The sequence below is a fragment of the Myroides profundi genome, assembly GCF_000833025.1.
In the GTDB taxonomy this organism is placed as follows: Bacteria; Bacteroidota; Bacteroidia; order Flavobacteriales; family Flavobacteriaceae; genus Flavobacterium; species Flavobacterium profundi_A.
The window spans coordinates 2,652,884-2,710,554 of record NZ_CP010817.1 but is presented as its reverse complement, the minus strand read 5'-3'; the positions used below and the strand labels follow the sequence as shown (position 1 = coordinate 2,710,554).

The 57,671-nt window shown below is 34.8% G+C and carries 50 protein-coding genes and 1 pseudogene (2 of these 51 running past the window's edge); 32 read left to right on the top strand and 19 right to left on the bottom strand.

All coding sequences use genetic code 11. The features are described from left to right. Window positions 1–583 carry the 5' portion of a DMT family transporter gene (locus tag MPR_RS11930; protein WP_041892896.1) on the bottom strand. 308 nt of this gene lie to the left of the window's left edge, so the window shows 583 of its 891 coding nt (coding positions 1–583); it begins with the start codon at window positions 581–583; its stop codon lies off the left edge, out of view. A 95-nt stretch (window positions 584–678) separates the two neighbouring features. Between MPR_RS11930 and MPR_RS11925 the strand changes: the two genes are divergently transcribed. Next, complete coding sequence (locus tag MPR_RS11925; protein WP_041892894.1) at window positions 679–2,100, top strand: aminotransferase-like domain-containing protein; 1,422 nt, start codon at window positions 679–681, stop codon at window positions 2,098–2,100. Window positions 2,101–2,256: 156 nt separating this feature from the next. Then, entirely contained in the window at window positions 2,257–3,258 is a 1,002-nt protein-coding gene (gene lpxD, locus MPR_RS11920) for a UDP-3-O-(3-hydroxymyristoyl)glucosamine N-acyltransferase (protein ID WP_041892892.1), read from the top strand. Between the two features lie 224 nt (window positions 3,259–3,482). Here lpxD and MPR_RS11915 read toward each other — a convergent pair whose 3' ends face one another. Further along, complete coding sequence (locus tag MPR_RS11915) at window positions 3,483–4,328, bottom strand: aminoglycoside 6-adenylyltransferase (protein WP_041892891.1); 846 nt, start codon at window positions 4,326–4,328, stop codon at window positions 3,483–3,485. 610 nt (window positions 4,329–4,938) lie between these two features. On the opposite strand from MPR_RS11915, the gene MPR_RS11910 reads away from it, so the two are divergent. The 10 genes from MPR_RS11910 (at window position 4,939) to MPR_RS11865 (ending at window position 20,414) form a co-directional block, all read left to right on the top strand. Beyond that, complete coding sequence (locus tag MPR_RS11910) at window positions 4,939–7,098, top strand: TonB-dependent receptor (protein ID WP_041892889.1); 2,160 nt, start codon at window positions 4,939–4,941, stop codon at window positions 7,096–7,098. 58 nt (window positions 7,099–7,156) lie between these two features. Next, window positions 7,157–8,416, top strand: coding sequence for a DUF4374 domain-containing protein (locus MPR_RS11905; RefSeq protein WP_041892887.1), 1,260 nt, complete (start codon window positions 7,157–7,159; stop codon window positions 8,414–8,416). 33 nt (window positions 8,417–8,449) lie between these two features. Further along, window positions 8,450–8,869: a hypothetical protein gene (locus MPR_RS18680; RefSeq protein WP_052472736.1), complete on the top strand. Its 420-nt coding sequence runs from the start codon at window positions 8,450–8,452 to the stop codon at window positions 8,867–8,869. A 95-nt stretch (window positions 8,870–8,964) separates the two neighbouring features. Further along, window positions 8,965–10,710 (top strand): ABC transporter ATP-binding protein, encoded by a 1,746-nt coding sequence (locus MPR_RS11895; RefSeq protein ID WP_041892885.1) that lies wholly within the window; start codon window positions 8,965–8,967, stop codon window positions 10,708–10,710. Between the two features lie 5 nt (window positions 10,711–10,715). Beyond that, complete coding sequence (locus tag MPR_RS11890) at window positions 10,716–12,479, top strand: ABC transporter ATP-binding protein (protein WP_041892883.1); 1,764 nt, start codon at window positions 10,716–10,718, stop codon at window positions 12,477–12,479. A 356-nt stretch (window positions 12,480–12,835) separates the two neighbouring features. Beyond that, on the top strand, window positions 12,836–14,395 hold the full coding sequence (locus tag MPR_RS11885) for an NAD(P)/FAD-dependent oxidoreductase (RefSeq protein WP_041892881.1): 1,560 nt from the start codon (window positions 12,836–12,838) through the stop codon (window positions 14,393–14,395). A gap of 355 nt (window positions 14,396–14,750) precedes the next feature. Then, on the top strand, window positions 14,751–15,785 hold the full coding sequence (locus MPR_RS11880) for a hypothetical protein (protein WP_041892878.1): 1,035 nt from the start codon (window positions 14,751–14,753) through the stop codon (window positions 15,783–15,785). A 181-nt stretch (window positions 15,786–15,966) separates the two neighbouring features. After that, window positions 15,967–17,784, top strand: a complete 1,818-nt coding sequence (locus MPR_RS11875; protein WP_041892876.1) for an ATP-dependent nuclease — start codon at window positions 15,967–15,969, stop codon at window positions 17,782–17,784. Then, window positions 17,771–19,795 (top strand): UvrD-helicase domain-containing protein, encoded by a 2,025-nt coding sequence (locus tag MPR_RS11870; protein ID WP_158438873.1) that lies wholly within the window; start codon window positions 17,771–17,773, stop codon window positions 19,793–19,795. Before MPR_RS11875 ends, MPR_RS11870 begins: the two co-directional genes overlap by 14 nt. Before the next feature lie 7 nt (window positions 19,796–19,802). Then, window positions 19,803–20,414, top strand: coding sequence for a hypothetical protein (locus tag MPR_RS11865; protein WP_041892870.1), 612 nt, complete (start codon window positions 19,803–19,805; stop codon window positions 20,412–20,414). Window positions 20,415–20,500: 86 nt separating this feature from the next. Here the strand turns inward: MPR_RS11865 and MPR_RS11860 are convergent, their stop codons facing one another. Beyond that, the gene (locus MPR_RS11860) at window positions 20,501–21,391 is read right to left on the bottom strand and encodes a DMT family transporter (RefSeq protein WP_041892868.1); all 891 of its coding nucleotides are present in this window, start codon (window positions 21,389–21,391) and stop codon (window positions 20,501–20,503) included. 88 nt (window positions 21,392–21,479) lie between these two features. Here MPR_RS11860 and MPR_RS11855 point away from each other — a divergent pair, with 88 nt between their 5' ends. From MPR_RS11855 to MPR_RS11795, 13 genes and pseudogenes are all read left to right on the top strand, one after another. Beyond that, window positions 21,480–22,931, top strand: coding sequence for an aminotransferase-like domain-containing protein (locus MPR_RS11855; protein WP_041892865.1), 1,452 nt, complete (start codon window positions 21,480–21,482; stop codon window positions 22,929–22,931). Between the two features lie 119 nt (window positions 22,932–23,050). Then, window positions 23,051–23,686: a LysE family translocator gene (locus MPR_RS11850; RefSeq protein ID WP_041892863.1), complete on the top strand. Its 636-nt coding sequence runs from the start codon at window positions 23,051–23,053 to the stop codon at window positions 23,684–23,686. A gap of 58 nt (window positions 23,687–23,744) precedes the next feature. Further along, on the top strand, window positions 23,745–24,233 hold the full coding sequence (locus tag MPR_RS11845; protein ID WP_041892862.1) for a PaaI family thioesterase: 489 nt from the start codon (window positions 23,745–23,747) through the stop codon (window positions 24,231–24,233). A 107-nt stretch (window positions 24,234–24,340) separates the two neighbouring features. Beyond that, window positions 24,341–25,054, top strand: a complete 714-nt coding sequence (locus tag MPR_RS11840; protein ID WP_041892860.1) for a DNA alkylation repair protein — start codon at window positions 24,341–24,343, stop codon at window positions 25,052–25,054. Window positions 25,055–25,767: 713 nt separating this feature from the next. After that, entirely contained in the window at window positions 25,768–27,465 is a 1,698-nt protein-coding gene (ilvD, locus tag MPR_RS11835) for a dihydroxy-acid dehydratase (RefSeq protein WP_041892858.1), read from the top strand. Window positions 27,466–27,759: 294 nt separating this feature from the next. Further along, a complete protein-coding gene (gene ilvB / locus MPR_RS11830; RefSeq protein WP_041892855.1) occupies window positions 27,760–29,454 on the top strand; it encodes a biosynthetic-type acetolactate synthase large subunit in 1,695 nt (564 codons plus the stop codon). Between the two features lie 12 nt (window positions 29,455–29,466). After that, window positions 29,467–29,979 (top strand): acetolactate synthase small subunit, encoded by a 513-nt coding sequence (ilvN, locus tag MPR_RS11825; protein ID WP_041892853.1) that lies wholly within the window; start codon window positions 29,467–29,469, stop codon window positions 29,977–29,979. A gap of 134 nt (window positions 29,980–30,113) precedes the next feature. After that, window positions 30,114–31,160: a ketol-acid reductoisomerase gene (ilvC, locus tag MPR_RS11820; protein ID WP_041892851.1), complete on the top strand. Its 1,047-nt coding sequence runs from the start codon at window positions 30,114–30,116 to the stop codon at window positions 31,158–31,160. Then, entirely contained in the window at window positions 31,157–32,401 is a 1,245-nt protein-coding gene (ilvA, locus tag MPR_RS11815) for a threonine ammonia-lyase IlvA (RefSeq protein ID WP_041892849.1), read from the top strand. Before ilvC ends, ilvA begins: the two co-directional genes overlap by 4 nt. Window positions 32,402–32,648: 247 nt before the next feature. Beyond that, entirely contained in the window at window positions 32,649–33,206 is a 558-nt protein-coding gene (locus MPR_RS11810; RefSeq protein WP_041892848.1) for a methylated-DNA--[protein]-cysteine S-methyltransferase, read from the top strand. Between the two features lie 299 nt (window positions 33,207–33,505). After that, window positions 33,506–33,904: a hypothetical protein gene (locus MPR_RS11805; RefSeq protein WP_041892846.1), complete on the top strand. Its 399-nt coding sequence runs from the start codon at window positions 33,506–33,508 to the stop codon at window positions 33,902–33,904. Window positions 33,905–34,122: 218 nt separating this feature from the next. After that, window positions 34,123–34,731: a Type 1 glutamine amidotransferase-like domain-containing protein gene (locus MPR_RS11800; RefSeq protein ID WP_041892844.1), complete on the top strand. Its 609-nt coding sequence runs from the start codon at window positions 34,123–34,125 to the stop codon at window positions 34,729–34,731. Between the two features lie 230 nt (window positions 34,732–34,961). Further along, window positions 34,962–35,441 (top strand): annotated as a pseudogene (locus MPR_RS11795) (transposase); the annotation flags it as partial. A gap of 344 nt (window positions 35,442–35,785) precedes the next feature. Here MPR_RS11795 and MPR_RS11790 read toward each other — a convergent pair. Next, window positions 35,786–36,496 (bottom strand): LytR/AlgR family response regulator transcription factor, encoded by a 711-nt coding sequence (locus MPR_RS11790; protein WP_041892842.1) that lies wholly within the window; start codon window positions 36,494–36,496, stop codon window positions 35,786–35,788. After that, on the bottom strand, window positions 36,493–37,533 hold the full coding sequence (locus MPR_RS11785) for a sensor histidine kinase (protein WP_041892839.1): 1,041 nt from the start codon (window positions 37,531–37,533) through the stop codon (window positions 36,493–36,495). Before MPR_RS11785 ends, MPR_RS11790 begins: the two co-directional genes overlap by 4 nt. 231 nt (window positions 37,534–37,764) lie before the next feature. Between MPR_RS11785 and MPR_RS11780 the strand changes: the two genes are divergently transcribed. Then, window positions 37,765–38,589: a DUF5694 domain-containing protein gene (locus MPR_RS11780; protein ID WP_041892837.1), complete on the top strand. Its 825-nt coding sequence runs from the start codon at window positions 37,765–37,767 to the stop codon at window positions 38,587–38,589. 543 nt (window positions 38,590–39,132) lie between these two features. Here the strand turns inward: MPR_RS11780 and MPR_RS11775 are convergent. The 6 genes from MPR_RS11775 to MPR_RS11750 are packed head-to-tail and all read right to left on the bottom strand — an operon-like array spanning window position 39,133 to window position 45,305. Continuing rightward, complete coding sequence (locus MPR_RS11775) at window positions 39,133–40,839, bottom strand: bifunctional alpha/beta hydrolase/class I SAM-dependent methyltransferase (protein ID WP_041892835.1); 1,707 nt, start codon at window positions 40,837–40,839, stop codon at window positions 39,133–39,135. Between the two features lie 23 nt (window positions 40,840–40,862). Then, window positions 40,863–42,152: a dual specificity protein phosphatase family protein gene (locus MPR_RS11770; RefSeq protein WP_041895470.1), complete on the bottom strand. Its 1,290-nt coding sequence runs from the start codon at window positions 42,150–42,152 to the stop codon at window positions 40,863–40,865. Further along, window positions 42,134–42,889, bottom strand: coding sequence for an SDR family oxidoreductase (locus tag MPR_RS11765; RefSeq protein ID WP_041892833.1), 756 nt, complete (start codon window positions 42,887–42,889; stop codon window positions 42,134–42,136). The genes MPR_RS11770 and MPR_RS11765 overlap by 19 nt, the downstream gene beginning before the upstream one ends. After that, on the bottom strand, window positions 42,886–43,920 hold the full coding sequence (locus MPR_RS11760) for a patatin-like phospholipase domain-containing protein (protein ID WP_041892831.1): 1,035 nt from the start codon (window positions 43,918–43,920) through the stop codon (window positions 42,886–42,888). The genes MPR_RS11765 and MPR_RS11760 overlap by 4 nt, the downstream gene beginning before the upstream one ends. Continuing rightward, window positions 43,908–44,699, bottom strand: coding sequence for a phosphatidate cytidylyltransferase (locus MPR_RS11755; RefSeq protein WP_041892829.1), 792 nt, complete (start codon window positions 44,697–44,699; stop codon window positions 43,908–43,910). The genes MPR_RS11760 and MPR_RS11755 overlap by 13 nt, the downstream gene beginning before the upstream one ends. Further along, on the bottom strand, window positions 44,700–45,305 hold the full coding sequence (locus tag MPR_RS11750) for a CDP-alcohol phosphatidyltransferase family protein (RefSeq protein WP_041892826.1): 606 nt from the start codon (window positions 45,303–45,305) through the stop codon (window positions 44,700–44,702). A gap of 380 nt (window positions 45,306–45,685) precedes the next feature. Here MPR_RS11750 and MPR_RS11745 point away from each other — a divergent pair, with 380 nt between their 5' ends. Further along, window positions 45,686–47,161, top strand: coding sequence for a DASS family sodium-coupled anion symporter (locus MPR_RS11745; protein ID WP_039330078.1), 1,476 nt, complete (start codon window positions 45,686–45,688; stop codon window positions 47,159–47,161). Window positions 47,162–47,253: 92 nt separating this feature from the next. On the opposite strand, the gene MPR_RS11740 is transcribed toward MPR_RS11745, so the two are convergent. The 5 genes from MPR_RS11740 to MPR_RS11720 all read right to left on the bottom strand — a co-directional run bounded on the left by MPR_RS11740 (window position 47,254) and on the right by MPR_RS11720 (window position 52,406). After that, window positions 47,254–49,377: an outer membrane beta-barrel family protein gene (locus tag MPR_RS11740; RefSeq protein ID WP_041892823.1), complete on the bottom strand. Its 2,124-nt coding sequence runs from the start codon at window positions 49,375–49,377 to the stop codon at window positions 47,254–47,256. Window positions 49,378–49,388: 11 nt separating this feature from the next. Then, window positions 49,389–50,597 carry a PepSY-associated TM helix domain-containing protein gene (locus MPR_RS11735; RefSeq protein ID WP_041892822.1) on the bottom strand — a complete coding sequence of 403 codons (1,209 nt, stop codon included), beginning with the start codon at window positions 50,595–50,597 and terminating at the stop codon, window positions 49,389–49,391. A 708-nt stretch (window positions 50,598–51,305) separates the two neighbouring features. Further along, entirely contained in the window at window positions 51,306–51,605 is a 300-nt protein-coding gene (locus tag MPR_RS11730) for a type II toxin-antitoxin system RelE/ParE family toxin (RefSeq protein WP_041892821.1), read from the bottom strand. A gap of 5 nt (window positions 51,606–51,610) precedes the next feature. Further along, a complete protein-coding gene (locus tag MPR_RS11725; protein WP_041892819.1) occupies window positions 51,611–51,850 on the bottom strand; it encodes a type II toxin-antitoxin system ParD family antitoxin in 240 nt (79 codons plus the stop codon). Window positions 51,851–52,013: 163 nt separating this feature from the next. Then, window positions 52,014–52,406, bottom strand: a complete 393-nt coding sequence (locus tag MPR_RS11720; protein WP_016649073.1) for a RidA family protein — start codon at window positions 52,404–52,406, stop codon at window positions 52,014–52,016. Window positions 52,407–52,590: 184 nt separating this feature from the next. On the opposite strand from MPR_RS11720, the gene MPR_RS11715 reads away from it, so the two are divergent. Together MPR_RS11715 and MPR_RS11710 are read left to right on the top strand one after the other, a co-directional pair. Then, the gene (locus MPR_RS11715) at window positions 52,591–52,839 is read left to right on the top strand and encodes a type II toxin-antitoxin system Phd/YefM family antitoxin (protein WP_041892816.1); all 249 of its coding nucleotides are present in this window, start codon (window positions 52,591–52,593) and stop codon (window positions 52,837–52,839) included. Next, entirely contained in the window at window positions 52,821–53,102 is a 282-nt protein-coding gene (locus MPR_RS11710; protein ID WP_041892814.1) for a Txe/YoeB family addiction module toxin, read from the top strand. Before MPR_RS11715 ends, MPR_RS11710 begins: the two co-directional genes overlap by 19 nt. Here the strand turns inward: MPR_RS11710 and MPR_RS18420 are convergent. Next, window positions 53,087–53,230, bottom strand: coding sequence for a helix-turn-helix domain-containing protein (locus MPR_RS18420; RefSeq protein ID WP_235280443.1), 144 nt, complete (start codon window positions 53,228–53,230; stop codon window positions 53,087–53,089). The two genes, MPR_RS11710 and MPR_RS18420, sit on opposite strands and share 16 nt — an antisense overlap. Window positions 53,231–53,491: 261 nt before the next feature. On the opposite strand from MPR_RS18420, the gene MPR_RS11705 reads away from it, so the two are divergent. Next, entirely contained in the window at window positions 53,492–54,304 is an 813-nt protein-coding gene (locus tag MPR_RS11705) for an SMI1/KNR4 family protein (protein ID WP_041892812.1), read from the top strand. Window positions 54,305–54,312: 8 nt separating this feature from the next. Here MPR_RS11705 and MPR_RS11700 read toward each other — a convergent pair whose 3' ends face one another. Continuing rightward, window positions 54,313–55,170: a helix-turn-helix domain-containing protein gene (locus MPR_RS11700; RefSeq protein WP_041892809.1), complete on the bottom strand. Its 858-nt coding sequence runs from the start codon at window positions 55,168–55,170 to the stop codon at window positions 54,313–54,315. Window positions 55,171–55,253: 83 nt separating this feature from the next. On the opposite strand from MPR_RS11700, the gene MPR_RS11695 reads away from it, so the two are divergent. Continuing rightward, complete coding sequence (locus MPR_RS11695) at window positions 55,254–56,624, top strand: MFS transporter (RefSeq protein WP_041892807.1); 1,371 nt, start codon at window positions 55,254–55,256, stop codon at window positions 56,622–56,624. Between the two features lie 5 nt (window positions 56,625–56,629). Further along, window positions 56,630–57,019: a hypothetical protein gene (locus tag MPR_RS11690; protein ID WP_041892805.1), complete on the top strand. Its 390-nt coding sequence runs from the start codon at window positions 56,630–56,632 to the stop codon at window positions 57,017–57,019. Window positions 57,020–57,342: 323 nt separating this feature from the next. Here MPR_RS11690 and MPR_RS11685 read toward each other — a convergent pair whose 3' ends face one another. Continuing rightward, a protein-coding gene (locus tag MPR_RS11685; protein ID WP_041892803.1) for a suppressor of fused domain protein crosses the window boundary here: on the bottom strand, window positions 57,343–57,671 show its 3' portion. The gene runs 316 nt beyond the window's last position; 329 of the gene's 645 nt are visible here — the last part of the coding sequence; its start codon lies beyond the right edge, outside the window; it ends in the stop codon at window positions 57,343–57,345.

Genomic DNA, 57,671 nt, shown 5'->3' with positions numbered 1-57,671 from the left:
CAACTGCCCAAGAGATAACTTGCCATCCGCCAAGAGATTTAGATAGTTTAGCTCCTTCAGCATAACTTAGTCCACATAATAAGATAGCGATAAGCATTAATATATCTCCTATAGGGGAACTTGTAACTCCTTGCATAAAGGCAAATCCCACTACTAATAGACATCCAAGTATAGAGAATAACCAGAAGATAGACTTTGGTTTTTCTCCACCCCTCCATACTGCAAATACAGCAGTACACATCGGTAAGGTACCTAAGAATACTAGTGAATGTGCTGAGGTGATATATTGTAACGCTAATGCGGATAATAAAGGAAATCCAATAACCCCGCCTATAGCGACTATAAATAAAGGCAATAACTGTTTTTTAGTAGGCCTTTTTTCTTTAAAGACAAGTAGACATAACAGTGCTAATATACCAGCAATACCTGCTCTAGCAGCTGTTACGAATATTGGGTTTAATTCTAGTACAGCTACTTTAGTAGCAGGCATAGAACCACTGAATAGAAGTACTCCTATGAATCCATTGATCCAACCACTTGTTGAAGTTTGTTGTGTTGAATCAATTACACTAGTTTGTTTCATTTTCTTGATGTTTTATTTTTTAACAAAAATATACTGTATTAGTATGTAGTACAGTATCAATTTTGTAATTTTGGAAGGACACAGTTGAGATTGTTATGGAACAGAATTATTTGTATTTGAATATAGCAGATGCTATTGCTAGTCAGATTAGAGCAGACGTACTAAGAGAAGGAGACAGACTTCCTTCTGTAAGAATGTTGTGCACAGAACATCAAATTAGTATGAATACAGCCAAACGAGTATATTTAGAACTAGAAACACAGGCATTAATAGAGTCTAAGCCTCAGTCAGGCTATTTTGTAAGTAATCTATCCTATACAGATATTCCTTTGCCTCAGCCGAGTAACCCTATCTTTTTAGCAAATAATAAGGAGCCTAAGGAGATTATTCGCAAGGTATATTCTAATATGGGAAATAGAAAGCTGACTTTGTTCTCGTATAGTACATTATATGATGAGTTTTTGCCTTTGGCCAAAATGAAGAAAGAGATTATAGCAGCCTCTAGATCATTAGTAGATGGAGGGATAGAATATGATTCTGTACAGGGCAATCTAAATTTGAGGAGAATGATCGCACAGCGTTCTATCACTTGGGGAGGTAGTCTAAAAGAAGAAGATATTATTACGACTAATGGAAGTATGAGCGCTATTTCGCTGTGTTTATTAGCATTGGGCAAACCTGGAGATACCATTGCAATAGAAAGCCCTTGCTACCCAGGTATCTTTCAGCTAGCTATTGATTTAGGATTTAAGGTGATTGAGTTACCCACAGATCCAGTTTCTGGTATTGATGTGCAGTCTCTTAGAGATGCAGTAGAGCATATTGATATGTGTCTATTGATCTCTAATTATAATACCCCATTAGGTAGTTGTATGCCAGATGAGAACAAGAAGGAAATAGTAGAACTCTTAGAGAGACACAATATCCCATTGATAGAGGATGATGTCTATGGAGATATGTATTTTGGTAATCAGCGCCCTAAATGTTGTAAAGCTTTTGATAAGACAGGTAATGTGATCTGGTGTAGTTCTGTATCTAAGACCTTGACTCCTGGATATCGTGTAGGGTGGGTTTCACCTGGTAAATATAAGAATAAGATCATGCATCAAAAGTTAGTGCATTTAATCTCTACACCTCCTTTAATGCAAGAAGCTGTAGCTAGTTTTATGCGCTCAGGTAATTATGATAAGCACCTGCGAAAGCTTAGAAAAGACATCTATAGCAATTATCAGAAATATTTGAATACCATTATTACTAGTTTTCCATTGGGTACTAAGGTTAATCGTCCTCAAGGTGGATTATCACTATGGATTGAGTTGGATCCTTCTATTGAGGCGATGGATTTATACGACTTAGCTATTGCAGAGGGCATTAGTATAGCCCCTGGTAGAATGTTTACAGTACAAGAACAATTCGAGAACTGTATCCGACTGTGCATAGGCCTACCTTGGTCAGAGGATGTAGAAGCTAAACTAAAAAGAGTAGGAGAGTTGAGTAAACAATTATTGAAAAAATAAGGTGATTTTTCGTTTTTGTATTTATAGTGATTTTGTTTTTTTGAAAATAAAAGTGGTTATGTATTAAAAAAAACAAATAATTTAAATTAGCGTTGTAATTTTTTTTAGTTTTATTCGTTTTAATTAAATAAAACTAAAAAACTTTATTTTGCAATTATGAAATTATACTCTTTAACCGAATTGAACGATGTTTTAAATGGCGTTGTTGTAGGAAGTACATTAAAACAGATTAGTACAGCGGAGCAGTTGGAAAAAGCCAAAGAATGTCAAGTCTCATTTATAGGTAATAAAAAGTACGAACGCTTATGGGGAGAGTCAAAAGCCCCTATTGCTATTGTAAATAAAGATATTTCTATTCTACCAGGTATAGATAGAGCGTTTATTAAAGTAGATAATGTTGATTTAGCATTAGCGAAGTTACTTACTCTATTTGCGCCTAAGATGCCTGTTTTTAAAGAAGATATTCACCCTAATGCTACGATAGATAGTACAGCAGTGATAGGTGAAGGAGCTAGAATAGCAGCTGGTTGTGTAATCGGCGAGAATGTAGTAATTGGAAAAAATGTAAAGATGTATCCTAATGTCACTGTATTAGATGACAGTACGATTGGTGATAATACAATATTGTGGTCTGGTGTTATTGTGCGTGAGCGCAGTCATATCGGACATAATTGTATTTTACATCCTAACGCAGTGATTGGTGCTGATGGCTTTGGTTTCTGTCCTTCTCCTGAGTTAGGGTTAGTGAAGATACCTCAGATCGGTAATGTAGTTATTGGTAATTATGTTGAAATAGGAGCCAACTCATGTGTAGATAGAGGAAAGTTTAGTGCTACCATTATTGGAGATGGTTGTAAGATTGACAATCTTGTTCAGATAGGACATAATTGTGAGCTAGGAAAATTCTGTATCATGGCTGGTAATAGTGGTTTAGCAGGTTCAGTTACACTAAAGGACTTTGTAGTAATTGGTGGTAGTGCTTCTATTAAAGATCACGTTACTATCGGGCAGGGTGCTGTAGTAGGAGCTGGATCAGGAGTGACTGGAGATGTAGAAGCAGGTAAGACGGTATTAGGGTATCCTGCTCAGGAAGCAAAAACAACCTTGAGACAGTGGGCTGTACTAAAACAATTGGTAACCAATAGAACGAAGAACTAATCTTCTAACTAAAATACGCAATAGACTTATAAACGAAAAGAGTTTATATAATATAGATCTGAATTAGTGACACAGGCATATAATAGTATGGTTTTAGAGCTAATGAAGGAGCTATGAAGTAGAATGGTTTTGCGGTATTTTGGGTTTAATAATAATTTATAAGCGACTAACTGATAAGGGTTAGTCGCTTTTTTTATACATCTCTATTTGTGATTATTCATTTATTAATCTTGATAGATTTTATTGATGTATTGTAAGGCATTCGTAGCCTCTTTTACATTTACGTTTAAGGCAAGTCGTTTACCTAGTTCTAGTTGTAGTTCTTGAAAGAAAGTAGTCATGGTGTGAAAGGCTTCCCATGTATTTTGGATATTAGCATTGCTATAGGTTCTCAATACTTGATTATAGTCTTCATCGTTTAAGTAGTTTTTAATGAATTTACCTGATTTGCCTATAGAAACGCTAAAATGGTGTTCACTCCCTATTTTCCAAGCTAGTAACTGTAAGAACATAGGACGGACGACAGACTCCATCATATCTTTTGCATATACTCTTTCTTCTCTAGCCAGTCCCTTAGCAACATTAGTAGAACACCACCAAAACTCATTACATACTTCTGTAAACTCTCGTTGAGTTGGGCGTTGTACATGATAGTCGATATCAGAAGACTTAGGTATGTCTTTAAATATTCCATCTTTATCTAGCCATACGATAGAAAGACTGTCTTTTTTATATTGCTCTAATTGATCTACTGGGAATAGGGTAAGGTCTAACCTACTACCGTCTTCATAAATCATTAAATAAGCATACGAAATAGAAGGAGTGCCCTCTTCGTTACCTAAGTGCATATCATCTGGTAATTGTTGTATGGCAGGTTGTCCAAAGGTTTTGTAGACAATATCCTCTTTCTTGATACCTTCTATGTCAGTCACCATATAGATGATATCATAGTCTTGGTATTGATCAGGAGTAACCATCGGGTTAGCTCTTGAGCCATTGAGAATAACAGCTCTAATGCGGTCATCTTGTTTAGCTAATTGAAGGATCTCTGTTTGTAATGGTGAAGCCATATAGGTGTTTTTAAGACGAATAAGCAAGATAATTAAATTAAAATGATTCACAGTGGTGTTTTTAGGAGTAGAATAAAGTTTTTTAATAGGCTAGAACTGTAACTCAAATAGAAGGCTATTACTCAAAAACTAGAAAACCCACAGATAAGAGCGTATATCCCACTTGATCTGCATATCCATTAAGAAGGAAGTTCTACATTAGGAAGAGGTATTATGAGGGAGTAAATGTCTGTGTGAAGTTCTAATTGAGGTTAGTTAATTCTCTTTTTTATTCTTCAAAAATAGCAGTGGTCGCATAGTTATCGCATAGTGATGGCATACTGCTCGCATATTTTTGCCCGCTTTTTATACGATCACTATGGGATCAAACTACGATCAGTATATCATCATAGCTATACACAGGGTATCAGGGGTATAAGTCAACGAATTCTAATGCTGAGTTCTAAAGTAAATGAAGTACTGACTTCCTTTTTAATGAATCTAAATAATACTCCTTCTTGCGTCTTTTATATTCCTTTTAGCGTCAGTACCCAGGCAAAGGGATGCCTACTTTTGCCCTATCAATAAGAGAGATAGTCTTCCACAGAGCTATTCTATAAGAGAGATCAAGATGAAAATACCATACCTTACTTTATCCTTAATCGCTGTTTTATCATTTAATTCTAAATCTGTTTTTGCACAACAAGATACTTTACAAAATACAGGGTTAAATGAAGTGATTATTCAGAGAGAGACTAAAGCCGAAAAAGAAAGTCGTCAACCTATACGTGCTACTGTACTTGATGTAAAAGCGATGAAACAACAGCCATCTAGTGTGATCGAGCTGATGAATAGAACAGTAGGTGTACGAGTGAGACAAACAGGGGGATTAGGTAATGCTACTAATTTGATGTTGAACGGTTTTGAAGGAAAGGCGATAAAGTATTTTAAGGATGGGGTTCCGATGGATTATTTAGGGAATGCCTTTAGTTATTCTATTGTACCGCCTACGATGATTGATCGCATTGAGATCTATAAAGGGGTGGTACCTGTAGCCTTAGGGGCAGATGCACTAGGAGGAGCAGTTAATATCGTAACGAAAGAACCTGAAAGTAATCAATCTGTAGATGTATCTTATCAGATAGGTTCTTATAACACCCACAGAGGTACCGTAAACGCTTATTTTCAAGATAAAAAGACAGGCTTATTTGGAGGAGTAAATGCTTTTATTAATTACTCTGATAACAATTATAAGGTCAATGTACCTTACACTGATCCAGAAACGGCACAGGTAAGTAGAGAAAAACACAAACTGTTTCACAACCGTTTCTCTAATGGATTTGTAGAAGGATTTGTGGGAGTGAAGAACAAGACTTGGGCAGATGAGTTGCGTTTGACTGTAAGTAGCTTTTACATTAATAAACAGCACAATTACGGGATGACGATGAACTATCCATTCGGAGGAGTGACGAGTAATATGAATTCTGTAGTGCCAACACTTCGCTATCGCAAGGCTTTTTTAGATAAAGACTTGAAGTTAGATCAATTCCTTGTCTATAATACACTGCATTCTAGTTATACAGATACGATTAAAGGGTTTTACGACTGGAGAGGGAAGTTCACTCCAGTACCTAGTAAGAATGGAGAAGCGACTACTAGTGGGAGTATCAAAAAGTTACGTTATTATAACTTCGTATCTCGTACTAATCTATCTTACCGATTAGACAATGGGTTTATAGAGTTAAACTCTGTTTACAATACCTCTACTCGTCGTGGTTCTGACCCTTATGGAGAGAAATTTCCTTTCTCTAAGATAGATATGTTACAGCGTTCTGTAGTATTCCAAAAATGGATTACAGGGCTAAACTGGAGATTATATGCCTTAGATGATCGTCTGACGAATGACTTATCGGCGAAGTATTACTACTTGCGTACAGAAGGGTATGAGAGTGCGCATGGAGACACTTCGATGGAGCAAAAAAGATCTAAAACAAAAGGGAACTGGGGTGTATCAGAGTCGTTAAAATATCAGATTAACGATCGTATGTATGCTAGATTCTCAGGAGAAGTAGCCGTGCGTCTACCAGAGCAAGAAGAGTTCTTCGGGGATGGAACATTCACGCGAACCAATTTTGCTTTAAAACCAGAAAAGAGTTGGAACTATAATCTAGGATTTAACTATAATAATCAAACCAATTTCATGACAGAGGTCAATGTGTTCTACAGAAGAACGCATGATATGATCATGCTGTTAAACACGGGTATTTTTGGTAGTTACGAGAACATAGAAAAGATAAAAGGAGTTGGAGTAGAGGTAGATGCAGCATATTCTCCATTAAAGTGGTTGAGACTGTCTGGTAACGTGACGTATCAAGACTTTAGATTATATGATAAAGAAGATAAGACGTATGAGGGTTCTCGTCTGAGAAATACACCTTATTTCTTCGCTAATCTTGGTTTGCGTACTTCACATGACAATGTATTCAAGGCAGGAGACAAGTTCTCGTTCTATTACAACTACAGTTTTGTAAAGGCTTATTACCTAGACTTTATTCCTAAAGAATTTGAACCTAGTGGTTTCTTAGGATTATGGGGAAAAGCACAAGTTAATGCAGAAGCTTATGTGATCCCTGATCAGAATTTACATTCTACAGGAGTGGTGTGGAGTTATTCACCTAAACTGTCTTTCGGTTTAGAAGCTAAGAACTTGTTTAACAGTGAAATATTTGACAATTATAAAATACAAAATGAAGGGTTTAGTCTTCATTTTAAAGTGAATATGTCTCTTTAGGAGAGGAACAATTTAGAAATACAGAAACTTATCATTAAAACACAATAAATCTATTAAAATGAAAAAAAGCATTTTTAGTACTAAAACGATAGGAGCATTAGCTATGGCAGGGTTATTTGCTTTTGCATCATGTTCATCAGATGATAATTCAAGTTCAGAGCCAACTAAACCAGTTGAGCCAACGAAGACATCTTATGCACTATTAACAGCTACATTAGGAGTACAGCCATTCGTAGGATACTTATCTAACTATGATAAAATGCCTGAAGGGGATTTAGACAATATCCATAAAGGGTCATTACAGATAAAAGGGAATGGAATGAAAGCGTATGGAGAATGGGTATTCCAACGTCTTCAACTAGGACGTGTGTCTTCTCCAGATGACGGTATCTTGAGATATTCTATTAACGCAGATGGTTCTTTATCAGAGACAGGTAGAATCACAGGAATGTCTTCTAACTTTTATGTACATGATAAAACGACTGGATACTATGCCGATATAGGAAGAGGATTGTTAAAGATACAAGTATTCAATCCTTCTACGATGCAGCGTACAGGAGAAATAGACCTTTCTATTGTAGAAGATAAAAAAGCAGAATACCAAGCTGTGGGATCTCGCTTTATCGCGTCTAAAGATGGAAAATTATATGTAGATATCATCACAGGTTCTAAAGATGGACAAGGTAGTCAGATGAAAGACCCTGCTCCAGGATATATCAAACTAGCAGTGATCGACATCGCTACTGGTAAATATGAAAAAACGATTCAAGATAACCGTATCAGCTATGTAGGATATGGTGGTAACGCGAATCAAATGTGGACTATGGGAGATGATGGAGCGCTATATATGTGTTCTCATGGGTTCGGAGTAAATGGAGCGACTAATGGTTCTGCTATTGTTAGAATTAAAAAAGGAGCAACAGAAATAGATAAAGATTGGATCATTAAGATTGATGATTATGTAAAGAATACTACAGTTGGTTCAGTAGGGGTAAAAGATGGTAAGCTATATACAGCATGGAGTGATAAAGCATTCTCATACACAGATATTTTGCCAAACCCTAATTTTACATACTATGCTTTTGATAAAGAGAATATTGCTGCAGGACCAAAAGCAGTAACTGGTATACCTCAATCTACTTATGCATTCCAAGATGCTCAAGCGATTACTACAATAGATGGTAAAGTGTACTTCAGAGTAGTGAATAACAAAGATTACAACGGATACTATGTATTAGGATCTGATAATGTAGCTAAACCTGCGTTTAACATCGGTAAAGGTGGTCAAGTATGGGGCTTAGTGAAATTAGTTAAATAAGATAGTTTAATTATTTAGAACTCTCCATAGAGTTTGGATGCAATAGTAGAGGAGTTTTCTTCTCTACTATTCCTTTTTTATAGTTTTTTAGGGAACGGGAAACGGGGAACAGGAAACGGGAAATGGGAAACAGGAAACAGGAAACGGGGAACAGGAAACGGGAAACAGGGAAACGGGGAACAGGAAACGGGAAATGGGAAACAGGAAACAGGAAACGGGGAACAGGAAACGGGAAACAGGGAAATGGGAAACAGGAAACGGGAAACAGGGAAATGGGAAACAGGAAACGGGAAATGGGAAACAGGAAACAGGAAACGGGGAACAGGAAACGGGGAACAGGAAACGGGGAACAGGAAACGGGAAACAGGGAAATGGGAAACAGGGAACAGGAAACAGGGAACGGGAAACGGGAAACGGGGAACAGGGAACAGATGGCATGGTAGCTCAAAGTAGGGAGACTTTGCAACGAGAACAGAACAAAAAACGATTTCACAGTTTCACGATTTCACAAAACAACAAAACAACAAAATAACAACAAAAACAATAATATGGCAACAGATAATGTGCTATGGCGTATCGTAAAACCAGTCAAGAAGAAGCTAAACTTTGCAATGGCTCTTTCTGTTGGTTCTACTTTATTGACAATAGCCAATTTAATAATATTAAGTTACCTAATTAATGCACTGTATCACGGAAATACAACACAATTGTTGTATCTATTCGGAGCGATGATCTTATGTGTAGTAGTTAGTTATGTATTACGTCTAAAGTCATTTGACGTATCCCATTACGCAGCTTTTGATTTAGAAGCTATTTTGCGTAAGAATATCAGTCACCATTTGGCGAAGTTACCATTAGGGTTCTTGACTGAGACAGGTTCAGGAGCATTGACTAAAATCTTAAATGAAGATGTTCGTTTATTACATGGATTTGCGGCAGATAGTACCCCTTTATTTGTGCGTACGTATGCCTTTCCAGTAGTTACTTTGTTTGCATTATTTTGGTTTGATTATAGAGTAGCACTAGTTTGTCTAGCTATTCTTATCGTAGGGCTTGGGTTTTTAGCATTAGCGATGAAGAATAAGACAGAAGTAACACATCAATTTAATAAAGCAAAAGAAGATATTAATGTAGCTGTGATAGAGTATGTACAGGCAATGCCGGTAGTACGTGTATTCGATGGAGGAGAGAAATCATTTGTGCGTTATGAGAATGCCTTACAACGTTATTTATCTATTATCACTTTGTGGTTTAAGGAAAACGGATTGAATGCTAAGTTGTCGATGTTTATTTTAAACCCGCTACCTACATTTATTATATTACTTGTACTAGGAACGTATTGGTTCCAAGAGGGGTCTTTGAGTTTTGTGTCTTTTGTAGCCTCTTTATTATTGGGGACAGGAATGATAGAGTCTATTTTGCCTTACCGAAGTTTGACTAATGTGATCTCTAGAGCGGCAATCAGCGCAAAGCGTATAGAAGAATTACTAGAAGTAGAACCTTTAACTTCTACAGGAGAACAAACTACGGTAAACGATACAACCATTGAGTTTGACAAGGTGTCTTTTACTTACCCTGGTAGAGAGGACAAGGCATTAAATAATATCAGCTTTACGGTGAAGCCAGGTACTTTTACTGCTATTACAGGAGCATCAGGAGCAGGAAAGTCTACTGTAGCTCGTTTGTTACCTCGTTTTTGGGATGTTAGTGATGGAGAGATAAAATTGGGTGGAACAGATATCCGCCAATTAAAACCTGAGGTATTATTAGATACGATATCATTTGTGTTTCAAGACAATTTTATTTTCTCTGATACGATTGCTAACAATATCAGAATGGGCGCAGAGGAAGCTACCTTAGAAAAAGTAATGGAAGCGGCTAAGGCTGCCCAAATACACGATTTTATAATGCAACTTCCTGATGGGTATGAGACCTTAGTAAAAGAAAGAGGAAATAACTTCTCAGGTGGACAGAAGCAACGTCTAGCGATTGCTAGAGCGATCTTGAGAAATAAACCTATTCTTATCTTGGATGAGGTAACTTCATTCTCAGATACAGAAAACGAACTATTACTGATGCGTGCTTTCCGCAATCTGATGAAGGACAAAACAGTCATTATGATCGCTCATAGATTAGAGACAATCAAGAATGCGGATCAGATCATTGTGATGGATAAGGGAAGTATTAGCGAGATAGGAACACATGAACAATTAGCAGCTAATCAAGGAATATATCAAGCGATGTGGCAATCTTATACACAAGCGAGAAATTGGCATATTAAATCAGATAAATAATAGAGATGAGTAAAGTACAAACAAATAAGAGCAGTTCTTTTATCGGTATATTATCTAACCTGATTAAAGCAGCAGGTCCGATGGGTGGACGACTGCGAATGAGTTTAATATTGATATTGTTGTCTTCTGTTTTTCAAGGAGCAGCTTATACTTGCTTTTACCCTATTTTTATGAATATAGGGAAGGGAAAGCCTGAGCAAGTATGGTTTTACATTTGGATAGCATTAGGCTTTGTCGTGATTAGTGCTATCTGTAGATGGGTAGGGCAAGACTATGACTATGGAGGCTTTTCTTCTCAGGCGCAGTATGACCTTCGCAAGAGACAAGGGGAGAAACTGAGAGAGATGCCTTTAGAATTTTTATCTAATAAACGCTCTGGAAAGTGGAGTGCCGTGATTAGTAATAATGTAGATGAGGTGATTTCTTACACCATTACAGTGTCAAGTTTGATGATGTATGGAGTGATTACACCTATATCAGTAGGGCTGATGACTTTCTTCTTTGACTGGAAGATTGCGATAGTTATCTTGATTTTATTCCCTGTGATCATCCCGTTGTATCGCTGGAGAAAACCAGCTTATGACCGTGGAATGTATTATCTAAATGAAGTACACTCTGAGCTAAATGCAGAGTCTATAGAGTTTATCCAAGGGTTGCCTGTGCTTAAAGCAAGTAATGGTATAGAACGTATCGTAGCTCGTTTAAACAAAAGCATTGATAAAGTAAGAGAAGTACAAATCTTCGGGCATGGCAAAGGGAGTACTCCTAACCTGATTATTACTTCTGCTTTAGAAGTAGGGATGTTAGTATCCTTGGGATTGGGAATATTGTTTGTGCTAAAAGCAGATAGCAATATGATGGTCATGACAGCCTTAATGATTATTGTGATTCGCTTCTCAGAGTTGATCTCTAGCTTTGTACCAATGACCATGATATTTAGTCTGATGGAAGCAGGATATAAGCAAATCACAGCGATGTTAACTGCTCCTGTCTTAGAAGTAAAGACACCTCAAGCCAAACCAACTTCTTATGGTATAGAGTTTAAAGAAGTAGACTTCTATTATGAAGATGCTCAAGAAAAGACTTTGTCTAATATCAACTTATCTATTGCACCGAAGTCTATTGTAGCTTTAGTAGGGCCTTCAGGTTCGGGTAAGACTACGCTGGCAAGAATGATTATGCGCTATGCAGATTGTCAGAAGGGGAGCATTAGTATAGGAGGAGTTGATATTGCTAATTTGAGTCAAAACGATTTGTTGAGTATGATTTCTGTGGTATTCCAAGAGGTTTATTTATTTGATGATACCATAGGTAACAATATCCGTATGGCGAAACCTATTGCTACTCAAGAAGAAATAATAGACGCGGCTAAGCGTGCTCAATGTCATGACTTTATCAGTCAATTGCCTAAAGGGTATGACACACCTATAGGAGATATGGGAAATACCTTATCAGGTGGAGAACGTCAGCGTATCTCTATTGCGAGAGCACTGCTTAAGAACAGCCCGATAGTCATTCTAGATGAACCAACGTCTTCTCTAGACTCTTTAAGCGAACTTGCCGTACAGCGTGCTATCGATGAGTTAGTGAAAGAGAAGATTGTGATTATCATTGCACATAGGTTATCTACAGTCAGAGGCGCGGATAAGATATGTGTCTTAGAAAAAGGTCAGATAGTAGAGGAGGGAACACATGAAGCCTTAATGATAAAACAAGGTAAATACTGTGATCTATGGGAAGCAGAGAAGCAAATAGAGGCTTTGTTTTAAGAAGAAATAGCAATTGTATTCTATAGATTAGAAGGGTTAAGGACAGATAGTAGACTCATTTGATAAGCTTACCCCAAGTTCGCTTTTCCTTAGTTCCTTTTATGTGAAAGCTTGTGATATTGTATCACAGGCTTTTTTGTTTTAATGGAGTAGAGATAAGAAGATATTACTTTATAATCAGAATAAATAGTATGGGCTTAATGTAGTAAATAACTAATAATTAGTTTTTTAGTGTTGTTTTCTGTATTTTGTGTACGGGATGTCAAAAAAATACTGAATGACTATAAAATAGTAAAAAAAGCTAAGTGATTTTAGTTTATTTTTGCGCCTTTAATTTTTATTTGCTTTATAAAAAAATGCCACAAGAATTACAGTTACAAGTTCTTCCTGAAGTTGCAGGTACAGCGGATTTATTGACGCAGTACGTTGCAAACCATGTGAAGTGTTCTCCAAAGGACATTAAGCATATCACGATCTTAAAGAGATCTATCGATGCGAGACAACGCACCGTAAAGATTAATTTAAAGGTTGCTGTTTTTTTTGCCGATGAGGATGTCGTGCACAGACATATTGATTTTCCAGAGTATAAAAATGTAAAGGATGCTCCACGTGTTATCGTGGTAGGAGCAGGACCTGCGGGTTATTTTGCAGCATTACAACTAATCGAGCTAGGGGTAAAACCTATTGTAGTCGAAAGAGGAAAAGATGTGCGAGGTCGTCGTCGTGATTTGAAAGCAATAAATATCGATCATATCGTTGATCCGGATTCGAACTACTGTTTCGGAGAAGGAGGAGCGGGTACTTACTCAGATGGTAAGTTATATACACGTTCTAAAAAGCGTGGTGATGTCAATCGTATACTAGAGTTATTAGTAGCCTTCGGAGCATCACAAGATATCTTAGTAGAAGCGCATCCACATATCGGAACGAATAAACTTCCGAAGATTATGCAGGATATGCGTGCTAAGATTGAGGAGTTTGGTGGAGAAGTGTTATTTGAGAAAAGAGTAGTAGACTTTGTGATCAAAGGAAATGAAATAGAAGGAGTTAAACTACACAATGGGGACCTAATCGAAGCAAAGAAAATAATCTTAGCTACAGGACACTCTGCTCGCGATATCTATGAATTACTAGATCGTAAGAAAGTCTTGATAGAAGCAAAGCCTTTTGCCCTAGGAGTACGTGCAGAGCACCCACAGACGCTGATAGATAAGATACAGTACTCATGTGATTACAGAGGAGAGTTTCTTCCTCCAGCACCTTATTCTATCGTGAAGCAGGTCAATGGTCGTGGGATGTATTCATTCTGTATGTGCCCAGGTGGAGTAATCGCACCCTGTGCTACAGCGCCTGGAGAAGTAGTAACCAATGGATGGTCACCGTCTAAACGCGATCAAGCAACAGCCAATTCGGGTATCGTAGTAGAGTTGCGATTAGAAGACTTTAAGCCATTTGAGAAGTTCGGAGCCTTAGCAGGTATGGAGTTCCAAAAAGCAATAGAGCAAAAAGCTTTCTTACTAGCAGGGGAGACTCAGCGTGTACCAGCACAGCGTATGGTGGACTTCTCACAGTCTAAAGTATCAGAGTCTATCCCTAAGACGTCTTATCTACCTGGTACGACTTCTATAGAGTTAGGACAGGTGTTCCCAGGCTTTTTGACGCAAATCATGAGACAGGGATTCAAAGAGTTCGGTAAGTCGATGAAAGGGTACTTCACAAATGAGGCTATATTACATGCTCCAGAGAGTAGAACATCCTCTCCAGTGCGTATCCCTCGTGAGGATGATACCTTAGAGCATCCTCAGATCAAAGGACTTTATCCATGTGGAGAAGGAGCAGGGTATGCAGGGGGTATTGTATCTGCTGCCATCGATGGTGAGAAATGTGCGATTATGTGTGTCGAGAGCATGCAGTAATCAATTAAGAATTAAGAATTAGGAGTGTATTGCCTACGGCATTTAATGGTTAACAGTTGTTAGTTGACAGTTAACAGTATTGCCTATGGCATTTGGCATGTATATCACGCAATCGTAGAGATGATCATATACACCCGCCACCTAGTAACCACAGTCTATATAAGGTAGAGGCGCAATATCTCGCGTCTCACACAACGTATATCCATACCGTATACCACGCAATCGTAGGGATGATTATACATCCGACACCTAGTAAATCATAGTTCTTTTTAAAGATATAAAATTTAATATATAAGCCTAATTACGAGAGTAGTTAGGCTTTTTGCTTATCTTTAGAGCTGAAAAAGAATTTATTATGATAAAGAAAAGTATTGTTTTACTGTTGTTAATGTCCTTCAGTGTGGTTTTAGCACAGAAGGATCCATGTCAGATAGCTGTAGATAAGGAGTTTATTAGTAAGGTGAAAGACCACTCTTCTAAGGATCTAATACCCTATTACTCACCTAAAGAAAAAAAATGGGGCTATATGAATAGAGTTTCTCAAAAGAAATTGACGAAGCCATTTATGAGTAATTTGGAATTTTTTAACCCTAATTTCAATACTTTTCACATGCATTTTAGTAAACAAAGTATAAGTTGTAAAGGAGAGATTAAGGGAAGTAATAATAATTATGATACAAGTGAGTTTGGAGGGATAAGTTTTTTCGAACCTGAAGTAGGCCTTTATGTCAAGTCAGAGGATACTCTTTTAGTAGATGAGCATGTGAAGGGATTTAAAGTAGATGATAAAGGTGAATTAATAGGAATCAATCCAAAGTATTTTGATAGTCAATCGAAACAAACTTCGCTCATTACTATTTTTAGTTATCATAATCAGTTTTATGCTGTAGAGAAGCAGTTGGTTGGTGAAAATCAGTACTACTTTACAATTATCAATCAGAATGGAGAAAGTATTGATGGTTTTACTCAGTTGACTAAATATCCAGAATGGTTACCAATGTATAGTTCACAGAATGATTTATGGATTGAGACAAGTAAGGGAGATGGAAAATATCAAATAAGAGGTTTGCTATCTGGTAAAATAATGAGCCAGTCTAGTATGAAGATAATAGATCAGGTAAATGAATTGGCGTATGGCATCGTTAGTCTTGATGGAAGCAAAGGAGTGTTTGACTTTCTAACTATGGAGTGGGTAATCATTCCTTCAAAGGACAATAACTTCGTAAACTTGTATTTCAGTTCGTTAGAGGAAATTGACAAAATTGAAAAGACAGAAATTGTATCAGTAGATCAAGTGAAGCAAAACAGAGATAAGGTCTATATTTATATCTTAAATGAGAAAAATACCTTCTACGATTTAGATATGAAGGAGTATAAACCAAAGAAATAAGACAAAAGCCTAATTACGAGAGTAGTTAGGCTTTTTTTGGGTGTATAAAGTGTTAATGTTCATAGTATGTCATTCTTTGTCTAGGAAAGGAGAATACTCTTCGGTAACTTTATAGGAGAGATTATTCTTATGGAAGGATAATTATTTCGTATGTTTTAATATCACCAAAACACTATAAAAAATGTATATATCTAAATTAAGACTATGGAACTTTAGGAAATATGGTAATGCATCATCAATTAATACTATTGATTTTAATGCTCCTGTATTGGAAGTACCATTTAAAGAAGGAATGAATATCTTAATTGGAGAAAATGACTCAGGAAAGAGTGCTATAATTGATGCAATAAAATTAGTGTTAAAAACTCATGCATACGAATGGATTAAAATAGAGGAAGAAGATTTTTATTGTTTAGCAAATAATATAGCTTGTAAAGTTAGAATTGAAATTGAATTTGAAGATATCAAGCCTGAAGAAGCTAGTAATTTTATAGAATGGTGTGGATGGAATGATAAAGGAGAGCCTAAACTTGTTCTGATTTATCAAGCTGAATTGAGAGATGGTCGTATAATTCCTTCAGATGTTAAGGCAGGAATGGACGGTATAGGTCATGCTTTAACTTATGAGGCACGTGAGTTTCTTAAATGTACATATTTAAAAGCTCTACGTGATGCTAGCAGTGAATTAACAGCGAAAAAAAATTCTCGGTTATCCCAAATTTTGAGAGCACATAAGTTATTTGAAAGAAAGAATGTACTTTCAGAGAGACATGATTTTGAAGAAATATTTGAAAATGCACGTGCAGAGATAAATGGTAAATTTAATAAAAAAGGAGAGGAAAGAGATTATTCTATTATTAAAAATGCTATTGATAAATATATACAAGCTTTTATCAATGATGATATTAGTACTGATTTTAATTTGGGAGGGAGTACTATAACTAATATTTTAGAAAAGTTATCATTAGGAGTCTTAAACCAATCGAATTTAGGTTTAGGAACAATGAATCGTTTATTTATGGCAGCGGAGTTGATACATTTAGAGAAAACTAATTGGAATGGGTTAAGACTTTGTATGATTGAAGAACTAGAGGCTCATTTGCATCCTCAAGCACAATTAAAAATTATAAATCGTTTAAAACAAGAAAGCAATATTCAATTTATTCTCAGTACTCATAGCCCCAATATCACTTCTCAAGCTAATTTAGAGGATATTATTCTTTGTAAGAATAATTTAGTTTATCCATTAAGTGTAGGTCAAACAAAATTAGATAAAGTGAATTATAAACATTTAGAGCGTTTTCTGGATGTAACTAAGAGTAATCTCTTTTTTTCTAAAGGGAATATTATTGTAGAGGGATGGTCTGAAGAAATTATTTTACCAGCTTTGGCAAAAAAACTAGGTTATGATTTAACACATAAAGAAATATCAATTATAAATGTTGCTTCTACAGCGTATCTACATTTTGCGAAGATATTTCAAAGAAGTAAGGGAGAGTGTATACAGGTTCCTATTTCGATTATTACTGATTTAGATAAAAGGGAATATGAGAGAGAAGAAATAATTGTTAAAAAAGAAAGCAAGGAAAAAAGAAAGGAATATAACTACATAAAACAAAATATTGATTATTCTAAAGAGATTGAGAAAAGAAAAGAAGGAATAAAAATATCTACTTCTTCAGAAGTGAAAATTTTTATTTCTAAACAATGGACCTTAGAGTGGTGTTTGTTGAAATCAAAAGCACTTGAAGGTATATATAAGACTATTTTAAAAGAGGTTCATCACGATATTTTTAACATATGTGATGATAATAATGAAAACTGGGAAAAAGCATTAAGTAGAATTCTATTGAGTAACTCTATAAATAAAACAGAAATAGCTTATCAATTGAGAGCAAAGTTAGAGGAATTAGGCGGTTCGTTGATTATTTCTAATAATGACACAGCTTTTTATTTAGTTGAAGCAATAAAACATGTATGTGAGTATGAAGATAAATAATGAGGATATTTATAAATCTGAGCAAATTTTTATTAATGATGCTAAATTTGATTTGGAGCGTTTAGACTTTATATCCGATTTCAGTACGTTTGATTTACTTGCTGTTCCTGGTAGTGGTAAGACTACAGCTTTATTGGCTAAATTGTATTGTTTAGCTCAGCAATTACCACTAAAAAATAATGCCGGTATTCTTGTTTTAGCGCATACAAATAGTGCTATTGAAGAAATAGAACGACAACTAAAAATTCATTGTCCTCAACTATTTGTGTATCCAAATTTTATTGGTACTGTTCAATCATTCGCAAATAAGTTTTTAACAATTCCTTACTATATTAGTAAAAATAAAAAAAAGGTTAGCGTTATTGATAATGAAATGTATAATGAATTATTTAAAAGTAGACTTAAATATTCTCGATCAAAGTCTATAAATTATATTTTACACAAAGATCCTTCTAAATTGTATGAGTCATATCTTAAGTATAATAAGGAGTCTGATAAAGAATGTGATGTTATAAATAATGGTAAGTTATTTAATATAGAAGTACCTCCTAAAACTTGGATAAAAGAAGATAAAGTAGAAGAGGAAATTAAAAAGATAAGAAATTTTATTGTTAGTACAAAAATTAGTTTATTCTCCGAAGGATATTTGAACTATAACGATTGTTTCTTTTTTTCTTTTACTTATCTAAGTAAATACCCTCAAATAATAAATATAATTCAAAAGCGGTTTAAGTATGTTTTTATTGATGAAATGCAAGATTTAAATCAAGAACAAGTAGATTTGATTGAAATGATTTTTCGAACAAAAAGTTCAGAATCAATTATTCAACGTATAGGTGATAAAAATCAAGCAATATATTCGAGTAATAGAGGATTAGAGGAAGAGAGTGTATGGAATCAAGAATCAAATGGAAGTAGAATTAAAGTAAAGACTTTAAATAATTCTTATCGTTTGACCCCTATATTAGGAAGATTAGTAGATGGTTTTGTATTGAAACGAGATAAAGGATATAAAGTAGAGGGGATAGCAACTCATAATGAAGTACCACCATATTTAATCGTTTATAATAATGAAAACGATGGTCTAAAATTGAAGAATAAGTTTAAAGAACTTATAACGAAGTATAACTTATATTCTTCAAGTCAAAATAAATTCAATGGGTATCATATTATTGCTTGGACTACGGAAGTAAAAGATAAAAGCAATGCTCTTCATTTGAAGAAGTTATTTCCTGAATTTTTAAAAGAGAAAACACAAAAAAAAGAACACTTTAATTCTTTAGAAAAATATTTATGCTTCTTTGATTCGGATAGTTTAACCTTTAGAGAAGTACAGGAATCATTATTAAATGGTATTATTAGAGTTTTAAGGTTGTATAGAGTGTTTGAAAATACACTACAAAAAAAATATTATACAAAAGAAACATTTATTCAGTTTCTTAAAGAACCAAAAAATGATGGGTTAGATCATTATAAAGCATTTAAAGAAGTATTATATGATTGGTGTATTAATTTGATTAAGCATAATAATATTGAGTATGTTTTTAATGACTATTTATCTTTTATAACTGATTATTTGTCTCAAAATTTAAAAAACTTTGTGGTAGATGATAATGATCCTTTTTTTAAATATACTGGAAATATAAGTAATAATAAAATTAATGCCTCAAAGAATAAAGAAATTAATAGTATTGATATAAAATTATCTTCAATTCATAAGGTAAAGGGACAAACTCATTGTGCAACTATGTATATTGAAACTGAATTTCATAATACTGAGTCTTTTAAATTAACTAAGAAAGGATGTAAAACACCTCTTTTTTTTCAAAAAAATGAGTATAAAATTCAAAATAGGAAACGAATTGATCAAACTTTAAAAATGATGTATGTTGGTTTTTCTAGACCTACACATTTACTTTGCTTTGCAGTTCAATATGATAATATCAAAAATGATATTGAAAAATATAAAGATGCTGGTTGGATTGTAGATAGTAGTATAGTAGAAAAATAATAATTAAATGAAAATAGATTTAACGCAAAGAGCATTAATAGAATTAGCTCTTTTACACAGAATAGATATATTGAATAGAGAAGAAGGAGCAGAAGTTTTTTTACAAAAAACAAAAAGTTTATTAACAAATATTCAATTAGGCAATAATAAGTTTAGTTCTTTTGAGAAGGCTTTATTTACTGGTTGTTTACGCGAAAAATATGTATATCCTAAAGAGGATTTATTTAAATTAAATAATATTGAAATTTTTAAAAATCTTGAAAAATATTATAATGAGTTTATTTTTTTAAATGATATATATAATATAATTGAGAGGTTGAATTCTAAAAATAAGAACCAATGTGAATATGCTGATTTAGTAAAAGATATGCTTATATTAAAGAAGTGTGAAAAGGTATACTATTCTAAGAGTAATGATAAAATATATAAATTAGCAATAATGAAATCTAAAAATAAAGGTTTTTATTTTGATTTAGACAATACAAGATGGAACTTTAAGTTAATAGAAATAAATAAGGATAATTATAAACATGAAGGTAGTTTAAAAGATATTCTAATTCATATAGAAAGTTACAATAAACATTATGTTTCCTATCAATCTTTTTTGGAACTATTTTAATAAACACCACCAACAAAAAAAAAAAACGCACTATATAAGTGCGTTTTTCGTTAGTAAAAGGGTAATAATTGAAGAGAAAAAAATATCTATTTAGCAAACTTCTTACTTGCAGCTACACAAAGAATCACTCCGAAAGTGACGTATAGCATCGTAGGGCTTACTTTTTCGTTTAATACTGTTGCCGCTAATATCATCCCTAATAGCGGTTGTAATAATTGGATTTGACCTACTGTTGCGATTCCTCCTTGTGCTAATCCTTTATACCAAAAGATATACGCTAAGAACATACTCACAACAGAAATATAGAATAGTCCAAACCAAGATTCTCCACTTACTAGGACTAAGTCTGTAGGTACCGTATAAATCATAATCGGCACTGTAAGAGGTAGTGAGATAATACACGCCCAAGAGATTACTTGATATCCTCCTAGTGTTTTAGATAGTTTAGCTCCTTCTGCATAGCTCTGTCCGCATAAGATGATCGCTAAGATCATTAGGACATCCCCGATAGGGTTAGAACTTACTCCTTGTGAGAATGCAAATCCAATCACTAAGGCACTCCCTATTAGAGAGAATAACCAGAAGACAGGTTTAGGTTTCTCTTTACCAATGAATACAGCGAATATAGCTGTAGAAAGGGGCAACATTCCCATAAATACCAATGAATGTGCTGAGGTGATGTACTCTAATGCCATCGCTGTCAATAGAGGGAAACCAATAACTCCTCCAATGGCAACTTTAATTAAAGGCCACATCTGTTCTTTGGTAGGGCGTTTTTCGCGAAGAGCTATTACGCAAGCTAGCGCTAATAAAGCTGCGATAACTGCTCTTGCTGCAGTGGCGAAGATAGGGTCTAGATCTTTAACCGCCATCTTAGTAGCAGGCATTGAACCTGCGAATAGAAGTACTCCAATAAATCCATTTAACCATCCGTTAGATGATTTCGTTGTTGCATTTAAAATGCTTGATTGTTCCATTATTCTGTTTTATTTGGGACAAAATTACCTCTATGTTTAGGATTCACACAGTATCAGTTTTGTATATTTGCATGGGCACAGTTAGTAGATGAATATGAGCAAAACCTTTTTGTATAGTGAGATTGCAGAGAATATAGCTTCTCAGATTAGAAGTGGAAATATTAGAGAAGGAGAGAAGTTACCTTCCTTGCGTGGGTTATGCGCAGAATATGAGATTAGTATGAATACGGCAAGACGTGTTTTCTTAGAGTTAGAATCCCTGTCTTTGATTTATTCAAAACCTCAGAGTGGTTATTTTGTAAGTAAACTAAGTTATAAGAACTTACCTCTTCCTGAGGAGAGTAATCCCATTTTATTAGCTAATCACTGTGAACCTAATGATATTCTTCAAAAAGTATATGCTAATATAGGTAGAGAAGACCTCTTATTACTATCTTATACCGTGGCGTATGGAGATATGTTGCCTATTGCTAAATTAAAGAAAGAAATAGTACAAGCCACTAGAGACTTGCCTACTGGTGGGGTACAATACGAACGATTAGAAGGTAACGCCAATCTGAGGAGAATGATTGCTTTGCGATCTTCGGGTTGGGGCGCTAATCTTCACGAAGAAGATTTGATCACCACAAATGGAGGGATGAATGCAGTAGCTCTTTGTCTAACAGCATTGAGTAAACCTGGAGATACTGTTGCGATAGAAAGTCCTTGTTATCCTGGTATTCTACAATTAGCTTTAGGATTGGGGTTAAAGGTGTTTGAATTACCGACTAATCCTAATACAGGAATAAAAGTAGAAGCGCTAAGAGAGGTGGTCTCAGAAATAGATATTTGTATTTTAATCTCAAACTACAATACTCCTGTAGGGAGCTGTATGCCTGATGAGAACAAGAAAGAGGTAGTAGAGCTATTGGCACAGCACGATATTCCTTTGATAGAAGATGATGTATATGGGGATTTATGTTTTGAAGGCCATCGACCTACTTGCTGTAAGACATTCGATAAGACAGGAAATGTGCTTTGGTGTAGTTCTATCTCTAAAACACTAGCCCCTGGGTTTAGAGTAGGATGGGTAGCCCCTGGCAAGTATAAAGATAAAGTGCAAAATATCAAACTGATACAATCTATCTCTTCTTCTTCCTTAGAACAAGAAGCTGTGGCTAATTTCTTAAGGTCAGGGAAATACGATAAGCACTTGCGAAAATTAAGAAGGAAGCTATATCAGAATTATCAGAACTATGCTAGAGTTATTCAGCAGAGTTTTCCTAAGAATATTAAGATTAGCCAACCACAGGGTGGGTTGTCTTTATGGATAGAGTTTAGTGAAGAGATTGATACTATCGCGTTATATGATTTGGCGATGAAGAAAGGAATAAGTATAGCTCCTGGACGGATGTTCACTTTGCAAAATCAGTATAACAACTCCATGCGATTGTGTTTTGGCTTGCCTTGGGATGTACAATTAGAAGGCAAGATTAAACAGATAGGTTTATTAGCTAGACAATTGCAAAATCTAAAGACTGTTAATACAGAACAGGAATAGTTGAAAGGAAAAGGGGGAGTTGTAAATACACGTTGAAATAAAAGAGAAAAAAGTAATTTGAAAACTTATCTATCAAGAGAAAAAAATTACATTTGACTTAACTTAACCAACTATTATTTATGATTCCATTACACGATTTAATGCTGTTTGCGATAGCGGCAGTAGTCTTGGCTATTACTCCTGGGCCAAATATGTTATATCTTATTACGAGAACATTATCACAAGGCAAAAGAGCTGGGTTTATCTCTCTGATGGGAGTGATCTGCGGTTTTCTGTTTCATATTATATTAGTTTCTTTTGGATTGACGGCTATATTATTTACCATACCTTATGCCTATGCTATACTGAAGTGGACAGGTGCACTGTACTTAGTGTATTTGGCGTTTCAAGCGTTAAAACCTAATGCAAAGAATATATTTGATGTAGAACAAAGCGTTAAAGTAGATTCTCCAAGTAAGTTGTTCTCAATAGGTTTTTTAACGAATGTCTTGAATCCTAAGGTAGCGGTATTTTATCTCTCTTTGTTTCCCCAGTTTATTAAGCCAGCTTATGGATCTGTATTGTTACAGAGTTTAACATTAGGAACCACTCAACTACTAGTTAGTTTTATCAATAACTTCTTAATCGTTTTATTTGCAGCTAAGATGGCTTCTTTCTTTCAGAGACAACCTCTATGGGTAAAAGTACAGAAGTGGTTTATGGGGAGCGTATTGTTATTTTTAGCTTTTAAAATGGCTATTTCAAAGGGAAAATAGTGTTTCTGTTTTTAGGATTTAGTACTTTTAGCTCTGAACTAATCTAAAAACTAAAATTATGAGCATCAATAGAACGCGTACTTTCTCTTGGGAAGACCCTAATAAAACTTTAGAAGAGGCAAAGAAGTTAAATGGATATGAGTTTTTAATGCAGGTATTAGAAGGGAATTTACCGATGGCTCCTATACAAGAAACAATATCTTCTAGAGTAGTTTCTGTAGAAAAAGGACAGGTCATATTCGAACTAAAAGGAGAAGAGTTCCATTATAATCCAATAGGAAGTGTACATGGAGGTATCATTAGTACGGTATTAGATTCGGCAATAGGATGTTCTTTATTGAGTACCTTAGAGATTGGAGAAAGCTTTACCTCATTAGATTTAAAAGTGAATTTCTTGAGAAGAATAACTGCGGATACTCCTCCTTTAACTACGAAAACGAAGATTATCCATAAGGGGCGTACTACGGCTTACTTAGAATGTGAATTACTAGATGCAGAAGACAAATTATATGCACATGCTGTGTCCAACTGTATGATCTTTAGATAATATATTAGCCCACTAAATAAGTGGGCTTTTTTTGTGCTAATATTTCGCAGTGTAAATCAAGATTAGTTTTTGAAAATAGAATATCTTTCGTTTATAAATAATCTGTAATGAAAGAGTTATTATCTGATATACGTCAAACACTACAAGACTATGTAGACCCACAAAACATAGTGGTCTCTTCTCGTTTCTTTAAAGGAGATGAACAGCCTAAAGAGTATGGTGTGTCCAAAGAGATCTTAAATAAGATAGGAAAAGAACTATTTAATGACCTTAAAACAAAACCTAAAGAAGAAATATACTCACTATGTCAAGAATTGTGGAAATCACTTTATTTTGAAGAGGCTTATATCGCTTGTATAATAACAAAGCGATTACACCGTCACTACGAAGCTACAGATATGAAGTACTTTGGTCTGTGGTTGAATAAGTATGTTCAAAGCTGGGCAGATTGTGATACGCTCTGCTGTTCTACTATTGGGCCTTTATTCATAAAATATCCTTTAGAGATAGAACAGTTGACCTTATGGGCGACTTCACCTAATCGTTGGATGCGCAGAGGTGCAGCTGTAAGTCTAGTAGTGCCTGCTAGGAAAGGATTGTACTTAGAGAAAGTATTTGAATTAGCAATCTTGTTAATGAAAGATGAGGATGACCTAGTACAGAAAGGAACAGGTTGGATGCTAAAAGAGGCTAGTAAGTCACATCAGGCTGAAGTATATGAATTCATTATGCAGTATAAGGTAGTAATGTCTAGAACGACATTGCGCTATGCTATCGAAAAAATGCCTTTAGATTTAAAAGCAGAAGCGATGAAGAAATAACTTAGAAATAGAATAATCTAACAGAATAAGAAGAAAAAGGACACTTTCACAGGTGTCCTTTTTGTTTTTTTTGTATTTATAGGGCTAAAAATAGTATTAATTAAAACTTTTATGAAGTTTTTTTTAGTAAAAAATGAGATGACTTCAATTATTCGATTTTTGAACATAATAGAGTCTTTTAGGGGTGTTTTTAGATGAAAATAGAGTGAAATATATCTTTTTTTATTCAAAATATGCCTTTTTATGTCAAGCTAGTTATAGCAAGGTTTGACCATGTTTTAAAGACTGTTTTTGACAGCGTAATTACAGGTATTTGTTAAGTTATTTTAGTGGTGATGTTGAGTGTAATGTTATTTTTATATTTTATACTGAATTTGTTTGTTTTTTATTCTGAAAAACAATCTTTTTGTTGATTAAAATGTTGTGATAAATGGTTTTTATTGTTTGGTTGTGTTAAATCAATTTATATCTTTGACCCATAGATCAGAAACAAAAAGATGAAAAATTTAGTAAGCATTCTAGTGGTTCTAATTATTGTGATTGTGGTAAACACATTTGCACGGGAGTCGCTATGCTGATTTTTTCTATCTAGAGATAAAGAATATTTGAAGCCTCCCGTTATCGGGAGGCTTTTTTTATTTAAAGTATTTTGCAATTAAACTTCTCTAGTCGTTTCGCTATCAAGGATATATAACCAACCAAAAAATACAGTTATGAATGTATTGAACAAGTACAGTAGAGTAATCACACAAGATCAAACACAGCCAGCAGCACAGGCTATGCTCTATGGAATCGGACTGAGTGAAGAAGATTTAGATAAGGCACAGGTAGGAGTAGTGAGTATGGGCTATGAAGGTAATACTTGTAATATGCACCTAAACGATCTGGCAAAGTATGTAAAGCAAGGCGTCAAACAGAGTGGTCAAGTAGGGCTAATCTTCAACACTATCGGTGTGAGTGATGGTATTTCGAATGGTACAGAGGGTATGAAGTATTCTCTTGTATCTCGAGATATTATAGCAGACTCTATTGAGACTGTAGTTAATGCCCAGTGGTATGATTCTGTCATTGCTATCCCAGGTTGTGATAAGAATATGCCTGGTGCGATTATCGCGATGGGGCGACTAAATAGACCAGCTATTATGGTATATGGTGGTACTATACACTCTGGAAAATACAAGGGAGAATCACTAAATATCGTCTCTGCTTTTGAGGCCTTAGGCAAGAAGTTTAGCAACTCTATTTCAGAAGAAGATTACAAAGGGGTGATTAAGAATGCTTGTCCTGGTGCAGGAGCCTGTGGAGGGATGTACACAGCCAATACTATGGCATCTGCGATAGAAGCTCTTGGGATGAGTTTACCTCATAGTTCTTCTTATCCTGCTTTAAGTGCGGAGAAGAAACAGGAGTGCTTAGAAGTAGGACAAGCTTTGAGAAACCTATTAGAGAAAGATATCAAACCATCAGATATTATGACTAGAGAAGCATTTGAGAATGCGATGACGATGGTGATTACATTAGGAGGGTCTACCAATGCTGTACTTCACTTAATTGCGATGGCACATGCTGTAGACATTGAGATTACCCTAAAGGACTTTCAAGAGATTAGTGATAGAGTACCTGTCTTAGCAGATCTTAAACCTAGTGGAAAGTATCTCATGGAAGATTTGCACAAAATAGGAGGGGTACCTGCTATTATGAAACACCTGTTAGAGCAAGGATTATTACATGGAGATTGTCTTACAGTAACAGGCAAGACAGTAAGAGAAAATCTAAGTCTAGCAAAAGACCTTACAGCAGATCAAGATATCATCGTCGATGTAGCCAATCCGATTAAGGAAAGTGGACACTTACAGTTTCTCTATGGCAATCTAGCAGAGAAAGGAAGTGTAGCCAAGATCAGTGGGAAGGAAGGAACGTTCTTTAAGGGTAAAGCAAGAGTATTCGATGATGAGTATGCAGTTATCGCAAGTGTATCAGCTCAAGAAGTGCAGCCAGGAGAAGTAATCGTTATCCGATACTGTGGGCCTAAGGGAGGTCCAGGAATGCCAGAGATGCTTAAACCTACCTCTGCAATTATGGGAGCAGGATTGGGCAAGAGTGTTGCTCTTATCACAGATGGTCGTTTTTCAGGAGGTACACATGGTTTCGTAGTAGGGCATATTACTCCTGAAGCGTATGATGGAGGTACAATTGCATTAGTAGAGAATGGAGATATCATCAGTATTGATGTAGAGAATAGAAAGCTTGAACTATTAGTAGATCAGAAGGTATTAGAAGCCCGTAGAGAAAAGTGGCAAAAGCCAGCACTAAAGTTTAAAAAAGGAGTGTTGTACAAATACTCAAACTGTGTGGCAGATGCATCAGAGGGATGTATTACTGATGGAATTGAGCGCCCTTCGGGGAATTAAGAATTTAAAATTAGGAATTAGGAATGTTTGGCTAGGGCATTTATTATTATTTCATTCTGTAGGTCATGTAGAGACGCATTTAGCCCGCACGCCTCCTGTCTCATTCACTAAAAATGTCTACTAGACATTTTCTTAACGTTCTGTCCTGTGTCACAGGGAATGGGAAACAGAAAATAGTAAAGTCAGGAGAATACACGTCACGGATTAAAAATCCGCGCCATCACAACATCACGATATCACGTCATCACAAAAAAAACAACATCACAAAAAAACGAATACATAAAAACACAAAATATGCAACAAGAAAAATTAACAGGAGCACAAGCAGTAATCTCTTCTTTGTTGTGTGAAGGAGTAGAGACAATATTCGGGTACCCAGGTGGAGCCATAATGCCAATCTATGACGCTCTTTATGACAAGATGGATGAATTAGAACACATCTTAGTACGTCATGAACAAGGGGCAATACACGCTGCACAAGGATTTGCACGAGCTTCTGGAAAAGTAGGAGTAGTCTTTGCTACCTCAGGACCAGGGGCAACTAATTTGATTACAGGATTAGCAGATGCCTATATTGATTCAACACCTGTGGTGTGCATTATAGGACAGGTAACATCTCAATTATTAGGAACAGATGCTTTTCAGGAAACAGATGTAATAGGTATTTCGATGCCGATTACCAAGTGGAACTATCAAGTGACTAAGGCTTCAGAGATAGCACCTACTATTGCCAAAGCATTTTATTTAGCGAAGTCTGGAAGACCTGGACCTGTCGTGATTGATATCACAAAGGATGCTCAGTTTGGAATGACTGCTTTTGAATATAAACCATGTTCTGAGGTGAGAAGTTATGTTCCAGAACCTTCAGTTGATTTAGAACGCTTTCACCAAGCAGCTGATTTAATTAATAAGGCAAAAAAACCTTATTTGTTAGTAGGACAGGGAGTATTATTAAGTCATGCAGAACAAGAGTTAAAAGCCTTTGTAGAAAAGACAGATATACCCACTGCTTCCACGCTTTTAGGTTTAGGAGCATTGCCTAGTAATCATAGTCATTTCTGTGGAATGCTTGGAATGCATGGTGATTATGCAGCGAATATAAAGACAAATGAGTGCGATGTATTAATCGCTATAGGAATGCGCTTTGATGATAGGGTAACTGGGGATGTATCTCGATATGCAAAGCAAGCTAAGGTTATTCATATTGATATAGATGCAGCAGAGTTAAATAAGATTATTAAGGCAGATATCGGCATACGAAGTGATGCTAAAAAAGCACTAAATACTTTGATTGAACTAGTAGAGCAACGTACTCATAAGGATTGGCTTTCTGAGTTTAAACAAGGCAAAGAATATGAAGTAGAACAGTTGAAAGTTCACAAACAGCAAGTCAATGCAGACAAGATCATGATGGAGGATGCTGTTAAGTTATTGACAGAATTGACTAAAGGGGAAGTTGTCATTGTAACGGATGTAGGACAACATCAGATGATAACAGCCCGTCATTATGAGTATAATTCTCCTAAGACGAATATCACTTCTGGAGGATTGGGAACAATGGGGTTTGCGCTTCCTGCTGCAGTAGGTGCTAAACTAGGCAATCCTGAACAAACGGTAGTTGCGATAGCAGGGGATGCGGGTTTTCAGATGAATATTCAAGAACTAGGTACAATTATGCAAAGTAATATAGGGGTGAAGATGATTATTCTAAACAACAGCTTTTTAGGTATGGTAAGACAGTGGCAGCAGATGTTCTTTGAGAAGAGGTATAGTTTTACAGAGATGAACAACCCTAATTTCGTAGGTATTGCACAATCGTATACTATAGAAGCTAACCGTGTAGAACAGCGTCAAGATCTGAGAGAGGCATTAGAAAAAATGCTTGCTCATCCTGGAGCTTATCTATTAGAAATAGTAGTAGAGAAGGAAGAAAATGTATATCCAATGATTCCAACAGGAGCAAGTGTTTCTGATGTATTATTAAATTAAAAGGCAAGGATTATGAAAGAGGAATTCACATTGTCAGTTTTTACTGAAAATAGTATTGGGATGCTGACGAGAATAACCAATGTTTTTACGCGTAGACATATTAATCTAGATAGTCTTACAGTATCAGAATCTGAGGTAAAACAGGTTTTTAAATACACCGTAGTATTTAAAAGTACACAAGAGCAAGTCGATAAATTGATTGGTCAGTTAGAGCGATTAGTAGAGGTGTTTAAGGTATTTGCACATAAGAATAGCGATATTATTTACCAAGAGTTAGCACTTTATAAAGTAAAGACAAATTTATTGTCTAATACCCAAGTAGAACAAATTATTAGAGAGAGTCAAGCTAGAATATTATCAGTAGATAAAGATTTTATAGCCATAGAGAAGACAGGGTATATAGAAGAAATAGAGAACCTTTTTACTCAGTTGTCTAATTATGGAGTACTAGAGTTTACTCGCTCTGGTAGAGTAGCGATTACGAAGCCAATGAAGTATGAAGAGCTTCCTTTAATTAGAAATTAAGAATGTTTACCCTTCGGGGAATTAAGAATTAAGTTTTTAACCAATATCACAAAAAAACAAAGTTTGATGGCGCGGATTTGCAATCCGTGACAATACAAATACAAAAAAAACAAAATCACAAAAAAATATAAAAAATGGGACAAATTAATTTTGGAGGTACACTAGAGAATGTAGTGACTAGAGAAGAATTTACATTAGATAAAGCAAGAGAAGTATTAAAGAATGAAGTGTTGGCTGTTATTGGTTATGGAGTACAAGGACCAGGACAGGCACAGAATCTAAGAGATAATAAGATCAATGTGATCGTAGGGCAACGCAAGGATTCTACTAGTTGGGACAAGGCAGTAGCTGATGGATGGGTAGAAGGAGAAACGCTATTTGATATTGAAGAAGCTTGCCAACGTGGTACGATTATCATGAACCTACTATCAGATGCAGGACAAATCCATACATGGGAGGCAGTTAAAGGTAATCTATCAGCAGGTAAAGCATTGTATTTTTCTCATGGCTTTGGAGTAGCTTTTCATCAGAAAACGAATATTATTCCACCAGCAGGAGTAGATGTTTTTTTAGTAGCACCGAAAGGGTCAGGTACATCTTTACGTACATTGTTTTTAGAAGGATGTGGATTAAACTCGAGCTATGCTATTTTCCAAGATGCTACAGGTAGAGCTCAGGAGAGAGCTTTAGCCGTAGGTATTGCTATTGGTTCAGGTTATTTGTTTGAAACAACATTTGAGCGAGAAGCTTATAGTGATTTGACAGGAGAACGAGGAGTGTTAATGGGAGCTATTGCAGGTATTTTTGAAGCGCAATATAATGTACTAAGAGCAAAAGGACATACACCTAGCGAAGCATTTAATGAGACAGTAGAAGAGTTGACACAGAGTTTAATGCCTTTAGTAGCAGATCGAGGAATGGACTGGATGTATGCTAATTGTTCTACTACAGCACAGCGAGGAGCACTAGATTGGAAAGATAAGTTTAGAGATGCTACTACTCCTGTATTTAAAGAATTATATGAGAGTGTAGCTTCAGGAAGAGAGGCAGAGATTGTGATTAAGGCAAATAGTGAGAAAGACTATAGAGCTAAGTTAGAAGAAGAGTTAAAAGAATTAAGAGAGAGCGAACTTTGGCAAACAGGCGCTGAGGTAAGAAAACTAAGACCATCCCAATCATGAACTTATTGACAAAAGTATATCAAGCACAACAAAATATTGCACGAGTCGTCACCCAGACTCCTTTAATAAAAAACCTAAACCTAAGTACAGTATATCAGGCAGATATCTATTTAAAAAGAGAAGATTTGCAACCTGTACGCTCTTATAAACTGAGAGGGGCATATAATAAGGTTACTACACTTACTCCAGATGAGCAGTTTGGAGGTGTGGTATGCGCTAGTGCGGGAAATCACGCGCAAGGAGTTGCTTTTGCTTGTCATCATTTAGATATTCACGCAACGATATTTATGCCGATTACTACTCCTAAACAGAAGATTAATCAGGTTAAACTCTTTGGTAAAGATAAAGTGGATATCGTTTTAAGAGGAGATACATTTGACGCGTGTTATGCAGAAGCAAGCTTGTATTGTAAAGAGAATAAAGCTGTGTTTATTCATCCTTTTGATGATGAAGAGGTAATCGCAGGACAGGGTACTGTAGCATTAGAAGTATTACAGGCTATGAAAGAACCTATTGATTATGTGTTTGTCCCTATTGGAGGAGGAGGTTTAGCAGCAGGAGTCAGTACTGTATTTAAACATTTAAGCCCACATACTCATATAGTAGGAGTAGAACCAGCAGGAGCAGCATCTATGCAGACTTCTATCCAAGAGAATGTGAATACGGCATTAAATACAGTAGACACTTTTGTAGATGGGGCTGCTGTTAAGCGAGTTGGAGATTTAAACTTTGCTATCTGTAAAGAGAGTTTACACGATGTAATAACAGTAGCCGAAGGAAAGGTATGTACTACTATTCTCAAGCTTTATAATGAAGAAGCACTAGTGGTAGAACCAGCTGGAGCCTTGAGTATAGCTGCTCTTGATTTGTATAAAGATAAATTGGTGGGTAAAAAGGTGGTCTGTGTAGTAAGTGGAAGTAATAACGATATTACTCGTACAGAAGAGATAAAAGAACGCTCACTCTTATATGAAGGGCTAAAGCATTATTTCATCGTTAACTTTCCACAACGCCCAGGAGCATTAAAGGAGTTTGTGAATGAAGTACTCGGGGAAGATGATGATATCACTTATTTTCAGTTTTCCAAAAAGAATAATAGAGAAAGAGGCCCTGCGGTAGTAGGGATAGAATTAGCCAACAGACTCGATTATGATCATCTGATTAAACAATTAGAGAAACATAATTTTAATTATCAGTATTTAAATGATAATGAAGCACTATTTACTCATTTAGTTGGCTAGTAGATTTCTTTATAAATGACTTGATTAGTAAGTCAGCATTGAATAGGTTCCGATTGTTTCTCGGAACCTATTTTATTTTAGAATAGAGTTGTTGTCAAGAGTAGTTGTATAAGACAGATAGTACTTAGTGATTTAGGTATAACTTTAGAATGAATGAAAGATTTCAGGAGTAGAATTGTTTTGTAGTATTTGGTTGATGGGCATTCTAAGTTTAAATTAGTAGACTGAAAAATAAGCCTTATTCGTTATGAGACAAAGTACAGAACAATGTATTATAGATTTACAACAACTAGAAACTCCTATCGGTACTATCGTGGTCTGTGCTACAGATAAGGGAATTTGTTTATTAGAGTTTGCTGATATAGAGGGAATACAGAAGGAGTATGATCATCTTAGTAAAGAGAAGAATGCCGTGATTGTACCTGGAGAGAACAGACATATTACCCTGTTGAAAGAGGAGTTGAAGAAGTACTTTGAAGGAGAACTGATTACTTTTAGTGTTGCTTTAGATCTAATAGGAACAGCATTCCAACAACAGGTGTGGCATGGGCTTCTTCATATCCCTTATGGAGAAACAAAGTCTTATAAAGAACAATCGGAATATCTACAGATTCCTAAGAGTATCAGAGCTGTAGCGAATGCGAATGGAATGAATAGAATAGCTATTATCATCCCATGCCATCGAATAATAGGTACTGATGGTAGCCTGACAGGCTATAGAGGAGGGATTTGGAGAAAGAAATTCTTATTAGAACTAGAGAATAAAGATTATAATGCAGGTAATCAATTGACTTTAGAATTCTAATGTTTAGATATAAGAATTGATGTTTTTTTATCAATTGTCTCCTTCATACGAAGAGCATATAGGGGGATAAAATATTTTTACAATTTAATGAATAGTAACATAAGAACCATTTTTTGTATAAAAACAACAATAAATAGTACGAATTTAAATATTGTTGTTATATAATGTAGTTTGTGCCTTTATTGTTAATAGTATTTGTATTGAGTGTTTTATGTGTTAAATATTTGAATAGTATAAGAAAAAGCTGTTTGTGAGTTGTTTGTTTTTTTGTTCCTTTCGGGCATAAAAAAATAAACACTATGAAAGATTCAATTCGTAAAACAAGTAAAATTATTGCATTAGCACTATTTTTAGCAGTAGGTGCAGTATCATGTAGCAGTAGTTCAGATGATCCTACAGGTAATGATATGTTTGCAGGTCAGTATTTAGGAAAAGTTAGCTTTGTAGAAGGAGATAAAAAAATCAATAACGATAAGGGAAGCTTAGAAGTACTAAAAAAATCAAATGAAGAAGTATATGTTACTTTTTCGGATAAAATTCCAAGTATTAGAGGAGTGAAGTTTGAAAGTAAAGAAAACGGTACAATACAAAATGTAGGTGCTACAGAAAGTAACTATATTCGTATCAATGCAAAAACTGTTTCTATCAAATTTGAACAAGAAGGTAAAACATGGAATGCTGAAGGGAAACGTAATTAATTAGATTACTTCTCTTTATCAAGTATTAGTTGATATTAAAGAAAGAAGCTACAGTGATGTAGCTTCTTTTTTTTGGCATTTAATAAGGATATTTTGGTTTGTCATATTTTGAATAGAAGTGATCTATACTCTAAAATAGCTATAATTAATCGCAAAAGTGTATGGGTAAGAATTGTAAATTAGTCTTATCAATTTTAAGAATTTGTATTGTGATAAAGATGTTTTTAAGTTCCTCATTCTGTGATGTTGTTAGCCTATTTAGTGACTTTGCAATTGAAGAGGTGAAAGGAAAAAAGGTAACCTTTATACCTACTGCGAGTATAGTAGAAGAATATGTTGGTCATGTAGAGAATGACAAAAGAGCTTTCGAAAGTTTAGGGATCATCGTAGATGTATTAGAGTTAAGTACAGCAAGCAATAACGTAATTAAAGAAAAAATCACTACCAATGATTATATCTTTGTTTCAGGAGGTAATTCTTTCTATTTGTTACAAATATTAAAAGAAACAGGTGCTGATCAGTTGATTAAAGAACAAGTGTCTAATGGAAAGTTATACATAGGAACTTCTGCAGGTAGTGTCGTGATGTGTCCTGATATTCAATATATAGAAGCAATGGATGACAAATCATTTGCCCCTAAGCTGACAGAATACAAGGCGATGGGAATGATAGATCAATATCCTTTAGTGCATTATGGATGTGAACCTTTTACAGCAGTAGCAGAACAAGTATACCAAGAGTATAAAGATAAATTGCCTTTAGTATTGTTAACTAATCATCAAGTAATAACTGTTCGAGGAGGAGAATTAGGGGTATTGACTGTATAAGCTGTCATTAATTGAATATCGTCAGTATTTGTATCTAGCTCTTTGATTACTGAAAGTGTAAATAGAGAATTAGAACTACATTTGTGTACAAACCAATCGGTAGAGGTTTAAGTTTAACGTAATTGTACTAAAAAGAGACTTTCACTAGTCTCTTTTTTTATTCCTTTTAAGATTTTTCGTTCTTATATCGTTGTACAGCTATTACAGTATGAGACACTTGGGGCTATTTAAGTTTAATCACAGATGCTTATTCTCATAAAATAATGGGCTATAGTTTTAGTTTAGATTTAACTACTAATGGATGCTTACAAGCCTTGAAAATGGCATTAAAGAACAGGATTTATACAGAGAAACTTATTCATCATTCAGATCGAGGATGTCAATACTGCAGTAGTGTTTATACTAAAATACTGATAGAAAACAACATATCTATTAGTACAACACAAGGTGGTGAACCAAGAGATAATGCAATAGCTGAGCGTGTAAATGGTATAATTAAGGGTGAATTTGATTTAAACTATTCAAGTTTAGGTTATCAAAAAACGATTGATAAAATTAAGAATAGTATAGAAGCTTATAACCAAATTAGACCTCATGATAGTTGTGATAGGTTAACTCCAAATCAAGCTCATTTAAAGACAGGTATTCTAACTAAGAGATGGAAGAATTATTACAAGACTAATAAACAAAAACAACAACCTGTACAGTAATAAAAGGATTAATAAAAATCTGTACAGTATTAAGTAGGATTATTAACTATAGCTGTACAGTTATAGTAGGACGAGACAAGTTTTAGTCGCCTTGAGTCCGTAGTGAGTCCGTTATGAGTCCGTAGTGAGTCCGTTAAATAGATAGAAATAACGGAGTCATGATAGACTTATAGAAGACTTAGTATTGAAATATGTCAAGGCAAATAGAATTGAGAGTACAACAAGAGTAAAATCTACTTACAGCTGACTAGATAAGTCCAACATTGTAAATAAGGTAATAGGAGTACTTAAACTATATATCAGAGTAATAATTAATCGATTAGATTTAAATAATAGAAGAGAACTTATTCTTTTAAGAGTTGACCTAATACCGTTTTTTTATAAGTCTCTCCTATAGGGATGATGGCCTTATCTATATATAGTCTATTGCGCTCTATAGTATCTAAGTGTTGTTTGTTGATAATAAAGGATTTATGTACACGGATAAATAGGTGACTAGGTAGCTTATCTTCCATCTCCTTTAAAGTACATAGTGTGATAAGACGTTCGTTCACGAGATGTAATGCCAAATAATCTTTTAACCCTTCTATGTATTTTAAATCATTAAAGAGTACTTTGATATGTTTACCATCTGTTTTGATAAATAAGTGATTCTCTTGATCTATTTTTGGAGGAGTTGTCACTATATTATTCTGTTGTATAATGGGAGATGCCTTCTGTATACTTTTAAAGAATCTCTCATAGGTAATCGGTTTTAATAGATAATCGATTACATTGTGCTCATACCCTTCTAATGCGTATTGGTTATAGGCTGAGGTGATGATGAAGTAGGTCTTTCTACCCAGTAGATTCATGATTTGCAACCCTGTTAGTTCAGGCATTTGTATATCGATGAAGCACAAGTCTACGTCTAACTGTTGTAATTCAGTTAAAGCTGTTAATGCAGAAGTAGAACTCCCGACTAGCTCTAGCTGAGGAGACTTCTGTACATAATCGCTTAGTAAGGCTACCGCTAAGGGCTCATCATCTAGTATATAGCATCGGATAGTACTCATAATTCAATGGATAGTTGGCAAGTAAAGATATTCTCTTCTTCTGTAATATTCAAGGTATGTTTATTCGGAAATTGTAAATCTAAGCGTTTATGGATATTGGCTAGACCTATTCCACTAGTTTTATCCTTGTTATAATTGTTAGTCTTGTTCTGAGTATGTATTTCAAGTAGGTTATTGTGCTGTTTAATCGTAATTGTAAAAGGATGTTCTTGATCTGTCAATATTCCATGTTTAAAACCATTTTCGATAAAAGGCAATAGCAATAATGGAGGAATGAGTAGACTAGGGTTTTCTATATCGATATACACGATTATATTCGTCTGCCCTGCGATACGCATCTTCTCTAGGTCAATAAAATCTTGTATATAGTTGATTTCTTTTTGAAGTTCTATGTGATCTGTATCCGTTTCATAAGTCATGTATCGCATGAGTTGACTTAGTTTATCTATAGCAGGAAGCGCCTGTTCAGACTTCTGATAGACTAAAGAATAGATATTATTTAGTGTATTAAAGACGAAATGAGGATTTATCTGTGATTTTAAAAAACGCAATTCTACTTCATTCTTTTCTTGTTTTATGATCTGATTTAATTGTAGACTGCGTACTAAGTGGATAATAATGTAAGTAACTGAAGCAATAAAGATAGGAGCTAGGCTGAAGTAGATATTGTCAAAAATATAGTACCATGTAGGTGTACCTACGAAGTAATTCTGTATACCCCATATCCAGACAGTAAGTAGTTGTTCTATAAAAGCTCTTATAACAACAAAAAACACAAATGATATAGCCCAACCTAAGAATACTCTCTTCCAACTAAATTTCTGTATAATACGCGGCATTATAAACAAATAATGAAAGTAAAAGATGGTTGCGAATATGATTATAAATGTATTATTAAATAAGGAGAAGTCTGTAAAACTAAAGAAATAAGGAGCTTTATAATCAACATGTACATATCTAGTATAAATGATAATAAGCCATAAAATTAGGTGTAATTGTATTTCTTTTTTTCTAGATAGCACTTCTATAGGTTGCATATATAATGTTTTTGTAAATCTATAAAAACTTAGTTTTTAAATAAAGAGTGTTCATCGGATAAAATAGAGTGTTGGTCGAAAAAGTAAAAAGAGAAAGCGCCTACTATTTCATCTTTGTCCTGTAATCAAAAGAATATTTAAAAGAAGTTTAAGGAAACTGAAAATAGGGAAGTCGGGGAGAATATACGTTACGAATCACAAAAAAACAGAACCACAAAAAAACAAACAATTATGAAAACTAAATTATTCAGTTTATTAGCGATGTGCTTATTAGGAGGACAAATAGTAAATGCTCAAATAAATGAGGACCTAAAATTAGAGAAACGTATTCCTGTATTGAATATGGGAACTTTTCATATGGGATTTACATCAGATTCAAATAAGACTGAATTTGATGAGAATGACGCTAAGAATAAAGCGATGGTACACGAAGTGGCAAGAGCCATAGCAGAGTTTAAACCTACGGTAATTGTATTAGAGCAAAAGGCAAATACTATGGACGTTTTAAATGAATTATACCAATCGTATATAAAAGATCCTAATATAAAAATAGTTGACCCTAATGAAGTTCATTTATTGGGATTTGAATTAGGAAGATTAGCAGGAGTGAAGAAATTATACGGTATAGATTATAGTAAAGGATATAACTATATGGTAAATAAAAATATCCCTGAGTATAATGACAAAGCGTTATATGAGGATTATATAAACGTTGTTTTAAGACAATTAAGAGCTAGTGATGAAGGTTCTAATGTGCAAAAGATGTTATATAATACGAATACAAAGAAATCATTAGATGCTTATATCAATCTGAATGCTGATATGCTGACTCATGTGTCTTCACCAGGCAAGTCTGAAGGAGCAGATGAAGCTGCAAAGTACTATCACCGTAACTTAATTATGTATTCTAACCTAAATCAGATACCATTAACTGAGAATGATAGAGTATTTATCTTAATGGGTGCATCTCATACAGCATTCTTTAATATGTGGTTAGAGCGCAGTCCTAAGTACGAATTAGTAAATACACTAGACTATCTAGAGAAGTTTAAGTAATTAATTAAGAGTTTTGTACATCCGTCACATAATGTAGAGACGCATTTAGCCCGCACGCCTCCTGTCTCATTCACTAAAAATGTCTACTAGACATTTTCTTAACGTTCTGTCCTGTGTCACAGGGAATACGTCACGGATTAAAAATCCGCGCCATCAGCGTAACGATTTAAGCTGTGTAAGAATCGCTCAAAGTCGGGAGACTTTGCGCAGCGAGGGTTTTGTACATCCGTCACATAATGTAGAGACGCATTATTATGCGTGTCACAGGGAATACGTCACGGATTAAAAATCCGCGCCATCAGCGAGGCACATCCGCCATATAATGTAGAGACGCATTATTATGCGTGTCACAGGAAATAGGAAAGTCAGGAGAATACACGTCACGGATTAAAAATCCGCGCCATCAGCGTAACGATTTCACACCTTCACGGCATCACAAAAAAACGATATCACAAAAGAGTTGATTAAAATACGTTAGGCTACTCGGAGCAATCTGAGTGGTAATAACAAAAGCCCTCAATGATGATGAGGGCTTTTTGTTATTTATGACTTGACAATCTTACCTACGGATACTGTGAATATACCATAGTTATCGATTAACATATTCTGTTTAAACACGCTGTTATATGCGAATAGTTTATCAAGTTCATACTGAGATCGTCTACGCATCACCCAGTCTGTATCTCTGTGACTCTTTAGTACAAAGGCAATTGTTTTTAATTGTGGGTGCCAAGGCTGTCCTGTGTAAACAATCACGCTGTTGTTAGTCGCTATACTACTTATTCCTTTGATTGTATTACAGATCATATCGTTATCATCAAATAATTCAAAAATACCTGAAATGATAGTAATATTCGGTTCAAAGTTGAATAGAGGATAGGTGTTTAGATCAAAACAATCATAGTTCGTAAAGCGAATACCAGTTAGATTGTGCTGTTTGATATAAGCTTCACCTACTTCAATATTCGAACGTTTAAAGTCATTAACTACTATTTCTGCATCAGGGTATTTTGCCTTAATGTCAAATAAGTAATTACCAGTACCTCCTGCTACGTCTAGTATCTTGATAGGTTGTCCTTGTTCTTGTAACAGGGCTATTTGTTTGTCTATTTGTTGTAATAGATGAACTTTTCGTTGGCGGATACCTGCCCATCCGATAGCGTTGAGGTAGTTCTTATCCATTATTTTACCGAAGCCTAGCTTTCCTTGAGGTGTGTTTTTATACACATAGTCTAGAGAGATACCAGAGTCAAAACCATATAACAGTCCTAATCGCATTCCTTCTGATAGAGGACCTATTACGCCTAATAGTTTCTTCTGGATTTTATAAGATAGCAATTCGACAGATGGCAATAGACCAAATAACATTTGGTAGTACTCATCAGTGGTAAACTTATCCGCTTTGAGGTTGATTTTTACTTTAGGAGCAGTAAAACTCTTCTCCATAAACTTAGCGATGTCTTTATACACTTGTTCTCTTCCTTTTTCAAATAAGATACCATGGAAGCTTTCTTTTAGTGTTTTAAACTCTCTTAAGTCACTACTTAGATTGTGAAAGAAGCGTTGTTGCCATTTGTTCTTTACTACATAGTCTTTCCCGGCTGAGAAGACAATAGTAGGTACAGTGATGGCAGCTGCATCATCTACAATGCGTTTTCCCGCATCTAATAAGTCTACAAGCATGCGCCCATTGATAAACTTCGTGATTAACGGGTCACTATCGTAAGCTACTTGTTGATCTTTTTCATGGGTTAATACCTTAGACTTTACATAACTTGTCACAATCATATCTGGCTTAAACTTAGTACCAAGGGCTATCATTTCTTTAGCCAAAGGAACGTATAATTTAATAGAGAATGCAGGAGCTAGTAGAGCCATACCTGCGATAGGTACAGCATAGTCATGTACCCATGCACTAGCGATTACCCCAGCGATACTATTGGCTACTACGAAAGTGTCGTGATAGTGTACCTGATAGGTCTGGTGTAGGTAATGAGCGAAGGCATCTAGGTCTCGCACATAGTCCATGAAGTTAGGAGATACTTCCTGTTCTGTATATCCATGCCCTCTAAAGTCAAAACTAAATACGTTATAATTAGCAAATGGAGCACTCTGTGCAAACTCCGCTAAACGAGCAGAATGCTCATGTCCACGATGTAGGACAATCATTGTTTTTTGTCCTTCTTTGTAATTCCAAGCTCGATAAAATATAGCTGCATTATCAAAGCTAGTGAATGTTCCTTCTATCATATATTAGTGTTTTTTATAGCAATTTATAATTTAAAGATAGCGTTTTGATTAATAGATTGTATATATGTCTGTGCATCTTTTTGTGTACAATCTGTGTAATAAGCGTAAACTAAGGCGGCTATAGTCATGCTTCTAGACAGTCCCATAGCACAGTGTATATAGATTACAGTATTGTTTTTTTTATTTTGATAAGCGTTAATAATATTTGTTACAATACGCTGAATATATTCTTGATTAGCCTGTCCTATATCTAAAAGCGGATAAAAGTGATAGGCAGAATGGTGTAATAAATAGCTGTTCTCTTTCATTTCAGCAGATAGGTCATACGTTATCACTTCACTTGAATCAAAATGAGCTGAAGCTTCTTTAGAAGAAAGTAAAGACCCGATATAGAGCTGAGGGATCATCTCTTTGACTTCTACAGGGTAATAGACTTTGTTCAGTCTTCTCAGAATATAATAAGTTGTGATATAAGGCAGTAGAGCAAGGTATTTCCACAAGCTAATCTGTCCTTGTTTATCTTTGATAAAATAGATATTGTTTTGAATATAAGCTGTGCCTATATAGATAAGGTTAGTCGCTATCCAAAGCAATAAAATAGAGGTATAGTGCTCAAGTGAATAACAAACAATACCCAATAGTATAGTCGCTAAAACAAAGTATATCAATCCTTTTTTAATATTGAGGTACAGGGCTTTCTCTTTGTTGGGTAGAAAGATAAAAGTGCCTAAACAAACTAGAATGGCTGTGATCAAATCAATGGTGTGATGCTGATAGACAAATAGTGTAGAGAGCGCTACTAAGACAAGCCAGATATGTAAGAAGACTTTGGTAAATACCTTAAATCTTCTAGTGTGTTCTACAACAGTCATAAACACAACTGCATAGGCTACATGTAGTGATGGAGCTTGATTATAATGTGTATCCCATGTCGTGATAAAGTCAAAAAGGGGGGTAAACAAAGCCACTGTATGCAAAGGCCTCTCTACTGTAAACTGAATAGGGAATGCAATAAACCCAATAAAAGCGACTATAGTGACTGCTAACATACGCTTAGTCAGTAATCTCAATTGATAAATAGAATCTACCCAATAAAAAACGAGTAAGAAGAACAGCCCACTAGTACTATAGGGAATGATCATCCATTCTATAAACGGGATATAGTGATCTATCGCTAAGGTGACAGACCAATCCAATGCTCTATATACAGAGTAATACTGTGCCATCATATATAAAATAATGAAGACAGCATAACAGAGAAGCATTGTTTTGGTTCGTTGTTTAAAAGTAGGAGTTATTTCTTCTTTTGCCATTTTGCTTTTTTGTGCATAATACATTGTAATATTCCTTTAGGGAATAGCTGTAAACAGCGAATTAGTCGATACATCTTTTTTGGAAAGACTATCAGTTCTTTGCCTTGTGTAATATCAGTATAAATGATATCAGCTGCTTCTGTAGGGGTGATAACATATTGTTTTTTAGAAAGATCATCACTATTGAGTTCTAGTAGTCTAGGTGTAGCGACATAACCAGGGTGTACACTGATGACTTTAATCCCTTTATCTCTATAGGCGCGTTGATACGCTTTGGTAAGTGCTACTACTGCTTGCTTACACCTTGTGTAGATTGTTGCTTCATTATAGTCTAAAAAGGTAGATATCGAAGCGATACAGACGATAGTTCCTCCATTGTTCTGCATACAGCCTCTCGCTACTTCTAATGCATTTAGGGTGGCTTTGATATTATTGTCTATCATGGCATTGGTATCTTCCCATGAAATATGCTCTAAGGCACTATCCGTATAATTACCTGCTCCTGCTATCAGTATATCAAGCTTAGTTTGACTAAATGTGTTTATCACATCTCGTAGTTGAGGTAAGTCTGTTGCATCTACTGTATAGACAGTTAGGTTAGTATGTACAGCGAAGTTATGTCCTTCTTTATGAGGATTACGACTGCCGATACCTACGCGGTAACCCTCTTGTAAATAGCGCTGAGCTAATGCCCATCCTATACCTGATGTACCTCCTGTGATAAAGACCGATCTCATTGTTTTAATGCATTAAGGACTACTTGATATCCATAGTCAAATTGTCTAAATATCTGTTCTTTACAGTCTTCTTTAGAGATGGGTAATTGTATTTCTAAAGCAAACTTTCTCCAATTAATCTTACGGCTTAGGTAGCCTCCAGAGAGTTTTTGTCTCATATCACTGGTGTCTAACCTATTGGCTTTGATAGCTGCTGCTTGTTGAAGTCGTTCATTTCCACTGTAGCCAAATACAGCTCTGACTAAGCCTTCTTCCATAGCAGAATAAGGAGCTTTGTGTTCTAGCCATATTTCGCTACCTAGTGTAGTGGCTAATTCGAAAGGGATAAGGTCTATCGCTCCTCCTAAATACTGTTTACCTCTATACTGAGCAGGTGCCATATAGAACATATCAGATGTACTAATTCGCATCGCTCTTAAGGACTCTACTTCTAGAAGTAATTCTGTATCTCTCTCGACTGCACTATTTGTGTCAAATTTATATTGATCAATATATTGGTGTAGTGAATCAAGAGGAACATTAGGAGTAGGAATAAGTATTTTCTTAAAGGCTTTCTCACCTTTTCTCTTTTTGTTCACTCGATCAGGTGTATACAATATCTCAGAACCAAGGGTAATGACCTCAGGTGCATCAGTATGTGTAGTTAGTAGAGAAGGGAACTTCTCATCTAGGTTTTGAGGCTGATCAACAAAATACTTACTAAACAGATCTAATAGATAGAGAGCATTCTCTTTTTTCTTACTGTGCTTGATACAGTAGTACGGAAGGCGGTCTAGTCTCGTCTGATTAGTCAAAAAGGTATTCATGGCAGCAGTCAGAAATTCGTCTGATGCTAGATATCCTTTAATAGCTTGGGGTGTATTAAAGGTGCGTATAATCGATGTAGAGATAGTTGCTCCACACGTTGAGATAATTAAGTCAGGACGAATATTGTGTTCGACCATCGCGACATATATCCCACAGTACATCACAAAGCGACTTCCGCCACCAGAGAACACCGCTACGCGATTATAAGGTTTTATTTGATCCATAACATGACAATATAAAATAGGGGAGTGGTGTATAATAAACTATCTACACGGTCTAGCAGTCCTCCATGTCCAGGAAGGAGTGTACCTGTGTCTTTGACATTTGCTTTTCGTTTAACTAAGGAGAAGGTTAGGTCTCCTAAAAAACCTAAAATACTTAATGCCATTGCCAATAGAATAGTCTTTAGCGTAATAGCTTCCCCGAATAGTAAATAGTACATCAGGTTAAATATACCTGTAGTCATCACAATACCACCTATAACGCCTTCTAGTGTTTTATTTGGGCTGATATGAGGTGTTATCTTAGTTTTGCCGAATAGCTTGCCAGCCATATATTGGCTTACATCATTTAACTCCATTGGGACAACTAATAGAATGAGATATTTATAACCTTCTTTTGCTAATCCGATATAGAATAATATCGCAGTAGATAGAAGGTAAAAGGACATGACAGCTAAGAAGAAAGAATGCGTTTTGTACTTTAGGTATATACCAGCAGAAACGATCATGCTTAAGCCAAGTATAGTAAGTAAACTCTCTTCAATACTTAATAGTAATAAACAAATAGTGATAATCAAGGTAGTCAATACAGCAACTCCTAATTTTAGGGATCCAATAGGAATGGCGAAAGTAAATAATTCTAGTTGTCCCCAGTAGATTAGGAACATAATGAACATTAATAAACTCAAGGGATGTAGTAGTGCTAAGCCAAATACTACAACGATATAACACCATGTCCTAACGCGTAGGGGTACATCTGCAAACTTTCCTTCCTTTGTCATCTATTGTGCGTTTTTAAGTGCTTTACGGCATCTTGTGATTGTGCTTAATAGTAATAGTAAATTGATAACGATAAATATATATAAAGATGCTCCGCTAAGATTAACACCTAAGAATAGGAGTAATCCATATATCCCCAATACTAATGCTCTATCGCTTTTACCCATAGGGCCATCATACCTTCTCTCTCCACCTAATATTTTTCCCATTAGCCCTGCGAATTCATTGATAATACTCAAGCCTATAAATAAAACAATCAAATAGGTACTCTCCGGTTGGAACTTTAATAAGGGAATAAATAAGATAAAGTCAGACAGGACATCACCTACCTCGTTGAGTAGTTCGCCTTTCTTAGAAGTCTGATTATACAATCTAGCCATCATACCATCTAGTGCATTTAGTGCCATGCGAATCAGTAGACCTATTGGCAAACACAAAAAGAAGAAATGGTAACTATCTGCATACCAAAATAGCAATGCTAATACAAAAGAGAAGACAATAGCAAATACAGTAATCTGGTTAGCCGTTATTCTCTTTTGATGTAATGCATGGAGAATAGGCATTAGCAATTTCTGAAAATAGGGCTTTATTTTATATACGGATATCATAGTTTACGATTTTATTAATAAAGGATTAACGGAATTATAATATTAAAAAACGTTAATGATTGTAGTTTTTTAATTATTTTATAGTGTTAAGGTTGTGGTTAATTTGGTTTTTGTAGTTAAAAATTGATTGAAAACTAAAAATATTATACAATAAAGTGTTATCTTTAATAGTGAAAAATAGAAATAACAAACATACTATTATAACAGTTAAGTGTGCTTATTTGTTATAAAAAAACTAAAAAAATATTGTGAAAAATGTGTGTTTGGCATTTTTGTTGATTTTAGATTATAAATAAAAGTAGTGAAAAATATCCCTTTTATACCAAGATTGTATTTACTCATTTGGGGATTATAGCTTACTACAGAAATCAATTACTCGTATGGCAAGTAAATTAGAACCTATCAAACCCGTACCAGCGTTAATCGCGGTCGCTATCACATTAATTATTTGGTTTGTTATCCCTGTTCCAGAAGGCGTTAGTCCTAATGCGTGGCAGTTGTTAGCATTATTCGTTGGAACTATCGCAGCTATTATTGGAAAGGCGCTACCTATTGGAGCGGTGTCTATTGTAGCGATAGCATTAGTAGCCATAACAGGTGTAACTAATCCAGGGAATTCTAAAGCAGCTTTAGCAGATGCTTTAAGTGGTTTTTCAAATGATTTAATCTGGCTTATTGGAGTGGCGGTGATGATCTCTATAAGTTTAAAGAAAACAGGCTTAGGTGCAAGGATAGGGTATTTCCTTATTTCATTGTTTGGTAAAAGAACACTAGGTATTGCGTATGCACTGTCTTTTGCAGAAACAATATTAGCTCCTGTAACACCAAGTAATACCGCAAGGGGAGGAGGAATTATACACCCTATTATGCGTTCTATAGCAGTGAGCTTTGGTTCTAAACCAGAGAAAGGGTCTGCCGAAAAGATAGGGCGTTATTTGGCATTAGTGAATTATAATGCAAACCCTATTACTTCAGCGATGTTTATTACGGCTACAGCTCCTAATCCATTGATTGTTAGTTTGGTTTTAGCAGGTACTACTGCAGGAATCACTATAACATGGGGAATGTGGGCACTAGCAGCTTTAGTACCAGGCCTTGTAGCTTTAATCGTGATGCCTTTAGTGATTTATATGATCTATCCACCAGAGATAAAGAAAACTCCTGATGCTCCAGTATTTGCTAAAAAGCAATTAGATGAGTTAGGACCTATTTCTTTACCTGAATATATCACAATGGGAGTGTTTACAATCTTGTTATTGTTATGGGCAGGAGTTCCAGCAATGATCTTTGGAGATACTTTTGCTGTTCAACCGACAGCTGCGGCTTTCTTAGGATTGGGAATTCTTATTGTCACAGGAGTATTAACTTGGGAAGATATATTAAAAAACACAGGGGCTTGGGATACGATAGTATGGTTTGCAGCTTTAGTGATGATGGCAGGTTTCTTAGGTAAACTAGGTTTGGTAGGATGGTTAGCTACAACAGTAGGAAAAGGTATTGCAGGATTAGGATTGTCGTGGATACCAGCTACGCTTATACTGCTTCTAGTATATGTATACTCTCACTATTTCTTTGCGAGTACTACAGCGCATATTACAGCGATGTTTGCAGCCTTTTTTGCTGCAGGTATAGCTCTTGGAGCACCTGAGATGTTATGGGCATTAGTACTAGGATTCTCATCATCTATAATGATGTCATTGACTCATTATGGTACAGGTACAGCCCCGATTATCTTCGGAACAGGATATACAACATTAGGAGAATGGTGGAAAGTAGGTTTTGTAACTAGTGTGGTTAACCTAATTATATTTATTCTAGTAGGGGGACTATGGTGGAAAGCACTAGGATATTGGTAAGAGAATAAGATTTATTATATAAGTAAAAGCCAGTCGAGATTGACTGGCTTTTGTTGTATAAATCAATGAAGTGTAATGAGAAATTAATTAAGTTAAAACTTATAGTTAAATGATAAAGTAGCTATTCGGCTATCCAGATCATATTTCTTGCGAATATTAGAATTGAAGTTATCCCCCGTTACATTATAGTTCACCGTGTTTAGAACATCTGTTACAGCTAGTTTAATAGTTGCTTTGTCTTCTAATAGGGCTTTAGATAAACCGATTGTTAAGTCAAAATAACTATCTCTTTTGTATAGACCTAAGTTTGACTTAGAGAAGTACTGTGCATTGACATCAGCTTTTAATCCTTTAACAATGGTAAAGTTGTTTTGAGAGTTAAAAGTGAAAGCTACTTGTGAACTATTGATTTCTGTTCCTTGATAGTTTCCTTCATATTTGTTGTTAAACAAGTTAAACATATTACTCATAGACCACCATTCTGTAGGGCTTACTGTACCTGTTACATTCGCACCATAGTGATAAGATTTGTTTAAGTTCTCTTGAGTACTTACTAAGATACCTGTATCTGCTTGGTAATTGTACACATTGGTCATCACATCATTCGTCACGCTGAAGTACACATTTGCAATCAGGTATTTACTCCATGTGTATCCTACCTCAGAAGCATGTGTTATCTCAGGTTTTAACTTAGGATTCCCTTGCCAATAGTTAAAAGGGTCATCATAAAAACGGAATGGGTTTAAGTCAAAGTGACTCGGTCTATTAATACGTTTACTATACGAAGCATAGAAGCCATGTGCATTATCTGTTTCGTATTTGATAGAGGCACTAGGGAATAGTTTAGTATAATCGTTTTTACTGTATTCTTTAGTCGTTTTTTGGTCTATTTCAGTTTGTGTAAACTCTGAACGCAGTCCTACCTGAAAACTCCAATGTTCTAAACTAAGCTTGTAGTTAGCATAAGCAGCGTGTATCTGTTCATTGTATTTATAGTGATTCGTTGAAGCAGGATCTACTTCCCATCCTGAGTTATTTTGAAATTCATAAACAGATGGATTGTCATTTGATTTGACAATTGACTTCCACCCTGTCTCTAAAGCATGCTTATCATCTAAAGGTAAGGTAAAGTCTAATTTACCATTAAATACCTTAAACTGTGATGGAATATATCCACGTCTATTTCTATATGGAGCATTTGAGTTGTTTAATAAAACTTCAGCTAATTGAGACTGTTCAGATCTAAACTTAGAAGTTTCATATTCTAAATCTACATCTACTTTACTACCGTTATCATTGAATAAATGAGTAGCAGTTAAGTTAAATGTATAATCATACCAATGCTCTTTATTTCCGTTGTCAGTATTAATATGCGAATTCAATTTTTCTACAGGCGCATAGATCATATTATACCCTTTAGAATAATCCTCATATCTCCCGATTTTAGCATCAAATAAGAAGCCCACAGTTGTTTTAGAAGAAAGAGAGTAATCCACTCCGAATTTGAAGTTATTAGAAGTAAGAGGCTCATTACTAGTGAAGCGTTGTTCACTATGTCTGTCTATTACAGAAGGATTAGCAGTGTTGTAGAAGTCTTGAAGATAATGTTTGTGTTCTTCTTCCCCTCTAAAAGTATAGCTATAGTCTCCAAATAGACTTAGTTTCTCATGAGTATAACCTAGATTGAATCCTGCATTAAGGCGGTTTTTACGTCCTCGCCCTGCATTGACAAAAGAGCTTCCTTTCAGCCCTTCCATTTTGTATTTCTTTAATACAATATTAATGATTCCTGCATTACCAGCTGCATCATACTTAGCAGATGGATTAGCAATAATCTCTATATTTTTGACTTGAGAAGAGTTGGTTGATCTCAAGAGATTAGCTAGTTCTTTTGCAGATAGAGAACTCAGTTTTCCATTTAGCATTACACTAACCCCTTTTTTACCTCTCAGAGATAATTCACCTTCTTGAGATACAACCACTCCTGGAGCTCTTCCAAGAACTTCAAGTACTGTACTTCCATCTGATAAAGCACTATTCTCTACACTAAACACCATTTTGTCAGCTTTCTGTTGGAATACAGGAGCTTTAGTAGTGATTAATACTTCCCCAAGGTTAGTATTAAATGCGTTGAGTATACTGTCTAATTGTGCTTCGGTTTGGGCATAGGTACCCAGGCTGCATAGTGATAGCAGCCATATATATGGTCTTTTCATTGTTTTAAAAATTATTTAGTAGTCTTTTTTTTATTGCGTCTTCCCCAATAGATAATAAAACCTGTAATAGGAAGAGAGGCACAGAATAAGCTAAGGATAAAAGCAATTATTTTTCCAGGCATACCAAAGAAAGCTCCTACGTGCAAATCATAAGTAGCACCAGTAGCTCGTTCTGCTAATAATCGTTCTCCATGAGATCTATTGAACAATAGCTCTCCAGAGTGTTCGTCAAATATCATGGTATGTGAGTCGTTATATTTGAACTCGTGATCTTTAACACGAATAGTCATATTGTCGTGATGATGATCAGCGTTCTCATGATCTTCTAAGTCAATACCAAAAGAGAAAGCATTAGGGTAGTGCTCTTTTACAGTAGCAGCTATGCGATCTACTGTTGTTGGAGTTTCCATAGACTCAGGAGCAGTAGTCTTATAATGACTAAAGTCTGGAGCATACATAGAAAACCCGTTGATTAAGAAGTAAACCCAACTCATCGTGACGCGGAAAGAGTACATAATTCCTGTAATAGCCACTATTAGTGCTAGAGCAGAAGAGTAAAATCCAAGGATATTGTGAACGTCATAATTCTTACGGCGCCAACCTTTTACTTTCTTCCATCTAAACCAAAAGCGTTGTTTACGCATATTCTTATTCTTAGGCCACCATAGTATAATCCCTGTGATTAGCATAATCACAAAGATTATAGTAGATACACCTACTATAGTACCTCCAACTGCATTACTAAGAAGTAATGAGCGGTGGAGAATCATAGTGAAGAAGAAAGGACTCTTCAATAGGTCATCGACAGCAATTACTTCTCCTGTATACTGATTGACATAGACTGTTTTAAAAATGAGATAAGTATCGAAATAATTCCATCCTTCTGGATTGGCTTTAAATAATCCAAATTGATAAGAACGAGTAGGATCCATTGGGATTGTTACTTCCTCTGCTGGAACTTCTTCGTTAACTAATTGTGCATTAACTAGTTCTTTTAGTTCACGAATAGGAATCGGTTTTTTATTTTCAATATCTTGTTCGCCATGATAGATCATGTCTTGTTTAAGATAGGTAGAGATATCCTCATTGAAGACAAAAACAGTTCCTGTAAGTGATACGATAAGTACAATTATACCTGACAGTAGTCCTAACCACAAGTGGAGTTTAAGCATATACTTTTTGAAAATCCCCTTGGTTTTCTTGGGCTTATCAGTTTGCATAATAATCAATTATTTAGATTTAATAAATATAATTAGGGTGTCGCAAATATATAATTATTTATAATCATTCTAAGTATAAGTTTGTCCTAAATGAGAAGTATTTTATAATAATTTGATTATTAGTAGGTATAAACAATATTTTGTAGGTTTTTATAGTTAGTTTAACCCAATATCCACATTAGATAAATACTACAAAATAATTCTAATTCATAGCTCTTTTTATCTAAATGCCTATTGTAATTTTACCTATCAGACTTATAGGTTTAACCCAGATTAAGCATTAGCCAAATACTGCAAAGTAATTCTACTTCATATCTCTTTCATTTCTTCTAAAACCATACTACAGTATGCTTTTTTCTTAAATTCAGAGCTATTTTGTATAATTACTTTTCGTTTATATGTCTATCGCTTAATCCGGGTTTAAAGAGAAAGGAATAATTGAAAAATCACTAATTTTGAATAAGGGTTTAAAAGTCTATATTACAGTGTTTTAAAAGGATTGAAATAAGAAATAGTGTATCTGTAAGAAAATAGTTTATAGGTGGATGTATGAAGTTTTATTTTCGTTTTTTGATTTTGCCATTGTATTTCTTTTTAATAAAGTTTACGAGAATCATAATAAAAGAAGAGGTAAAAGGCGATTTAGTTAGTTTTTGATAGGAGGGTAGTTCTTGTTAGGTAGACTTGGAGAATGTAATTAAATAAATATTATTCTTTCAAAATGTTTTTTAAGTCCATTCGTTCGCGTAAGAAGCGAATGACTAAAATATCTTTATTCTGTAGTATTTGATAGAATATAATATGTTTACCTATAGCAAAACCTAAGAGATGTGTATTGATTCTGTCGTAACTTTTTCCAAGAGTTGGATTATTAGTTATTTTCTGACAAGTTTCAATCAATAAAGTATAATATTTATTAGCTTGATGCTCAGACCATGCTTCAAAAGTATATGACCAAATTTCGGAGAGATCCTTAACCGTAAGGTTAGTCAAGATATACTTTGCCATTATTTCTATTTGTTAGCCTTTAAAGCTTTTAGATGGTTGTTAGGGTCAAAGTCTTCAGCGATTCCACTATCAATTCCTTCTTGTATAGCATTTCTTAATACTTGTATCTCATTTTCTTCTTTTTCAAGAAGACGTAGACCAGCACGAATGATCTCACTAGCATTTTTATAACGACCTTCATTTATTTTAGCTTCAACAAAATCTTCAAAGTAGTCTCCTAATGATACTGATGTATTACGTCCCATAACTTCTATTTTTATCAAAATTACCAAAATTTGGTAATTTTAGATAGCGCATTTACTTTTATTTAGTATTTATTTTCAGTGTGTTAGGAAGTTTAGAAGAAAAAAGAGTTGACTCAACTGAGTCAACTCTTGCGAATTACTTATTATGTATCAATCTAAACGACTACTTTGCAGCCCATATTTCTATTTCTAATTGAATCTCTGGCAATCCTAGTGCTGTGATATACCCAACAGTCATAGATGGATAATCTGTACCAAAAGTGTTATCCCAAACTTCGTAGAAGAAGTCCCAGTCTATCTCTTGTGTAGCCCAAATATTAACTTTAATGACATCATCAGCAGTTAGTTTTTGGCTACCTAATACTTGGATGATATTCATAAACGTGTTTTGTACTTGCGCATTAAATGTAGAAGGGATATTTCCCATCGCATCTGTACCTATTTGTCCTGAGAATGTATATAGATTAGCTCCTTTAGGAACCACAGTCACATGAGAATATCTTCCCACTGGAGCTGCTAAAGTGCTAGGATTTAGTCTTTGTATTTTTGTATTCATCCGCTATAAATTATTGTTTCACGCGCGAAATTAATCTATTGATTTTTGAATTTAAGTTTCCTAACTAACTTTAGCTTTTTTATAGTGTTTTTTTTAAGATAAATATGAAAAGGAGATAGATATAGCGTTGTTTATTGTATAAGTATTTGGTTTTTAATATCTTTGTGTTGTAAATTGTCATATTATGAAAACAATATCTGTATCAGAATTTAGAAAGAATATTAAAAAATATATTGAATTAGCTTCTAATGAAAAAATAGTTGTCAATAGAGGAGAAGGAAAGGCATTTTTAATTATTCCTATTGATCAAACAGAAGATGAAGAGTATGATGTTGATTTTGTACAAAAAGTTTTACGGGCAGAGAAAGACATCTTAGAAGGTGATTTCTTAGAGATAAAAGATGTAAAGAATTTATGGGCAGATATAAGTTAATTATTGGTAAAGAAGCCCAAAAACATCTATTGTTAATCAAAAGATCTGGTAACAAGAGTGATATAACAAAAATCGAGAATATTTTTGAAGAGTTACAGAGTAATCCTGAAGTAGGTATCGGTAATCCTGAAAAATTAAAACATGAACTAAGTGGTTTTTGGTCTAGACGGCTTAATTCTAAAGATAGAATAATTTATAAAATTGATGAGTTAAGTGTCATTGTAATGATTGTTTCTGCAAAGGGTCATTATTTTGATAAATAGATATTCTTAAAATTTTCTCTATACTGCGAGAGAGTTATTTGTTTATACTTTTTAAACAATTTAGTCAAATGACTATCATCTTTAAAGCCTAATTCAAAGGCTATTTCCTTTAAACCCAGATTATGCAATAGACATATAAACGAAAAGTAATTAAACAAAATAGGTCTGAATTAGTGATAAAAGCATACTATAGTATGGTTTTAGAGCTAATGAAAGAACTATGAAGTAGAATTGCTTTGTAGTATTTGGCTAATGCGTAATGTGGGTTAAACTATGAATTTAAGTTTCCTAACTAACTTTAGCTTTTTTATAAGATAAATGGCTGTTTTTAGGGGTAAACATGTTTTCTAATTTTAGTTATTTTTGCTCATCATGCTAAACAAAATAATATGGAAACTATTAATTATCAACTATTTTTAAAAGAGACATTACCTTTTGATAACTATTTGTTTTATAAAGCCTTAAAAGAGGAAGAAGTAATGGATTTGGAGTCAAGTATTTCAAAATCATTACCACCTTACTACAGAGAGTTCTTGTTAACGATAGGTATCTATCAAGATGTTATAGAAGGGCTATTCATCAATAAGAACGAATGGATAGAACAGAACGGGTATTTAGGTGAAGTAGAAGAGAACTATGTGATGATAGGGGATAATGGAGGTGAAGACTTTTGGTTGTTACGTACAGATGATACAGATGATCGAACAGTTTATAATTGGGTAGATGATGAAATAGAAGAAACTGGTTTTACTTTCGATGATCTATTGGAGAGATGTTTAAACAATTTGAAGGATGATAGTTTATGTAAATTAAGTAATGATAAAAAAGCTTTAAGAGTTCACTTCATTTTACGCCCTGAACAAGAGAATAAACTAAGTGAAGTATTGGGGATAGAATATACAGGAGAGTGGATAGAAGATATTCCTAATTTTGAAGATTTGAGAGATTATTTAAAAGATCAGGAGTTAAGTGTTTATAACATTAATGCAACATTAAATGGTCAATCTATTGAAATAAAAAAAGAATATAGTGATAAAACAAAAGAAGCTGTGTATACTTTTGGTTACAACGAATCTTTATTAGTGTTAAGAGAGAACTCTAAAATAGAAGAGTATCAATCTTTGATAAAAGAACAGTTTCACAACTCTTCTGTAAGCGTTTTGGATATTTATAATACCGATTTAACTGATTTAGTTTGGTAAGAAGTATATTATATTTTTTGGTGTTCTTTTTTATATTGCGAGGGAGTCATTTGTTTATATTTTTTAAACAATTTAGACAAATGACTTTCATCGTTAAAGCCTAGTTCAAAGGCTATTTCCTTTAATCTGGTATTGCTGTACTTAAGCCTAGTTTCTACTAACTTTAGCTTGTAATCTAATATATAGTCTTGTAGTGATATCCCTGTCTGTTTCTTAAAATATTCACCCAGATAGTTTTTAGAAATACTAAATTCACTGGCTAACGCCTCTAGAGTCAACTTCTCCTTATGCCCAATGTGTTGCTGAATATAAGTGATTATTTTCATAATATCTTGTGCCTTTCTATTCTCATTGACTTGCTCATAATCGTGTAGAATAAGGTTACGAGCCACAAGGTTGAGTAGGATAGAAATGCATTGTCTTATGATTAAATAATCTTGTGTATGGTTATTGTGCTCTCGTTGAATACTGAGCAATAACTGTTCTGCAAATACAGCATCTTCTTCAGACTGAAACACACATCCCGCTTTAGTATGGTAGTTATGTGTGATATAGGTCAGCTTATTGATATTATCACAAGTCTCTATGCGATCTGCCTCTGTGCGAATCTGAGTGATAAAGCTCTGAGGACATTCTATCACAAGGATTTGACCATCTTTACTTTCAAAAGAATACGGTGTATCAAAAGGAATAATAAACAACTTTCCCTTTTTAAAAGGGACTTTATGATCTTCATATCGACTCATCCCTTTTCCCTTTTGTATATACACGATAGTGAGATGCGCTTTTGGTTGTATACTAAAAACATCATCTATCAGTAGATGTTCTGTGATATGAATAGGATCGAAGGTGTTTTTAGAAGTCATATTGTTTACTGTAAAAACCTTTTAAAGTACAAGATAATTTGTATCTAGGGTGTTTCCTTTGCAAAGGAATAAAAATAAACAATATGAATGAATATAAAAATAGGTGGACTATTCTACGCTATTTAGTTATAGGAGCTTTTCTATCCCCTTTAGATTATTTTATTGTCAATATGGCACTGCCTGCTATTAAAGAATCGTTTCATGCAACAGAAAATCAATTGCAGATGGTCATTGCGATATACGGACTTACGTATGCTGCTCTGGTAGTCTGTAGTGGAAAGCTTGGCGATATATATGGTAGGAGAACTATCTTTACGACAGGGTTGTGGATATTCTTAATCTCCTCTTTGGCGTGTGCATTTTCTCCTTCTGTACAGATGTTGATTTTCTCTCGTTTTTTGCAAGGAATAGGAGCCTCTTTATTAGCTCCGCAAGTATTAGCATCTATTCGCATCCTTTTTGACGAATCAGAACGAGCAAAGGCTTTAGGACTTTTTGGTTCTGTATTTGGCTTAGCAGCTATAGTAGGACAGTTATTAGGCGGTGTACTATTAAATATTCATTTGTGGAATCTAACGTGGGAGATTATCTTTTTGGTTAATGTACCAGTGGTAGCTATATGTCTATACGGTATTTATACTACTATGCCTAAGGAGAAAATACAAAAACAGAAGTTAGACTGCGTAGGTGTAGTCCTTGTGATTAGTGCGTTACTTTGTTTTATCACTCCATTGATTTATGGGAGAACTTATGATTGGGCGTGGTGGATATTTGCTGTTATAGGAGGTAGTATAGCACTTGCTATTAGCTTTGTGAAGTATGAACAATATAGAGAGCAGCGCCAAAAACCTGTCTTGTTATCCATCTCCTTATTTGGTAATAAATCCTTTGCTTATAACCTGCCTATCATCTTGTTTTATAATTTTACAGCAGGGCTATTCATCTGCTATCCCTACTATTTACAGTCTTATCTAGGGTGGGATGTATTAATAGCTGGTATGGCTGTTTTGCCTTATGGAATAGGTTTCTTTTTAGGGCCTATCTTATTTGCGAAGGTAGATAAACAAGCTTCTTTTTGGATAAGATCAGGACTATTGTTATTATTAATTTCTTTCGTAGGGTTAGGTATATTATTTAGTCAATACGGTACACCGAATGCATTCATGCATTGCCTATTTTTATCAGCAGGACTTGGACACGGGCTGTTAATGCCTGTGATGATGAAAGAGAGTATTAAGTCCATAGCAGTAGATCAAGTAGGACAAGCATCAGGTATCGTGAGTACTACGATACAAGTAGGAAGTGTATTAGGAGGAGCGGTGATAGGTACTATATTCTTTAGTTTAAGTAGTACTTTAGACTATCCTAAAGCCTTTGGGATAGCAATAGCAGTAATAGGGTTAGTACAATTAATCAGCATAGGTTTTTATGCTCAAATCAATAAACAAAAATAAATAAGATGAGTAATTTAGAATTAGGAAAACAACAGGTAATAGACTTTCATATCAATATACAGACTTGGTTTAATGGTACAGCATCTAATAAAGAAGTGCTATATAAAGCTATCGTGAATACATTTGATCCTTCGTTTAAGATGACGAATGGAGACGGTAACTCGGTTAGTTATGATGCTTTTACACAATGGCTACCTACTGTATACGGTAAGTTTCCGACTAGACAAGTAGAGGTAAAAGAGCTAAAAGGATATGCTACTTTTAGCCATATCATCGTAGAGTATATCGAAATACAACAGACAGAGGGTATCAGAACAGAGAGAGAGTCCTCAGCAGTGTTTACGTTAAAAGATCAACAAGCAATATGGTATAACTTAATAGAGCGTTGGGTGTAATTTAATTAAGAATTTTAAATTAAAAATCATCATTGCGAATACAGTAGAGACTGATTATCATCCGTGCCCCCAAAACATGTCAATTAATTGTGTTTTGAATAGGATAAAGTATATAGGTATTTGCGTGAAGTCAGGAGACTTCGAACAGCTGGGATAAACGTATAACACAATCAATGTAGAGACTGATTATCATCCGTGTCCCGAAAAACATGTCAATTAATTGTATTTTGAATAGGATAAAATATATAGGTATTTGCGCGAAGTCTCCCGACTTCGCGCAGCAGTTTACGGTTCACTGTGAACCGTAAACTGTCCACCATAAACTACTTTCTATCAAGATCTGTAATCAACAAAGGATTGTCTTGGCGCAATTGTTCAAGTAGTTTCTCTGTCTCAGAAGTCTTAGGGTTTTCTAGTAAGGCATCATACTCTTTCTGGGTAATACCGACCATCTGTAAGAAGTCTATACGTCCATTAGGAGTGTCTAAAGAGCCTAATTCAGGGTCTAATGCAAAAGCGATGGCTACTAAATCTGTATCGTAATCCAAACGAATAGGGCTATTAGTAGGAATAAAGTGAAACTCTTCAAACCATTTTCCTGAGTTAAATACATATTTAGCCAAGTTGTTCATAAGGTTCATCGCCCAATGAA

Excerpts from the sequence above, each read along its gene's own strand:
- MPR_RS11925 (WP_041892894.1), top strand. The coding sequence starts at position 679 with ATGGAACAGAATTATTTGTATTTGAATATAGCAGATGCTATTGCTAGT.
- lpxD (WP_041892892.1), top strand. The coding sequence starts at position 2,257 with ATGAAATTATACTCTTTAACCGAATTGAACGATGTTTTAAATGGCGTT.
- MPR_RS11915 (WP_041892891.1), bottom strand. The coding sequence starts at position 4,328 with ATGGCTTCACCATTACAAACAGAGATCCTTCAATTAGCTAAACAAGAT.
- MPR_RS11910 (WP_041892889.1), top strand. The coding sequence starts at position 4,939 with ATGAAAATACCATACCTTACTTTATCCTTAATCGCTGTTTTATCATTT.
- MPR_RS11905 (WP_041892887.1), top strand. The coding sequence starts at position 7,157 with ATGAAAAAAAGCATTTTTAGTACTAAAACGATAGGAGCATTAGCTATG.
- MPR_RS11895 (WP_041892885.1), top strand. The coding sequence starts at position 8,965 with ATGGCAACAGATAATGTGCTATGGCGTATCGTAAAACCAGTCAAGAAG.
- MPR_RS11890 (WP_041892883.1), top strand. The coding sequence starts at position 10,716 with ATGAGTAAAGTACAAACAAATAAGAGCAGTTCTTTTATCGGTATATTA.
- MPR_RS11885 (WP_041892881.1), top strand. The coding sequence starts at position 12,836 with ATGCCACAAGAATTACAGTTACAAGTTCTTCCTGAAGTTGCAGGTACA.
- MPR_RS11880 (WP_041892878.1), top strand. The coding sequence starts at position 14,751 with ATGATAAAGAAAAGTATTGTTTTACTGTTGTTAATGTCCTTCAGTGTG.
- MPR_RS11875 (WP_041892876.1), top strand. The coding sequence starts at position 15,967 with ATGTATATATCTAAATTAAGACTATGGAACTTTAGGAAATATGGTAAT.
- MPR_RS11870 (WP_158438873.1), top strand. The coding sequence starts at position 17,771 with ATGAAGATAAATAATGAGGATATTTATAAATCTGAGCAAATTTTTATT.
- MPR_RS11865 (WP_041892870.1), top strand. The coding sequence starts at position 19,803 with ATGAAAATAGATTTAACGCAAAGAGCATTAATAGAATTAGCTCTTTTA.
- MPR_RS11860 (WP_041892868.1), bottom strand. The coding sequence starts at position 21,391 with ATGGAACAATCAAGCATTTTAAATGCAACAACGAAATCATCTAACGGA.
- MPR_RS11855 (WP_041892865.1), top strand. The coding sequence starts at position 21,480 with ATGAATATGAGCAAAACCTTTTTGTATAGTGAGATTGCAGAGAATATA.
- MPR_RS11850 (WP_041892863.1), top strand. The coding sequence starts at position 23,051 with ATGATTCCATTACACGATTTAATGCTGTTTGCGATAGCGGCAGTAGTC.
- MPR_RS11845 (WP_041892862.1), top strand. The coding sequence starts at position 23,745 with ATGAGCATCAATAGAACGCGTACTTTCTCTTGGGAAGACCCTAATAAA.
- MPR_RS11840 (WP_041892860.1), top strand. The coding sequence starts at position 24,341 with ATGAAAGAGTTATTATCTGATATACGTCAAACACTACAAGACTATGTA.
- ilvD (WP_041892858.1), top strand. The coding sequence starts at position 25,768 with ATGAATGTATTGAACAAGTACAGTAGAGTAATCACACAAGATCAAACA.
- ilvB (WP_041892855.1), top strand. The coding sequence starts at position 27,760 with ATGCAACAAGAAAAATTAACAGGAGCACAAGCAGTAATCTCTTCTTTG.
- ilvN (WP_041892853.1), top strand. The coding sequence starts at position 29,467 with ATGAAAGAGGAATTCACATTGTCAGTTTTTACTGAAAATAGTATTGGG.
- ilvC (WP_041892851.1), top strand. The coding sequence starts at position 30,114 with ATGGGACAAATTAATTTTGGAGGTACACTAGAGAATGTAGTGACTAGA.
- ilvA (WP_041892849.1), top strand. The coding sequence starts at position 31,157 with ATGAACTTATTGACAAAAGTATATCAAGCACAACAAAATATTGCACGA.
- MPR_RS11810 (WP_041892848.1), top strand. The coding sequence starts at position 32,649 with ATGAGACAAAGTACAGAACAATGTATTATAGATTTACAACAACTAGAA.
- MPR_RS11805 (WP_041892846.1), top strand. The coding sequence starts at position 33,506 with ATGAAAGATTCAATTCGTAAAACAAGTAAAATTATTGCATTAGCACTA.
- MPR_RS11800 (WP_041892844.1), top strand. The coding sequence starts at position 34,123 with ATGTTTTTAAGTTCCTCATTCTGTGATGTTGTTAGCCTATTTAGTGAC.
- MPR_RS11790 (WP_041892842.1), bottom strand. The coding sequence starts at position 36,496 with ATGAGTACTATCCGATGCTATATACTAGATGATGAGCCCTTAGCGGTA.
- MPR_RS11785 (WP_041892839.1), bottom strand. The coding sequence starts at position 37,533 with ATGCAACCTATAGAAGTGCTATCTAGAAAAAAAGAAATACAATTACAC.
- MPR_RS11780 (WP_041892837.1), top strand. The coding sequence starts at position 37,765 with ATGAAAACTAAATTATTCAGTTTATTAGCGATGTGCTTATTAGGAGGA.
- MPR_RS11775 (WP_041892835.1), bottom strand. The coding sequence starts at position 40,839 with ATGATAGAAGGAACATTCACTAGCTTTGATAATGCAGCTATATTTTAT.
- MPR_RS11770 (WP_041895470.1), bottom strand. The coding sequence starts at position 42,152 with ATGGCAAAAGAAGAAATAACTCCTACTTTTAAACAACGAACCAAAACA.
- MPR_RS11765 (WP_041892833.1), bottom strand. The coding sequence starts at position 42,889 with ATGAGATCGGTCTTTATCACAGGAGGTACATCAGGTATAGGATGGGCA.
- MPR_RS11760 (WP_041892831.1), bottom strand. The coding sequence starts at position 43,920 with ATGGATCAAATAAAACCTTATAATCGCGTAGCGGTGTTCTCTGGTGGC.
- MPR_RS11755 (WP_041892829.1), bottom strand. The coding sequence starts at position 44,699 with ATGACAAAGGAAGGAAAGTTTGCAGATGTACCCCTACGCGTTAGGACA.
- MPR_RS11750 (WP_041892826.1), bottom strand. The coding sequence starts at position 45,305 with ATGATATCCGTATATAAAATAAAGCCCTATTTTCAGAAATTGCTAATG.
- MPR_RS11745 (WP_039330078.1), top strand. The coding sequence starts at position 45,686 with ATGGCAAGTAAATTAGAACCTATCAAACCCGTACCAGCGTTAATCGCG.
- MPR_RS11740 (WP_041892823.1), bottom strand. The coding sequence starts at position 49,377 with ATGAAAAGACCATATATATGGCTGCTATCACTATGCAGCCTGGGTACC.
- MPR_RS11735 (WP_041892822.1), bottom strand. The coding sequence starts at position 50,597 with ATGCAAACTGATAAGCCCAAGAAAACCAAGGGGATTTTCAAAAAGTAT.
- MPR_RS11730 (WP_041892821.1), bottom strand. The coding sequence starts at position 51,605 with ATGGCAAAGTATATCTTGACTAACCTTACGGTTAAGGATCTCTCCGAA.
- MPR_RS11725 (WP_041892819.1), bottom strand. The coding sequence starts at position 51,850 with ATGGGACGTAATACATCAGTATCATTAGGAGACTACTTTGAAGATTTT.
- MPR_RS11720 (WP_016649073.1), bottom strand. The coding sequence starts at position 52,406 with ATGAATACAAAAATACAAAGACTAAATCCTAGCACTTTAGCAGCTCCA.
- MPR_RS11715 (WP_041892816.1), top strand. The coding sequence starts at position 52,591 with ATGAAAACAATATCTGTATCAGAATTTAGAAAGAATATTAAAAAATAT.
- MPR_RS11710 (WP_041892814.1), top strand. The coding sequence starts at position 52,821 with ATGGGCAGATATAAGTTAATTATTGGTAAAGAAGCCCAAAAACATCTA.
- MPR_RS11705 (WP_041892812.1), top strand. The coding sequence starts at position 53,492 with ATGGAAACTATTAATTATCAACTATTTTTAAAAGAGACATTACCTTTT.
- MPR_RS11700 (WP_041892809.1), bottom strand. The coding sequence starts at position 55,170 with ATGACTTCTAAAAACACCTTCGATCCTATTCATATCACAGAACATCTA.
- MPR_RS11695 (WP_041892807.1), top strand. The coding sequence starts at position 55,254 with ATGAATGAATATAAAAATAGGTGGACTATTCTACGCTATTTAGTTATA.
- MPR_RS11690 (WP_041892805.1), top strand. The coding sequence starts at position 56,630 with ATGAGTAATTTAGAATTAGGAAAACAACAGGTAATAGACTTTCATATC.